Here is a 57671-nt window from a genome sequence, read left to right as displayed (position 1 = left end):
GTCCTTGGGCCACCGATTGGCGCACACCGCCAGCATTATGCAGAGCAAAGTTCACTCTTGGGTCGACCAGTTTGGCTTCTTGGAACATGCTGCGACTCACCCAAGGTGCTATTTCACTGCCGTGGGGCAGGGCTTTAGAGGGTAAGCGGGTATGGACTAAGTTCTTCGGCACCAGTGCTAACACTTTGTTTTCCATCTCTGCGATAGCGGGTTTGTAGATATCTCGGATCACGCCATCGATATCGGCATCGGCATCATCCCAAAAGATATTCGGATGCTGATTAAGCTGCTGGCGCACAGCTTGGTAATCTTGGTTATCGACGGCCGTGTTAGCACTTAAGATAAAGTGTTGATCTAGCATGAAGTAGTTGCCGCCCTTTAAATTCAGCACTTTCCCATCAGCGTCAAACGTTATCTCGGCTAAGCCGACGACTTCGGCATACTTACCCGCATGCACTATGGGCGTGTTATTGATGACTTCACCGTAGGGCAGGTTGCTCAAACCTAAGGCGCGAAAATCCCCCTGTAGCGTATGCGTGTGACCGCCGACGATAAGGCTAATACCATCGACTTCGGCCGCGAGGCGTTTATCCTGATCTAAGCCTAAGTGGCTGAGCACGATAATATGCTTAATACCTTGATTTTTAAGGTGCTCAACCGTGCGCGCGGTAGTGGCGATAGCATCGACAAAATGGGTGTCGGGATCGGGACGAGCGATCTCTTTCATCTGATCTAAGGTAATACCGACAATGGCTAATGTCTTATCGTGGAAGGGCTTAAGCAGGTATTTCGCGTGTTTTTGCTCATGATCATAATCCAAGATATTAGGCAAACCCCTCAGACAACCGGGTTTGTTTAGATCCTCTTGGCTTAAATCCATATTGCCCGCAAGCAATGGGAAATCAATTTGCCTGGCAAACTCGGCAAGTCTGGCGTTACCTTCATCGATATCGTGGTTGCCAATGACCATAGCATCAGGTGCCAACAGATTGAGTAAGTGGGCGTTGGCCTTACCTTTAAAATGGCTGAAATACAGCGTGCCCTGGAAGCTGTCACCACCATGCAGGAAAATAAAAGACGTATTGGTTTGTGCAGCGGTGTGACGCGCTTTTGTGATGTGATGGCCGATGCGGGCATAACCACCGCTATGGCTGGTCACATCTAGCTTATGTTGGCCTATGTTAAGGCTAAATTGGACGCGGCAGGGTTCAAAATTCGAATGGGTGTCATTAATGTGCGCGAGTGAGAGTGTGTAGCTCTGTGTCATAACTTACCTCTATTACGGCGGGTGAGTATATACCCAAGCAACCTGAAAATGCGAGTTTCAGAGGGTTCTGAGTTATCTGCATTCTAAAAGAATAAAGGGAGCTAGGCTCCCTTTATATTAACAAGCACTAAACTTGGTTAGCCTTCAGCCGGATTTGGCTTCGTCATCATCGGATGCGGCTTCAAAATCACCGTCATCGGATAGGCGAATGCCTTTTTGCTTCATGCGCTTAGTCCAAAGTTTACGTGCCAATTGCTGCATATCGGTCGCGGGGTCGTTTAGATCGACAATCTCTAATCCTAACATAGATTCGATGATATCTTCTTGAGTTACGATACCTTGGCTACTGCCGTACTCGTCGACCACCATCGCAATTTGGGTGTTACGCTTAATCATACGCTCAAAAAGTGGCAGAATTTTTGCGGTTTCAGGCACCACAAATAAACTCCGTTTAAGCTCACCAATCGGCGCTTCTGGCGTGTAACGCTCAGCCAGCAAAACATCGGTGCGGGTAATGTAACCAATCACATCATCATGATCTTGGTCGTACACAGGAATACGGGTAAAAGGTTTGTCGCGATATTGGCGCACAAACTCATTTTGAGTCAGATCCACTGGCAGCGAGAACATCACAGTGCGCGGCGTCATGATTGCCGTAACGGGCATATCTCGCACCTTCAGCATTTGCGTCAAAATTTTTGACTCTTGCTCATCAAGCTCACCGGATTCATGGCCAATTTTGGCCATAGCACTCATCTCTTGGCGTATGTAGTGGCCTTCATCACCTTTGCCCATTAGGCGAGTGACTTGCTGTGACATCCAGATCAGCGGTTTAGTGGTACGTTTCATCCACAGCACGGCAACAGAAACACTCGGTGCGAGGCGACGCCAATGGTTTGCACCCAATGATTTAGGAATGATTTCTGAGAAAAACAGGATAATAAAGGTTAATACGCCCGAGAAAACACCTAACATATCGTCACCAAATACTTTAGCCGCTTGCGCACCTGCAACGGCGGCACCGACGGTATGAGCGATAGTATTTAGGGTAAGGATTGACACCAAAGGGGCTTCGACATTCTCTTTCAATCTACGTAAGCGCGCGGCTGCGGCACTGTCAGTTTGTTCGAGTGATGCGATATAACTTGGGGTAACCGATAACAGAACAGCTTCGAACACACTGCACAGAAAAGAAACAGCGACAGCGACAAGCACTATAATGATGAGGGTTAACATATAGGTGGAATTACAACTCCGTATTTTAGGCCAATATTAGCCCGTGGAGATTCTATCATAGGTGAATTGAGTTACTGGCTAAAATTTATTTGCGTCTGTATAATTCGCCGCCCTGTTGCAGGATCCGGTTTTTGGTGTTGAGGTTAGCTATATGAGTGAAAAGAAGATCAATTTATTAGACCTTGATCGTAAGGCGATGCGCGCATTATTTGCGGAAATGGGTGAAAAACCCTTTCGTGCCGATCAGCTCATGAAATGGCTATATCATTTCGGTGTCAGTGACTTCGAAGAGATGACCAACATCAACAAAGTGTTACGTCAAAAATTGGCGGCCCGCTGCGAGATCGTTGCACCAGAAATTTCGAGTTTCCAAAAATCGACCGATGGTACGATAAAATTTGCAATCAATGTTGGCCAAGGCCAAGAAGTGGAAACGGTTTATATTCCTGAGGATGATCGTGCGACCTTGTGTGTATCTTCACAGGTTGGCTGTGCGCTGGAATGTACTTTCTGCTCGACGGGTCAGCAAGGTTTTAACCGTAACTTAACGGTTTCTGAAATCGTCGGCCAAATCTGGCGCGTGTCGCACTTTTTAGGATTTGCAAAAGACACGGGCGAGCGTCCGATCACTAACGTCGTGATGATGGGCATGGGTGAGCCATTACTCAATTTAGCTAATGTGATCCCTGCGATGGACATCATGCTCGATGATTTTGGTTTTAGTTTATCAAAGCGCCGCGTGACCTTATCAACATCAGGCGTAGTGCCAGCGTTAGACAAACTGGGCGATGCCATCGATGTGGCACTTGCTGTCAGTATTCATGCACCGAATGATGAGTTGCGTGACATTCTGGTCCCGATCAATAAAAAGTATCCGTTGGATGAGTTTTTAGCGGGTATTCGTCGCTATATTGCTAAATCAAATGCTAACCGCGGCCGCGTGACGGTTGAATATGTGATGCTAGATCATATCAACGACAGTACAGACCAAGCCCATGAGTTAGCTAAGTTAATGAAAGATACACCTTGTAAGGTGAATCTGATCCCATTTAATCCGTATCCTGGCTCGCCTTATGGCCGCTCATCTAATTCACGTATCGACCGTTTTTCTAAGGTTCTTATGGAATACGGTTTTACTGTCATCGTACGTAAAACCCGTGGAGATGACATCGATGCCGCTTGTGGTCAGTTAGCTGGCGATATTCGCGACAGAACGAAACGTTTAGCGAAAAAACGCATGCAAGAAAACCAGATTTCAGTCACAATGAATTAACTCTTTGTTTGCACAGATTTATAGGCTTGCCCATGAAGCATGGATTGCCAAGGTTTTCGTTGATTTTAAGCCTGTCGTTATTGATGACAGGATGCGTCACTGAGCGTACTTATACTGGGACAGATATTCCTGTTTCGGAACGAAAGTTAGACAAAGTCGCCGCCGCAAGAGAGCGGATGCAGCTCGGTTTAACCTATTTAAATCGAGGTAGCACGGAACAAGCCAAATACAATCTTGATAAAGCATTAGAATATGCTCCAGAGCTCGAAGATGTGCATACCGCTCTGGCTTATTACTATCAAACCGTGGGCGATTTAGTGCGTACCGAAGAGTCGTACATGAATGCCATTAGTACTAAGGACGCCTCTGGCGATTCCATGAATAATTTCGGGGTGTTTTTGTGCCAACAAAAGCAATACAACAAAGCTGAAAAAATGTTTTTGGCCGCAATTGAAATGCCCAAATATACGCGCACTGCCTCAAGCTATGAGAACTTAGGTCTTTGTAGTCGCGAAGCAGGACAAGCAGAAAAGGCACGACAGTATTTTCAGATGGCGTTAAAGTATGACCCGAGACGCTCGGTGTCATTACTGGAGTTGGCAGAGTTAGAAGTCGATCAAGGTGATTTTATTCAGGCGCGAAACCAATTAGCGCGCTATCACCAAGTGGCTGAGCAAACTCCAGAAAGTTTAGCGCTCGGGATCAAAATAGAGCAGGCAGTGAATGATGATGCCGCTGTGAAGAGATTTGGTATTTTATTGCTTGCCAAATTCCCAGCATCACCTCAGGCCAAGCAATACAGAGTTAATTTGCATCAATGAAAGATCATGAAACCAATGTGCCAGTTGAGTCGGTAGCACCGCAATCAGTCGCGCTAGATGTCACGCTTGGTACTTTATTAAAAGCCGCCCGCGAAAAAATGGGCCTTAGTATTCAAGATGCCGCTGTAAAGCTGCATCTACGTCCTCGTATTATTGAAGATATTGAAGCTGACAATTTTACGAATATAGCCTCATCGACTTATGTACGTGGCTATGTGAAAAACTACGCGCGTATGGTCAGTGCCGATGCGGCTTTGATTGAAGCTTGTCTTGTGCAGCAAGTGCCAGTTGTGACTGAGCCTGCAATGCAAAGTTTTTCACGCAAAACCACATATCAAGCTCGCGATACACGTTTAACTTGGCTGAGTATTTTTATCGTCATAGTGTTACTCGGTTCGTTAGTCGTCTGGTGGATGCAAAAAACGACCTTGCTAAGCACTATTGATGTGTCGCAACCCACTGCTGAAGAGGTCGCAGCAGCGAATCAGACGCTGCCAGGTGATGTGTTATTGACCGAAACGGATGCCAGTCCTCGTTTGACTGAGATTGCCGCAAACGGCTCAATGTCTATCGATGGTCCAATTAAAGATACTGATGCAAGCACTATTGATGTCAGCACAGGACCAACGGACAATAATTATCCTCAGACCGTTGATACGAGTAATGAAGATGGTGGTTCAGCAATCGCAGCCACTACGACAACGCCATCGGTTCCGCAAGCTACAGCTCCTGTAGTCCAACAGCCTGTTAGTGCAACGCCTTCACCGACCACAACATTAACGACCACTGCCACTGCAGCAAGTACTTTGGTTGCTGTTGCAGGACAATCGATTATAGATGTCCAGTTGACGGGTGATTGCTGGATAAACATTGTTGATGCGAAAGGTAAAGCGTTAGTCGATGGTGTTAAAGGCGCTGGCGCAACAGTGCAAGTGAGCGGTGTGCCACCGTTTAAAGTCATTTTAGGTGCACCCCATGTAGCGACCTTAAGCTTAGATGGTCAAATTGTTAGCCTAGCGGATTTCCCCAAGGGACGAGTCGCGCGTTTAACCTTGCCTAAAGCCTAACGACCGCGTAATGATCTGCAGCACGTACCGAAATAGAGCGTATTAAGCATGTATAATGAAACTCCCATAAAAAGACGTCCTTCCACCCGCATTTATGTGGGTAATGTACCGATTGGTGATGGGGCGCCGATTGCTGTTCAGTCAATGACCAATACTAAGACCACAGATGTTGAAGCGACAATTGCTCAAATTCGTGCCTTAGAGAAAGTCGGTGCCGATATAGTGCGTATCTCTGTACCCACTATGGATGCGGCTGAAGCCTTTAAACTCATTAAGCAAGCGGTCAATGTTCCTTTAGTGGCCGACATTCATTTTGATTATCGCATTGCTTTAAAAGTTGCCGAGTACGGTGTCGATTGCCTTCGAATCAATCCGGGTAATATAGGCAATGAAGAGCGTATTCGTAGCGTGGTGGAATGTGCCCGTGACCATAATATTCCCATCCGTATTGGTGTGAATGGTGGTTCACTAGAGAAAGATCTAATGGACAAGTACAAAGAACCCACTCCTGAAGCCTTGCTTGAATCAGCTATGCGCCATGTGGATATTCTGGACAGATTGAACTTTGATCAGTTCAAGGTCAGCGTTAAAGCCTCCGATGTATTTTTAGCGGTCGAATCCTACCGTTTATTAGCGAAACAAATTCGTCAACCCTTGCATTTAGGCATTACCGAAGCAGGTGGCGCGCGCGCGGGTTCAGTGAAATCGGCCGTAGGCTTAGGCATGTTATTGGCCGAAGGCATAGGTGATACCCTACGTATTTCCTTGGCCGCTGATCCGGTCGAAGAAATCAAAGTCGGTTTTGACATTTTAAAGTCGCTGCGTATTCGTAGCCGTGGCATCAACTTCATTGCCTGTCCATCTTGTTCTCGTCAAGAGTTCGATGTGATCAGTACAGTCAATGAGTTAGAGCGTCGCCTCGAAGACGTGACTACCGCCATGGATGTGTCTATTATCGGCTGTGTAGTTAACGGCCCAGGTGAAGCCTTAGTGTCGCACATAGGCTTAACCGGTGGACACAATAAGAGCGGATATTACGACGAAGGTGAACGTCAAAAAGAACGTTTTGACAACGACAACATTGTCGATTCCCTCGAAGCGAAAATTCGCGCAAAAGCCAGTCAAATGGCGAATCGTATTCAAATCAAAGATACAACTGAGTAATATGTACCCGCATTTGGGCATAGATTACGCCTAATGATGTTGAGCTAGGCCCCGAAACCGACGGGGTCGTTTTACGTTTTACGCTCAAAAGCCTATAATGCGTGACATTTTTATTAATTTAGCGAAATCGGACGAGTCGATACAGTGGCAAAACAGATCCAAGCGATTCGCGGAATGAATGACATTCTGCCAACTCAAAGTCCTCTATGGCAAAAAGTGGAAGCGGTACTACGTTCGAGCGTCAGTGCTTACGGTTACAGCGAAATCCGCACTCCAATAGTGGAAAATACCGATCTTTTTAAACGCTCTATCGGTGAAGTAACTGATATTGTTGAAAAAGAAATGTATACCTTCGCAGATAATAACGGTGATAGCTTAACGCTGCGCCCAGAAGGTACCGCGTCGACAGTGCGTGCAGGTAACGAAAACGGTCTGCTATATAACCAAGAGCAACGTCTTTGGTATATGGGTCCTATGTTCCGCCACGAACGCCCACAAAAAGGCCGTTATCGTCAGTTTAACCAATTTGGCGTTGAAGTGTATGGCATTGGCTCGGCTGATATTGATGCTGAAGTCCTAATGCTATCGGCACGTCTGTGGGAAAAACTCGGTATTAGCGAGCACGTCTCGTTAGAGCTAAATACCTTAGGTGATCCTGCTGAGCGCGCTGTTTATCGTGATGCCTTAATAGCGTTTTTAGAGCTGCATAAAGATGCGCTCGATGAAGACAGTAAGCGTCGCATGTACAGCAATCCGCTGCGAGTATTGGATTCAAAAGATCAAAATGTCCAAGCCATATTGGTTGATGCACCAGAGTTAATGGATTTTCTCGGTGAAGAATCGAAGACACATTTTTCACAATTACGTGAACTACTTGACGCAGTGGGTATCAAATACACCATTAATCCGCGTCTAGTACGTGGTTTAGATTACTATAATCGTACTGTATTTGAATGGGTTACATCTAGTTTAGGCTCACAAGGTACTGTACTTGCGGGTGGTCGCTACGATGGTTTAGTCGCCCAGTTAGGTGGTAAAGATACTCCAGCGGTCGGTTTTGCTATGGGCTTAGAGCGCATTGTCTTGCTGCTTGAAACCTTAGAGCTGACCAAAGATATTCCGCCAGAAGTGGATGTGTATGTCACGGCCATGGGTGATAGCTGTCTGGTTGAAGCCATCAAGGTCGCGCAGGAATTACGTAACGCACTGCCAAACCTTAAAGTGATGAGTCACTGTGGCGGCGGTAACGTGAAGAAACAAATGAAGCGTGCCGACAAAAGCGGTGCGAGTGTGGCACTACTAATAGGTGAAGATGAACTTGCCGAAGGTATGGTTACGGTTAAACATTTACGCAATGACATCGAACAACAACGGGTAGCTCGAAGTGCCTTAGGCGCATTTTTGGCTGAACTGATCAAATAAAGGGGACGTGCGCGTGGAAATTTATAGCACAGAAGAACAACAAGTTGATGCTATCAAGCAGTTCTGGAAAGATTACGGAAATTCAATTTTAATCGGTGCCGTAGTGGGTTTAGGCGGCTTATATGCGTGGAATTATTATTCTGACGTTAAAGTGGCGCAAGCGGAAGAAGCTTCAAAAGCGTTCCAAAATTTGACCACTAAATCTGCCGATGAAGCCGCAATGCTTGCGGGTGTCGCCGAGTTTTCTAAAAATCACGATCAAAAGGGCTATCAAGCCTTGTTAGAACTGATTGTGGCCAAAACTGCGGTAGAAGCGAAGGATTATCCAAAAGCGATTGATGCTTTGAACAAGGTGATTGCGGCTAAACCCGGTGCTGGTTTAGATGTGATTGCGACTTTGCGTTTAGCACGAGTACAAGCAGAGCAAGGTCAAATTGATGCAGCTCTAGCGACCTTAGATCAAGTAACAGATAAAGCTTTCTTCGCTCAGCGCGATGAGTTGAAAGGTGATTTCTTAGTACGTCAAGGTGATGTTGAGAAGGCAAAAACAGCTTATCAAGCTGCCATGGACAATGGTGGTGTGGTGACAAGCCCTGCGCTTAAAATCAAACTTGATAGCCTAAATCAGGCATAAGGGATCCCTTGATGAAGTCTTGGTGCAAAAACCTGCTAGCCGCTGGATTAAGTCTGGCCATGTTATCCGCCTGTTCGTCGAGCGATGTCGAAGAAGAACCGGTAAGTGAGTTAACTGCCATTCAGGCGACAGTGTTTCCTGAAGTGAGTTGGAGCGCCTCTGTCGGTAATGGTGTTGGTGATTATTATTCTCGCCTCGCCCCCGCCGTTAGTTACGGAAAAATTTTTGCCGCCGACCGTTATGGTGAAGTGGTTGCCTTCGATGAGGCCACTGGCGAGCGCGTTTGGACTAAAGATTTCAGCGAAGAGTTTCGTGATAACGCTTTAGCGAAAAATAAAGGTGCGCGTATTGCTGCTGGTGTGACTGCTGCGCGTAATAAAGTCTTTTTAGGTGGCGAAAGTGGGCTGCTTGCTGCATTGAACGCTGAAGATGGTCAAGTGTTATGGCATGTCGTTGCTGGCGGTGAATTACTGTCTGCTCCCACTGTGGCCGATGACGTCGTGGTGGTCAGTACCAGTTCTGGTTCACTCGAAGCGTTTAACGTCGATACTGGCGCTAAGCTGTGGGTGTATGAAATGCAATTGCCGAATCTGACCCTGCGCGGTACAGGTTCTGCAGCTTACGAAGCGGGTGGTTTCTTCATAGGTACCGCCGATGGCAAAGTGGCTGTTGTGATTAAAAACAATGGTCAAGCTGCGTGGGAACAGGCGATTTACAATCCAACGGGTGGTAACGAGTTTACGCGTATGGCCGACGTGGATATGACGCCCTTGATCCTTGGCGACAACTTATATGCAGTGAGCTACAACGGTAACTTAGTGTCGATGGAACTGCGCACGGGTCGAGTTGTGTGGACACGTAAGTATTCTAGCTTTAACGAGTTAGCATCAGCGGGCCTAAGCTTGTACTTAGTTGACGATCACAGCCGTATCTACTCAGTTGATAAACGTAACGGTTTGGAACTGTGGAGTAATTCTGAGTTAGCTAACCGCACTCTGACATCTCCGGCTGTATATAAAGACTATTTAGTTGTGGGTGATTTCGAAGGTTATTTACACTTCATCGATCGCAGTACAGGGACGATTGTGGGTCGTGTCCAAGTGGACAGCTCAGGATTATACAGCCAGCCGTTAGTGGTGGATGATAAAATCTATGTTCAAGGTCGCAGCGGAAAGTTGGCTGTTGTAACACTTCCATAGTTAAAAGTGTTATCCTTGCTGAGCCCCTGGAAGTGTGTTCCGGGGGCTTTTTATTGAAAAGTTTTTTAGAGGCAAAATCATGATCCCTGTAGTGGCCCTTGTTGGTCGGCCGAACGTCGGTAAATCCACCCTATTTAATCGTCTTACGCGCACGCGTGATGCGCTGGTTGCTGACTTTCCTGGCCTAACACGTGACCGTAAATATGGTCGAGCATTCTTATCCGGCTATGAGTTCATTGTGGTCGATACCGGCGGTATCGATGGCACTGAAGAAGGGATCGAGACGAAAATGGCTGAGCAATCCCTTGCTGCCATTGAAGAAGCCGATGTCGTTCTATTTATGACCGATGCGCGCGCGGGTTTAACCGCTGCGGATCTGTCGATTGCACAGCACTTACGTAGCCGTCAAAAAACCACCTTTGTGGTTGCTAACAAAGTTGACGGTATTGATGCCGATTCAGCTTGTGCCGAGTTTTGGTCTTTAGGTCTAGGTGAAGTTTACCAAATGGCGGCGTCTCAAGGACGCGGCGTGACTAATATGATCGAATACGCGCTGACCCCTTATGCCGAAGCGATGGGCATTGTGCGTCAAGGTGAAGACGAAGTTACTGAAGAGCGTGAATATACCGAAGAAGAAGCCGAAGCTGAGCAAAAGCGTCTGCAAGATTTACCTATCAAGCTGGCGATCATAGGTAAACCTAACGTCGGTAAGTCAACCCTGACTAACCGTATTCTAGGTGAAGAGCGTGTCGTGGTATTTGATGAACCCGGTACGACCCGTGACAGTATTTACATTCCAATGGAACGCGAAGGTCGCGAGTACGTGATTATCGATACTGCGGGTGTTCGTCGCCGCAGTAAAGTACATCAAGTCATTGAGAAATTCTCAGTGATCAAGACCTTGAAAGCGGTTGAAGATGCTAACGTGGTGTTGCTTATCATCGATGCCCGTGAAGGGATTGCCGAACAAGATTTAGGTCTGTTGGGTTTCGCACTCAATGCGGGTCGCGCTTTGGTTATTGCCGTCAACAAGTGGGATGGTATCGACCAAGGGATTAAAGATCGTGTGAAAAGCGAGCTTGACCGTCGTCTTGGTTTTATCGACTTTGCCCGTATTCACTTTATTTCGGCGCTGCACGGTACTGGTGTTGGCCATTTATTTGAATCGATTGAAGAAGCTTACGACAGTGCCACACGCCGCGTCAGCACTTCTATGTTGACTCGTATTATGCAAATGTCGCAGGACGATCACCAGCCGCCATTAGTGAATGGTCGCCGTGTGAAGCTTAAATACGCTCACGCCGGTGGTTACAATCCGCCAATCGTGGTCATTCACGGTAACCAAGTGAGTAGACTGCCTGACTCGTACAAGCGTTACATGATGAACTACTTCCGTCGTTCGTTGAAAGTGGTGGGTACGCCAATCCAGCTACGTTTCCAAGAGGGTGATAACCCATTTGAAAACAAGACTGAGAAGTTAACTATGAGCCAAGAGCGCCGTCGCAAACGCGCACAAAGCCATATCAAAGACAGAAAAACCAAATAGTGTTTTTTACCAGACACATTTGAAACAAAAGGAACCTTAGGGTTCCTTTTGTGTTTTAAGACTATTTCAGCGTCATGTAGATTTATTCGAGCGGCTTTATCTGAGTGACGGTTGAAATCACTTGTCCATGGCGCAAGCGGGTCTGCAAACTATCACCTATGGCCAGTTTATCAGCAGAGTCGACCACTTGATTGTGGATGTCAGTGGTAATGCTGTAACCACGGCTTAAAGTGGCAAGCGGACTGACGGTTTCGAGTTGATGGGCCGCGTATTTTATCCGCTGTTCACTTTGGCTGAGTTTGTCCTGCAATGCATCCTGTAAGCGGCTCGCAAGATAACTTAAGCGGTTACCCTCAATGGCGAGTTTATGCTTGGGAGATTGCTGTTCAAGGCGGCTTGCGAGCAACTGCTGACGGCGGCTGAGCAGATGCAAGCGATTCGACAGCGCGGACTCTAGTCGTAATTGCATCTCATCGAATCTTTGTTCGAACTGCTGCAAAGTCCGTTTAGGGTCTTGGCGTTGCAGTCTGTGCTCTAGCAAACTAAGTCGTCTTTCTTGTTTAAGCTGATAATGTTTCGCGCTTTGTTGCAGGCGCGATAAGGCTGTGGCGAGTTTTTGCGCCTTATTATCACTGTCTTGTGATAATAGCTCCGCGCCCGCAGAGGGTGTTGGGGCGCGGATATCAGCAACATAATCACTGATAGTCGTATCAACCTCGTGGCCGACGGCGCTGACAATGGGCAGGGCGCTGTTATAAATCGTGTGGGCGAGGGCTTCGCTGTTAAAACACCACAAATCCTCAAGCGAACCGCCGCCGCGGGTGAGCAGTAATACATCGACTTCTAAACGTTGGTTGGCGATATTGATTGCCTGACAAATACTCTGCGCCGCGGTTTCGCCCTGAACTTGGGTCGGATAGATAATGACTTCAATCGAAGGATCGCGCCTTGCCAATACATGTAAAACATCACGGATCGCCGCACCCGTAGGTGACGTAATAACGCCAATGCGTTGAATATTTTTGGGTAGCAATCTTTTGGTGTCGGCGGCGAATAAGCCTTCGGCTGCGAGCTTCATCTTGAGTGCATCGAACTGCTGGGCGAGTAATCCATCCCCAGCGGGCAGCATGGACTCAATTAATAATTGATAGTCGCCTCTGGGTTCATAAACGCTGATCGCGCCTTTGACCAGCACTTGCTGACCATTGATGGGCTTAAAGCTGACCGTTTGGTTACGGCCCTTAAACATGGCGCAACGGATCTGCGAAGAGTGGTCTTTTAAGGTGAGATACCAATGCCCTGAGCTGGGGGAGGAAAAGTTGGATATTTCGCCATTGAGCCAGATTTTACCCAGTTGCCCCTCGAGGATTTGCCTGACTTCACCATTGAGCCGCGAGACAGTATAAATGTTGTTTTTGGTGCCTTGCATCGAATAACTCAATAAAATGGGGATATTTACTATTTTCCATTTACCAGTGGCGATATGCAAGGTATAATCCCGCCGCAATATTTCACCTCTAAATCCTACTCAACTGGGGAGATGTTGCATATGCTACGTTTAATTAAAGAAGCGCTTACTTTTGACGATGTGTTGCTTGTTCCTGCGCATTCGACTGTACTCCCAAATACCGCCATTCTAAAAACTCGCCTGACCAATACCATTGAATTGAATATCCCACTAGTGTCTGCCGCTATGGACACAGTTACCGAAGCTCGTCTTGCGATCGCGATGGCGCAGGAAGGCGGCTTAGGCTTTATTCATAAAAACATGAGCATTGAAAAACAAGCCGAAGAAGTTCGTAAAGTAAAAATTTACGAAGCGGGCGTGGTTCAACAACCTGTAACTGTGACGCCATCAACGACCTTAGCCGATCTGAAAGTGTTAACACTGAAGAATGGTTTTGCGGGTTATCCCGTGGTCAACGAAGCCAACGAGCTGGTTGGTATCATCACTGGCCGTGACGTACGTTTCGTGACAGATTGGAGCAAAACGGTAGAAGAAGTGATGACGCCTAAAGCGCGTTTAGTCACTGTTGCCGAAGGCACTAAATTAGATGAAGTGCAAAAATTGATGCACTCACATCGTATCGAAAAAGTTCTTGTGGTTGATGATAACTATAAGCTGAAAGGCCTCATTACAGTTAAAGACTTCGAAAAAGCCGAACGTAAACCGAATGCCTGTAAAGATGAGTTAGGCCGTTTACGTGTTGGTGCCGCCGTAGGTGCGGGCGCTGGTAATGAAGAGCGTGTTGACGCTCTGGTTAAAGCCGGTGTTGACGTTTTACTTATCGATTCTTCCCATGGCCATTCCGAAGGCGTTTTACAACGCATTCGTGAAACTCGCGCTAAACATCCTGATTTGCAAATCATTGGCGGTAACGTTGCCACGGCTGAAGGTGCATTAGCCTTAGTCGAAGCGGGTGTTAACGCAGTTAAAGTGGGTATTGGCCCTGGTTCTATCTGTACGACTCGTATCGTGACTGGCGTGGGCGTACCACAAATTACCGCGGTATCCGATGCCGCTGCAGCCATGAAGAGCCTAGGTATTCCTGTGATTGCCGACGGCGGCATTCGTTTCTCTGGCGATTTAGCCAAAGCATTAGCGGCGGGTGCATCTTGCATCATGGCGGGCTCAATGTTTGCGGGAACTGAGGAAGCACCAGGTGAAACTGAGTTATATCAAGGCCGTGCGTATAAATCCTACCGTGGTATGGGTTCTTTAGGCGCTATGTCTCAAGGCTCATCTGACCGTTATTTCCAATCCGATAATGCTGCCGATAAGTTAGTCCCCGAAGGTGTAGAGGCGCGCGTGCCTTACAAAGGCAAGTTGAAGGAAATCATCCATCAACATATGGGCGGTCTGCGTTCATGCATGGGCTTAACGGGTTGTGCCACCATTCTAGAACTGAATGAAAAAGCCCAATTTGTGAAAGTGACTTCAGCAGGCATGGGCGAGTCCCACGTGCACGATGTGACTATCACTAAAGAAGCGCCGAACTATCGTTCAGGTTCTTAATCGTTTGATAAGAGGGGGCGGCAATAAGCCGCCCCTTTGTAAAGCGTGTGATCCAATACTCAAGGCTGGCCCTCGCCGCGTTGAGCAATGTTAAAACAATAGATGAGATAAAGGTTACCCATGAGCGATATTCATGAGCACAAGATACTGATCCTCGATTTTGGATCTCAGTACACTCAACTGATTGCCCGTCGTATCCGTGAAATCGGCGTTTACTGTGAATTATGGGCTTGGGACGTAACAGAAGCCCAAATCCGCGAATTTGCCCCGAACGGCATTATTCTTGCGGGCGGACCAGAAAGTGTCACGGCTGAAAACTCGCCGCGTGCGCCTGAATACGTCTTTACCGCAGGTGTGCCGGTACTGGGCATTTGTTACGGCATGCAGACTATGTCTGAGCAGTTGGGCGGTAAAGTGATCCAAGGTGTGGGCGAAGGTGAATTCGGCTACGCTCAAATTGAAATGCTGACAGATTCATTGCTATTCAAAGGCATCGAAGATGCCGTTAGTAGCGAAGGCAAACCCTTACTCGACGTATGGATGAGCCACGGTGATAAAGTGTCGGCTATTCCTGAAGGGTTTGTGGCGGTCGCTAAAACGGACACTTGCCCATTTGCCGCTATGGCAAACGAAGAAAAGCAATTCTTCGGCGTACAGTTCCACCCAGAAGTGACCCACACTCGCCAAGGTATGCGCATGTTATCGCACTTTGCCTTAGACATTTGTGGCTGTGCAGCCAACTGGAAACCCTCCTCTATCATTGAAGATGCGATTGAGCGCTTGAAGAAGCAAATCGGTGATGATGAAGTGATTTTAGGATTATCGGGCGGTGTTGATTCTTCGGTTGTGGCTATGCTGCTACACCGCGCTATCGGCAAAAAACTGACCTGCGTATTCGTTGATAACGGTTTATTACGTTTGAATGAAGCCGAGCAAGTGATGGAAATGTTTGGCGATCATTTCGGCCTGAATATTATTCACGTTGATGCGGAAAACCGTTTCCTCGATGCGATGAAAGGCGAAGCCGATCCAGAGGCTAAGCGTAAGATCATCGGCCGCGTATTCGTGGAAATTTTCGATGAAGAATCGAAAAAATGCGCCAATGCCAAATGGTTAGCGCAAGGCACGATTTATCCAGACGTGATTGAATCTGCTGGTAGTGCCACAGGCAAAGCACATGTGATTAAATCTCACCATAACGTTGGCGGTTTGCCAGCCGATATGGCGCTCGGTTTAGTCGAGCCTCTGCGTGAACTGTTCAAAGACGAAGTGCGTAAAATTGGTCTTGAGTTAGGCCTGCCATACAACATGCTTTATCGTCACCCGTTCCCAGGCCCTGGTCTTGGTGTGCGCGTATTAGGTGAAGTGAAAAAAGAATACTGTGACTTGCTGCGCCGCGCCGATGCTATCTTCATTGAAGAACTGCATAAAGCCGACTTATACAATAAAGTCAGCCAAGCCTTTACAGTGTTCTTACCTGTACGCTCTGTTGGCGTGATGGGCGATGGCCGTAAATATGACTGGGTTGTGTCACTGCGCGCAGTTGAAACAATCGATTTTATGACAGCCCATTGGGCACATCTGCCCTATGATTTCTTAGGTCGCGTATCAAACCGCATCATTAACGAAGTCGATGGCATTTCTCGCGTAGTTTACGATATTTCAGGTAAGCCACCTGCAACCATCGAATGGGAATAGCCCAAATATAAATAGCTAATAAAATACTATTTATGATTTATCTCAATGCCAGTCATTTTATTGACTGGCATTTTTATTGGGATGACGATATTTTTTCTAAAAAAAACAAGGTGATCCAAAAATCTGAAGCAGTCAGTATTGCTTCGGACGCAAATTGCAGTCCTTTAACTGAGTAAAAATATAAGACAGCACTTTCTTTCCAATGCGGGATTGTGTATCACTATTTGAGTTAACACATCTATTGATAAGGTTTTTCTCCTTAAACTTCTTTTTAATCATTAGGCTAAGAGCTGTTATTATCGAATTCTTGATTATCCGATAAAATTATCTTGCTCTAGATAGAGTTAACAAGATGTTCAGCTGAGGATTACCGTGGCAATTTTTGATATTGAGAAAGACGAATTACTCCGACTCTCTGATACTCTGCTCGAAGAGTTGATTGCTCGCCTCGCCGAGGCTGAAATAGCGGCGCAGGGGCATAGCCCTGCGTATGTAAACTGGTCAGGTTCAATTAATGCTGCTGATGGTGGGATTGATATTCACGTTCAAGTCCCTGTCGAACAGCTGAGCGCAGGTTTTCTCGAAAGGCCGAACACCATTCTTCAGGCAAAAAAGCATTCGATGCCGAGGGCTGCAATTATCAAGGAAATGGTCACCGCAGGGAAACTGTCTTCGACCATCTCTGAACATGCTAAAAAAGGTGGGAGCTATATCATTGTCAGCTTAGGTGATGATTGCTCTCCTCTTATGAAGAGGGACCGCATCAAAGCTATGCGAGATGCCGTGGCTGATGATCCTAATAGTGACAATCTTTACTTGGACTTCTACGACCGTTCTAAACTGGCTCAATGGGTGCGGCAACATCCGTCAGTCATGCTCTGGACAAAAAGAAATCTCGGTCAGGGATATTCCGGTTGGCAGCCATACGGCGCATGGAGTAATCCACCCGAGGGGGCGCTGGACACCTTGATTTCAGCACCAGGGGTGACCGTCACTCTGCCGTCAGGCAGGGGGCAACAGCTCAGCATTAATGACGCCATTGCACCGATGCGAGATCTTATTCGCTCTACTAGGAAGGCGGTTCGCATCACTGGGTTATCTGGCGTTGGAAAGACCAGAATCGTACAGGCACTTTTCGATGAGACAGTCGGCACAGATGCGCTTGACCGGACTATCGCAGTCTATGTCGACACAGGTGAAAGTCCGGAGCCTTCTGCTACAGCAATGCTAGATAGGCTGATTGCAGAGGGGGAACGGGCTATTATGGTCCTTGATAATTGCCCTTCAGAATTGCACACCTTACTAGCCAGTAAAGTCTCTGCCAAAGGTACAAAGGTCAGCCTTATCACGGTTGAATATGACATCAGAGACGATAAGCCTCAGACCACTGAGGTCATCCATATAGAAGCAGTAGGGCCTGAGGTGGCTGAACAGCTTCTGCTGCGCCGTTTCCCTAAAATCGGCCAGAATAACGCCCGCCGAATTGCCGCGTTTGCTGATGGTAATTCGAGGGTATCTCTGGCTATTGCCGAGAGGGTTGAGGAAGGTGAGAGTTTAGCTCAGCTTTCTGATACTCAGTTGTTTGATCGCTTGTTTGAGCAGCGTAAAGGCCCTGATGATAACCTGCGTGAGCACGCTGAAATTCTGTCTCTGGTATATTCATTCTCGGTAGCAACTGTTGAGAAAGGCCAAAACGAACTTGAGGTATTGGGTTCGAACTTTGGGTATTCCTCAAGCCAGTTGTCTCGGTCAGTCAACAAGTTATCAAACCGCCATATAGTACAGAAGAGGGCTTATTGGAGAGCTATTTTGCCCCATGCCATTGCCAATAAGTTGGCTATGTCGGCACTGAATAATATCCCAGTTGCTCAACTCAGAGAAACCTTTGAAGCCCCTGAACGTCAACGCTTACTCATGTCTTTCGCACATAGGCTAGGGTTGTTGCACGATCATCCTGTGGCGAAAGAGATCGTTGAAACTTGGCTTCAACCCGATGGGTTGCTGGGGCGGATAACAGAATTAAACGATATATCGGCACGAATGCTGGATTATATCGCACCAGTAGCGCCTGAAGTTCTGCTCGACAGGATTGAAGCGGTACTTATCTCCTCTGATTTTGAAGGCATGAAACCGGGTTATAAATCTCGGCGAACGTCAATTATCAATCTTCTGCTATTGCTGGCGTATGAACCGAGCACCTTTGAACGGTGCATTAGATTGCTCATTCATCTGGCTGATTTAGAAGAGGAAAGTAATAATAACGCCTCGGTGCGAAACCAGATAACAAAGTTCTTCCAAGCATATCTCTCTGGCACCCACGCTACTTTAGAACAGCGCGTTGCGATCATGAATGAATGTCTTTCATCAAGTGTTACTGGACGTAGGTCGCTGGGTTTAAGGATGCTCTCTACTGCCTTAGAAGCGCGGTGGAGTGGGTCAGGGGGACATGAGTTTGGTGCTCGCCCAAGAGACTATGGATTTAAACCCAATCACGATCAGCTTGTGCAGTGGCGTAGCGCCTTTATCGACGTTGCTGTCAAACTGGGAACCTCTAGTGATTCGACTCTTGAAGATCTCGCAAGACAGACGCTGGCGAAAGCATTTAGAGGCATGTGGCGACAAGTTGCAATTAGGGAAAAACTCATTGATGCAGCGCGCAAGTTACATGCGCATTACCCTTGGGGTGAGGGGTGGAAAGCCGTCCGAACAACGATCTATTTCGACCATACTAAGCGCAAAGACGGGGATGATGTAGAGTCACTGCCAGACAACCTTGCCGCATTGGAGAGGGAGTTGGAGCCTCATGACTTGGTTTCGGAAATAATGATATATGTGCTCAGTAATGAGCACTACTATTGGGCGCTTGACGTTGATTTTGATCATGAAGACACCAACAAGCATAGCGAAGCTGAGAAGCGACTTGAAGCCAAGGCGCTTCAATTGGGTGAGGACTTCGCCGCATCAGAGCATGAGCTTGGCGAGTTGGGGTGTAACCTGTTCTCCAACGATTGGATGCCCTATCGCACCGCATTTGGGAGGGGCTTGGCGAAAGGGGCACAGGATTTGCGGGTCAACTGGCAGCAACTCATTGATCAATTGGGACTACAACCCGAAGCTAATAGAGGATTTTCAGTCTTCGGCGGCTTCATTGAAGCTGTAAACTCCGTCGATTTAGCTCTAGCCCAAGATCTACTCGACCAGTGCGCACAACATCCTGAACTTCGACGAGTGTTAGTCGGCTTGCATCCCCGGCGGGAGTTTACTGAAATCGATTTAGATCGCTGTATAGCGTTGTTGGAAGATACTGACACAAGTTCCTGGATGTATGAGCCAATCTTATGGCGGGACGACTATGCTGATTTGCCAAGAGCCCGTGTCCTTGATCTTGCTCAGCGACTTCTGAGTAAGCCAAATGGTGATGTAGTAGTTTTAAAAGCTCTAACCATGAGACTGTATAGCGAAAAGGAAGTGGTGGACTCGCTTGGTCCAGACTTTCGACTAGTTGGCCTAAGGGCTGCGATACAGAGGTTTTCAAGCAGTGACCGCGATTCTGGTGGGTCTATGGATCATCATATGGCTCGGGTCGTCAGTACAGCTTTGCGTTTCGATGGTAACGAAGCCGAAAAGCTAGAGTGGTTGGATATGATTTTTTCTGTTGTTGATGAGAACTATGGCTACATTCATGACTTTGAAAAGTCTATTGAGACGACCGCCGCATTGATGTCAGAAGCATTCCTCGATCGTATTTTTGAGGGAACTGAAGAACAACAACGTTGGCGACTTTTTTTTATTAACCGTGGTGGTTTGCGTCGGACTCCTCTCGCTAAAATTGATGTGAACGATTTGATTGAGTGGTGTCGTAGTCGAAACGAGACCAGAGTATGGGTTGCTGTCGCGAAGGGTGTCCGCCTTTGGTCAAAGGATGAAGGGACAATAACAATATCGGAATCAGCCATCAGGCTGTTGGAAGCGGCTCCTGATCCGGTTGCCATACTGGAGGTATTTGCTGAACGTGTTACTCCTTCATCTTGGTCTGGTAGCCGAGCAAATGCGATGCAACCTAGAGCGGATGCTATTAGAGGGTTACTTGAACATGGGAGCCCGAATATTGCGATGGCTGCTAAATCGGTGTCAGCAAAACTGGTTGAGTTGATCGAGCATGAGAAATTGCGTGAACAGCGGGAGGATGAGGAGCGTGAACAAAGGTTTGAATAAGGGCTACTCTACCCGAACTCTGCATGTCCAATCCCGAGAGAGATGAAAGCCCATTATCTACTCAGGCAACAATCGAGAGGGCTTAATCCTTATTCAGTGAAAGGCGCCAAGTGCGCCTTTTTTATTGGTTATAGGTATAATTGCCGTATTTTTACAGATGAGTGACAGCCTAGTGGACCAAATGAAGTTAGATGAACATTGGATGCAAGTCGCGATGCTGATGGCAGAAAAAGCCGAGGCCGAGGGCGAAGTGCCCGTGGGTGCGGTATTGGTCAAAGACGGTCAGCAGATTGCGACGGGTTACAATTTATCCATTAGCCAACACGATCCTAGCGCCCATGCGGAAATTTTATGTCTGCGGGAAGCGGGGCGTTTGGTCGAAAACTATCGTCTTTTAGATGCGACTTTATATGTCACCCTCGAGCCTTGCGCTATGTGTGCGGGCGCTATGGTGCATAGCAGAATTGCTCGTGTGGTATTTGGTGCTCGGGATGAGAAAACGGGTGCAGCGGGTACTGTGCTGAATTTGCTGCAACATCCGGCGTTTAATCACCAAGTTGAAGTCACATCTGGGGTGCTGGCCGATGCTTGTAGCGCGCAATTGAGTCGTTTTTTTAAACGTCGCAGGGAAGAGAAAAAAGCCCTGAAACAGGCTCAAAAGGCGCAGCAAGCTATTGGGTAAGTGTCGATTAACGTGACAGGATTAATCCTGAGACTGAATAAAAGTAAAGAAGAGTTTTTGACGATTTAAAATACGGCGATGACGAATTTTTAGCAAAGTACGACGACGCGCAACGGTATTGTTGATGGTTTTTCTTCTCATATTGACCCCATTAATTGTTATTATCGATGCCCTACAGAGATTTATCTTAGGTCATAACCCAAGACAGTAGCAGTTGCACAGGAGTGCAGCAATAGCACTGGTCAGATAAGCTGAACTAAGCGATGTTTTTCATCGCAAATTTGAGTTAGGTTGGCAAACCTTAATTCGGTTCTCCTGTTGTTTGATATCGCACCTTGTTGAAGACATCTATGTACATCTTGAGTTTTTATGTTGGTGTTCTTGTTACGTAAAACTCTGTACTTGATATATAAGAAGTGAGTTGTTGGATTGTCGTTTGGCCCATGCACCTGAGCGCTAACGAGTTAAGCTATTTAGGTTGATCAGGGCTTAACGTTCCTGCTGGAAGTACGGGTTCTTCCACAGTAAGGTCGCTCGAGTCATCATCGGGGGCGGGTTGTTTCGACTGATTATCCACCCAGACTAGCGTGTCATAGTAGCGACGGATGCTGTCGACGTAATGAACGGCTTCACTGCCTCGGGCGTAACCATAACGTGTTTTTTGATAATATTTACGCTTTTGCAGTAGCGGTAGTACCTTTTTTAAATCTCGCCAAGCATTGGGATTTAACTCCATCGATTCCGCAAGCTTACGTGCATCTTCAATATGGGCATATCCTATGTTGTAAGAGGCCAGCGCAAACCACATGCGTTGACTCTCGGGGATCGATTCTGGCAGGCGATTGATCATATCGTTCAAATACGCCGCGCCGCCGCGAATACTTTCTTCGGCATCGAGTCGGTTGGTGATCCCAATCTCTTTGGCGGTTGGCTGAGTCAACATCATCATGCCACGCACTCCTGTGGCCGAGCGGGCATTAGGATTCCAATGTGATTCTTGATAGCTGGTTGCTGCCAGTTTACGCCAATCTAAATTGCCTGCATGGGTTTCAAATAATTGTCGATAACGCGGCAATACTGTCTCAATGGCACGGATAAATGCGCGAGTATCGATATAATCGAAGCGTTTTACATGACCAAAGTATTTCTCGTTGAGATGATCCAGCGTTCCGGCAAGCTTCTCTTGGTGCCAAAAGGCCAGCAATTTACTCATAAGTTCATCACTGTGAGTGGGAGGTAATAGCCAGATCACATCGAGTTTTTCTTCTAGCACAGGGCCTGAGCGTAGGTCGGGCAGGTAGCGACGGTTGATCTGTACGCTGCTGGAGTCGGCGATAGTGTAGTCAATTTCTTTGTTGGCAATCATGGCCAACAACTCTTCACTGTCTTTGTCGGTAATTTGATCCCACACCAGCGTTGGATAATGCTTTTGCAACTGGGTCAAGGTCTCGACGAAGGAAGAGTCGGCGATAACGGTGATCTTGCCTTTTAAGTCACTGATGTCTTTTGGGGTTGGCATGCCTTCGCGATACACCAACACTTGATTCACCCGGTATAGCGGTGGACCTAAGCGGAACTGTTCTCGCCTTGTGGGTGTTTCTGTCATGCCTGCAGCAATAATATCGATTTCATTCTTTTTGAGGGCTTCGTACAACTCGATACGGTTTGTGTAGGGCACCATTTTTAAGGGCACATTTAAGTATTCGGCAAACAATACCGCCATATCGTAATCGAAACCGCTATCACCTTGGCCCGAGGTCATATAAATCTGTGGGCCGTAAAGTGTACCGACTCTTAGCTCAGTTAATTTTTTGGGCACGAATTCTGTTTCGTCCACGGTCACCTGCTGACAGGCTGTCAGTAGGAAACCTAAGATAAGAGCGAACAGAAATCGAGTCATTAAATGTACTTATAGTAAATAAAATCAATATTATAGATAGCGAGTTAACAGTGGGGCATTAGTGGTGAACTGGCTGACATTGGTGGGATTATATCCGTTTGTCTGCGATTTCGAAAAAAAATCATTCTGGGGGAAAGTGCAGTCGACACAATACTGGGCTTTTTATATCACAGGAAACACTGTTTTGCGTAAGGTCGCAGGTGATTTGTGACAGACATTTCCTTATAATAGCGCCACCTCTGACCCCTGCAATAATAAATAATAAGGTGAATAGACGTGATGGAGATCATCCGCGGAGCCCCTGCACTCTCGACGTTTAGGGTGCAAAAGCTGATGGAGGCCTGCGAAAACGCGGCGCTTCCGGTACGCCAAATCTATGCTGAGTATGTTCATTTAGCGGATTTGAGCGAGTTGCTCGACACAAATGAACGCCAGCAACTTGAAAAAATTCTCACCTATGGACCTGCGATAGAAGCTCATATCCCCCAAGGTTCACTCCTGTTTGTCACTCCTCGCCCCGGTACTATTTCTCCTTGGTCTTCAAAAGCCACTGACATCGCGCACAATTGTGGCCTTGGTAAAGTGAAGCGTTTGGAGCGAGGCGTTGCGTATTATGTCGAGTCAGATGCACTGACAACGCCTCAGCAACAAGCCTTAAATGCGTTGCTGCACGATCGTATGGTTGAAATTATCCTCGATGATTTTACCAAAGCCGATGTGCTGTTCAAACGTACTGAGCCTGCGCCGTTTAAGAGCGTCAATATTCTTGCCGAAGGTCGCCGCGCACTTGAAGTGGCTAACACTGAGTTGGGGCTTGCCTTAGCCGAAGATGAAATCGACTATTTAGTCGAGAACTTCGTCCGTTTAGGCCGTAATCCCCATGACATCGAATTGATGATGTTTGCTCAGGCGAACTCTGAGCATTGTCGTCATAAGATTTTTAATGCAGATTGGACCATTGACGGTGAAGTTCAGCCTAAGTCACTGTTCAAGATGATCAAGAACACCTTTGAAACCACGCCTGATCACGTGTTATCTGCCTACAAAGATAACGCTGCTGTGATGGAAGGTTCGGTTGCGGGTCGTTTCTTCCCCGATCCTGATGGGGTATACAACTACCACACTGAACCAATGCACATCCTGATGAAAGTGGAAACCCACAACCATCCAACCGCTATCAGCCCATATCCTGGCGCTGCAACCGGTTCGGGTGGTGAAATCCGTGATGAAGGCGCGACAGGTCGTGGTTCTAAACCTAAAGCGGGTTTAACAGGCTTTAGTGTATCCAATTTAAAAATCCCAGGTTTTGTTCAACCATGGGAAGGTAACTATGGCAAGCCAGAGCGTATCGTCAGTGCGCTGGACATCATGACCGAAGGTCCTCTTGGCGGCGCGGCATTTAACAACGAGTTTGGTCGTCCGGCATTGGTCGGTTATTTCCGTACCTATGAGCAGGAAGTCAGCAGCCACAACGGTGTTGAAGTCCGTGGTTACCACAAGCCAATTATGCTAGCCGGTGGTTTAGGTAACATTCGTGAAGAACACGTACAAAAGGGCGAAATCACCGTTGGCGCTAAGCTGATTGTGCTCGGTGGGCCTGCGATGAACATTGGTTTGGGCGGCGGCGCCGCTTCGTCTATGGCATCGGGTCAATCGAGTGAAGACTTAGATTTTGCTTCTGTGCAACGTGAAAACCCAGAAATGGAACGTCGTTGTCAGGAAGTGATTGACCGCTGTTGGCAGCTTGGCGATAAAAACCCTATCCAATTTATCCACGATGTGGGCGCGGGCGGTTTGTCGAACGCTTTCCCTGAGCTCGTGAATGACGGCGAGCGCGGTGGTTTGTTTAATCTGCGTAATGTGCCTTCGGATGAGCCTGGCATGAGCCCGCTGGAAATCTGGTGTAACGAATCACAAGAACGTTATGTGATGTCAGTTGCCCCTGAAAACCTCGCGCTATTTACTGCCATCTGTGAGCGTGAGCGCGCACCGTTTGCGGTTGTGGGTGAAGCGACAGCGGAGAAACACCTGACGCTTAGCGATAGCCATTTCGACAATAATCCTATCGATTTACCGCTCGAAGTCTTATTAGGCAAAGCGCCTAAGATGAGCCGCGATGTGGTATCGGCCAAAGCCGTATCGCCAGCGCTCGAACAAAACAAGATTGATGTTAAAGAAGCGGTTAAACGCGTACTGAGCTTGCCTACAGTTGCGGATAAAACCTTCCTTATCACTATTGGCGATCGCACAGTCACGGGTTTAGTGAACCGTGACCAAATGGTGGGTCCATGGCAAGTGCCTGTGGCCGATTGCGCTGTGACTGCGGCAAGCTTTGATACCTACGCCGGTGAGGCTATGTCACTGGGTGAACGTACACCGCTAGCGCTACTAGACTTTGGCGCCTCTGCCCGTATGGCTGTGGCTGAGTCAATTATGAACATCGCTGGTGCCGATATCGGTTCATTTAAGCGTATTAAGCTTTCTGCCAACTGGATGTCTGCCGCGGGTCACCCAGGTGAAGATGCGGGTCTTTATGAAGCGGTGAAAGCCGTAGGTGAAGAATTGTGTCCAGAGCTGAGCTTGACCATTCCGGTCGGTAAAGACTCTATGTCGATGAAGACCGCATGGCAGCAAGATGGCGCGGATAAAACCGTGACGTCACCTATGTCATTGGTCATTACCGCCTTTGGTGTGGTGCAAGATATTCGCAATACAGTGACGCCAGAGCTACGCACAGATAAAGGCGAAACGTCTTTACTGTTAGTGGATTTAGGTGCGGGCAAAAATCGTTTAGGCGGTTCTTGTTTAGCCCAAGTGTTTGGTGAGCTGGGTGATATTGCGCCGGATCTTGACGATGCTGCACTGCTGCGCGGTTTCTTCGAAACCATGCAAAATCTAGTCGCTAAAAAATCGGTTATCGCTTACCACGACCGTAGCGACGGTGGTTTATTCACTACCTTAGTGGAAATGGCTTTTGCCGGTAATACAGGTTTAGACATAGATGTAGAGGACTTGCAGGGCACTGATTTAGAACGACTCTTTAATGAGGAGCTCGGCGCTGTGCTGCAAGTGAGCCGTGACAATGCTGCGAAAATTGCCGCTCAGTTCGCTATCGCTGGCGTGCCTTGCCATGTGATCGGAACTCTAGCCGACGATCAACGCATCACCATTAAAGATGGCGCGCGTGAAATCTTCAGTGATACCCGTGTAGCGCTGCGTACTGTGTGGTCAGAAACCACGTATCGAATGCAAGCTCTGCGTGATAACCCAGCGTGCGCGCTTGAAGAGTTCAAACTTAAGCAAGACGAAACCGATTTAGGCTTAACCGTTAACTTAAGTTTTGATCCAAGCACTGATGTTGCCGCACCTTATATCCTTAAGGGCGCTGCGCCTAAGATGGCGATTTTGCGTGAGCAGGGCGTTAACTCCCACGTAGAAATGGCCGCTGCTTTTGACCGCGCTGGATTTGAAAGCCGCGACGTACACATGTCGGATATTTTATCTGGCCGTATCAGCCTAGGTGAGTTCCAAGGCCTAGTGGCCTGTGGTGGCTTCTCCTACGGTGATGTATTAGGCGCAGGTGAGGGGTGGGCTAAGTCGATTCTGTTTAATGAGCGAGCTCGCGATGAGTTTTCTCGTTTCTTTGAACGTGACTCAAGTTTCTCCCTTGGCGTGTGTAACGGTTGTCAAATGCTGTCTAACCTGAAAGAAATTATCCCAGGTAGCGAGCACTGGCCACGTTTTGTGCGTAACCGCTCAGAGCGTTTCGAAGCACGTTTCAGCTTAGTTGAAGTGCAACAGAGCCCGTCGTTATTCTTCCAAGGTATGGCCGGTTCACGTATGCCAATTGCTGTATCTCACGGTGAAGGTTTGGCTGAGTTTGCTAGCCCTGAAGCGCTGGCGATTGCCGAAGCGTCAGGCACTATTGCGCTGCGTTTTGTCAATGGTAAAGGTGATATCGCGACTCAGTATCCACAAAACCCGAACGGCTCGCCAAATGGCTTGACTGGGATTTGTACCACAGATGGCCGCGTAACCTTGATGATGCCGCACCCCGAACGTGTGTTCAGAACTGTGGCGAACTCTTGGCATCCAGATGCTTGGGGTGAAGATAGCCCTTGGATGCGTATGTTCCGTAATGCACGAGTGACCTTAGGTTAAGCGTTTAAAGTCAACGGCTTTTGCCTTTGTTGAGTGGTAAAAGCAGGTTAATGAAAGCGTAAAAAAGGAGCGATAATTTCGCTCCTTTTTTTATATATAAAATGCATTTTATGGAAGTGATTGTATTTCAAATTATTAACGCTTATTGCAAATAATCTAATGGACTAAAGTGGCAAAATAGCCACTTTAATCGGTAAATACCTATTAATAGGTATGTTGCGCATTTGATACGGGGCGTGGTGTTTTATGGGGTTCTGGAGTTGTTGGGGGATGCTAGGGTCTTAATATAGAAAAAGCCCCCAATCTCAGGGAGATGGGGGCCCGTTTTGCGCTAACAAAACTTCACATAAATGCAATCAATTTCACGAGTAATTCTGGGGATTATTTCAGCTCATTAGCTGTATAAAGTTCAACAAAAACACGCTTGTAGCTGTTAACCAGACGTTCAAATAATTTAGTCATATCGATATCTCCACACCAAAAGTTAGTACCTATGTGCGCGAAGTTGGTCTTGGCTGGGCTACGACACCAGTTCTACCAAATTGTCTCCTTAACACAGGACATATATTAAACAACTTAGGTTAGCTTCTCAAACGAGAAAAAATACAAATATTCATTATTAAAACTAATGCATTTTAGCCTGTTCGATTGTGATTTTTTATATTTATATTTATTTATATTTGATTTTAAAGGTTTTAAATTATGACTCACTTAAATTTGTGACAATATTTTTTAGTTAATTTGTTGCAACATTATTTATTTATTGGTTTTTTGATGATTAGAGCTTATTTTTGCTGCCTAGTTAGTGAAAGCATGACTTTATATCAATTAATGGTTGCTCACTACTCTTGTTTTTATCGATTGTCAATCCTCTCTGGTGGGGAAGTGTGTGCCTCACCGCAAAACCCACCTAAACCCCTGAGTTTGATTGATTTGCATCAAAGCGAGGTGGTATAAAATAGCCACAAATGAAAATGAATAAATATCTTAACTATCTGATATTTATATCGATGAAATCATTTGATTGAGTGAGTGGTAGGGTGTCGGTCTCAGTTACTTGCGATAGTGTGACTCGCGTCTCAATATGCAACAGATATTGGTACTTTTTAGCCCTTGCTGCTTCGAACTAATGCAAAAGATTAAATTTAACGGTTTATACTGTTGTCGCAGATATAAACACAAAATGAAAACTCACTATCCTACAAAGGCACTTGCTGTGATTGACGCGGGTTATGTCATAGCAATTGGACGCACCAAGTAAGGAGTCACCGATGATTGTTGAAGAGGTTGTTGAGCTATCGCGGTTGCAGTTTGCGCTGACAGCCATGTATCACTTCCTATTTGTTCCCTTGACTTTGGGGTTGGCATTTTTGCTGGCTATCATGGAATCACTGTATGTGATGACTGATAAACAAATTTATAAAGATATGACTAAGTTCTGGGGTAAGTTATTTGGTATTAACTTTGCCTTGGGGGTTACCACAGGTTTGGCAATGGAATTCCAGTTTGGTACTAACTGGTCTTACTATTCGCATTACGTAGGGGACATCTTTGGTGCGCCTCTGGCTATTGAAGGTTTAATGGCCTTCTTCCTTGAATCTACCTTCGTGGGTATGTTCTTCTTCGGTTGGGATCGTTTCACTAAGCGTCAGCATTTAGTCGTGACTTGGTTAGTGGCCTTTGGTTCTAACATGTCGGCATTGTGGATCCTAGTGGCAAACGGTTGGATGCAAAACCCTGTGGGTTCAGTGTTCAACTACGAAACCATGCGTATGGAAATGACCAGCTTCGCTGAGGTTGTGTTTAACCCTGTCGCGCAGGTTAAGTTTGTTCACACCGTCGCTTCGGGTTATGTGGCGGGGGCCATGTTTGTACTGGCGATCAGTGCTTATTACATCCTCAAGAAACGTGACTTACCTTTTGCCCGTCGCTCATTCGCGATTGCGGCAAGCTTTGGTATGGCGGCGATTCTGTCGGTTATCGTGTTAGGTGACGAATCTGGCTATAAAGTGGGTGAAGCACAGCGCGTTAAGTTAGCAGCGATTGAAGCTGAGTGGCATACAGAGCCTGCTCCAGCGGCCTTTACTGCTGTCGGTTTTCCGAATCAAGAAACCATGAAAACAGATTTTGCAGTCAAAATTCCTTATGCGATGGGTATAGTGGCAACACGCTCGTTGGATGAAGAAGTGACTGGTATTCATGACTTGATTGCTGAGCATGAAGTGCGTATCCGTAACGGTATGAAAGCCTATGCCATGCTAGTGAAACTGCGTGCGGGTGAAGAAACGCCTGAACTACGTGCTGCTTTTGAAGAAGCGAAAGTCGACTTAGGCTACGGTTTCTTACTAAAACGCTACACAGACAAAGTGGTTGATGCGACTGAAGAGCAAATTAAAGCAGCAGCTAAAGATTCTATCCCGAACGTAGCACCGATTTTCTGGAGCTTCCGTGTGATGGTCGGTCTAGGCTTTATCATGTTGTTCGTATTTGCTGCGGCATTCTGGCAAAGCACACGTCATCAAATTGCCGAGAAAAAATGGGTACTTAAAGCTGCACTTTATAGCTTGCCATTGCCTTGGATCGCGATTGAGTGTGGTTGGTTTGTGGCTGAGTATGGTCGTCAACCTTGGACGATTTCTGAGGTACTACCGACCTTTATGTCTGCGTCAAGCTTAACGACTGGCGACTTATGGTTCAGTATCCTTTCTATCACCTTGTTCTACACTGTACTGCTGGTGATTGAGATGTTCTTGATGTTTAAGTTTGCCCGCATTGGTCCGAGCAGTTTGAAAACTGGTCGTTATCATTTCGAGAACCTAGAAGCCTAAGCAGAGGATTTCATTATGTTTGATTATGAAATATTAAGAGTTATCTGGTGGGCTCTGATCGGCGTACTGTTCATCGGATTTGCGGTTACTGATGGTTTTGACATGGGTGTCGGTGCGTTACTGCCAATTATAGGCAAAGACGATACTGAGCGCCGTATCATGGTTAACACTATTGCTCCCCATTGGGACGGCAACCAAGTGTGGTTAATCACAGCAGGCGGTGCGTTATTTGCCGCTTGGCCTATGGTGTATGCAGTGTCTTTCTCTGGCTTCTATGTCGCCATGATGTTAGTGCTGTTTGCCCTCTACATGCGTCCAGTCGGATTCGATTATCGTTCTAAAATCGAAAATCCAAAATGGCGTAAGTCGTGGGACTGGGCTTTGTTTGCCGGTGGTTTTGTACCTCCGCTAATCATAGGCGTGGCCTTTGGTAACTTGTTACAAGGTGTGCCTTTTGAATTCGACGAGTTCCTACGTGCGACTTATCACGGTGGTCTGTTCGGCCTGTTGAATCCTTTCGGTTTGCTGGCAGGTCTTGTGAGCGTGAGCATGTTTATGATGCAAGGCGCTTCTTGGCTACAAATGAAGACTGACAGTGAGCTGCGTGTTCGTGCTGCGAAAGCCACGCAATTCTTCGCACTGTTAGTGGCTGTGTTGTTTGCTGCTGCGGGTGTGTGGTTAGCCAATGGTATTGATGGTTATGTAGTGACTTCAGTACTGGACCATAATGCGGTTTCTAACCCAGCCATGAAAACCGTCGCAATTGAAGCGGGTGCTTGGCTTGCCAACTATGACAAATACCCCATCACTATGCTGTTCCCCATCTTAGGTGTGGCATTGCCTCTGCTAGTGATTTTGGTTAGCCGCTTTAACCGTTCAGGTTTTGCGTTCCTATTCAGCTCACTCACTGTGGCTATGGTGATTTTGACTTGCGGTGCAGCAATGTTCCCATTCGTCATGCCATCATCACTTAACCCTAACGTCAGTTTGACTATGTGGGATGCAACAGCCAGTAAAATGACCTTAGGTGTTATGACTGCTGCTGCAGCGATTTTCGTACCTATAGTGTTGAGCTACACTGTCTGGACTTACTACAAGATGTTTGGTCGTATCGGCCGTAAGCATATTGAAGATAACAAAGCCTCACTCTATTAGGCATTAAGGAGCATCTGCTATGTGGTATTTTACGTGGATATTAGGGGTTTTGTTGGCCTGTTCTTTCGGGATTATCAATGCCCTGTGGCTTGAGAATACAGAGAACATGGACAGATCGGCAGAAGATGCCGAGTAACGTCTAAACTCGATTTAAAAACCTCGCATCAGCGGGGTTTTTTATTGAGATTTTTGATCGGCGGAGGTTATTTTAATTAGAGGCAGAGCTAGGCTATCGTATTAGGCCAAGCAGTTAACTTCGCTGCAGAGTGGTGATGTAACTGCAACGAATAGGTCTGATATCATTGTTTTTGATTGTGCTCTCTGCAGATGCTTGCTCTGCATGGCTTAAGATATTTTCTCCATTACTCCTTTACGTCAGTATCCTAAATCAAAGTCCCAAATCCATTTCTTAAATGTGGCTCCTATCGTTTTGATGTAGTGCTGTTATAAAAAATGCCGCCCTGTTAGGGCGGCATTTAACGTTTGATAAAGCACTAACTCTGTATCTAACCTGAACTCGGGATAACGAGTGTCGAAAAATCTAAATTTAACAAATAAAATCAATGGTATAAAATTATTCGTTTAAAGCGAAAAATCTATTTCCTGACTGAATGCGCAGATTTTTGCGCATATCAAGGCGCTCTGTCGTACGCCATAGCGAGCTATGGTTAGACAGAGCAACGCAGAGAGGCCCGAAAAGATGCCTATTCAGCGGCTCTGCTTATCCCGAGCTCAGGTTATCTAAGTCCGTATTTGAGTTAGGCCTTAAACTGGCTTATTTGGCGTTTTAAGGCGGCGGCTAAGGAAGACAGTTCATTGGCAGAATGCACTGTTTCAGTGGCACGGTGCTCGCCTTCGTTAGCGAGTTCGCTGATCTGATGCAAATTGTGGGTTATCTCTTGTGCAACACTGCTTTGCTGCTCAGTAGCCGAGGCTATATTGCGTGAGCTAATCGCGAGTTCGCCAATCCTACGGGTGATTTCCTTCAGTTGTTCACCCGTTGCTTCACCCTGTGTTGCAGATTCCATTCCTAATTGATGACTTTGGCTCATTTGTTCTGTGGTGCTTTTCACTTGAGTTTGCAGCTTTTCAATCGTTTGGCCAATTTCTACAATGGATGACTGGGTCCGCTGGGCGAGAGTTCTCACCTCATCGGCAACGACGGCAAAGCCTCGACCTTGATCGCCTGCGCGCGCCGCTTCAATCGCTGCATTTAATGCGAGTAAATTAGTTTGCTCGGCAATGCTGTTAATGACTTCGGTCACTTTGCTGATCGCTTCACTTTCATGGCTGACTTTTTCAACCGATTGATGACTGTTGTTGAGTTGCTGACTGAGTTTGAGTAAATCCTGCACCATTTTAGTCTGTTGGTTTTGACCTTCTTTGGCTGCGGCATCCACTTGCTGGCTTTGAACTGCGCCATCTTGGGCATGATTAGCCACATCACGGATCGAGGTCGACATTTCTTCGATGGCAGTTGCGATTTGATCCGTTTGTAGCATTAGGGCTTGAGCTTCTTCACCATTTTGCTTCGCGATGCTCTGTGCCTTGGAGGCTTGTTGCTCTAGACTCATGACTGAATCCTGCAATGCAATAATCAATTGCCTGAGCTCTGAGGACATAGTTGATACGCTGGTCGTAATTCGATCCACTTCGTTTTGACTCTGTGGTTCTGATGGCGCTAAGTGATGGCTAAAATCGCCACTGCCTAAATTTTCCATATGCACTTGGAGGGCATGCAAAGGTTTGAGTGCGCGAATTAAGACAACTGATAATAGCGCTGTGATCAGCGCGATCCCTGTGATAGCAACGATGGCGTTGATGGTGAGCAATTGCATACTTTCTTCATTAAGCTCACTTGCCTTGACTTGACCCACTAGCACCCAATTCCAGCCTGTTACTGTTTGGCTATAGGCAAACATGGGCTCATTTTTACTATTGCTGTAATGGGATTCCGCATCATTTTGGGTGGCATACGCAACACTTAAGCCATCAAGCATACTTTCGGTGATGATGTCACCTGCGTTGAACTTAGGATGGGCGACTAACACATTGTCTGCTTTGCGTACTAATAGAAAATGGCCACTTTCTTCTAAGGTGATTCTGTTAACTGCTTCTTGTAATTGTTTTAAGGAACTGGTGATGTCGAAGCCAATATATAAGATACCAATAACTTTGCCCTGTGTGTCTTTCACTGGACGATAGACTGTCATGTAGTCTTTGCCGAAAAGTTTGGCATAACCTTCGTATTCATTACCGCTGAGCAGCACTTGATAGCCTGGATGTGTTTTGCCAAGGGAAGTACCTAGTGCACGGCTGCCATCGGCTTTTTTGAGCGAAGTCGAAACTCGCATAAAGTCATCGCCATCACGCACGAATACCGTAGCGGTACCGCCAGTTAGATTAGCAAAACGATCGACTTTACTTTTTGATGAGTTCACTTGTTCTTGTTCATGCATTAGGGCTGGAGAGCCGACTCCCATCACATTGACAGTTTTATTTTGCAGACTAAATTGTCCAGGATACATTTCCTTAAAAACATCGGCGTTGCGTCTCGCAAGCTGCAGAAGACTATCGTACTGCAGCTCTAACATGTCTGAAACTGCACGCATTTCAGATTTCATGGCACTGATACCTTTATCTTCTAATACATTTGAAGCGGCTTTATAGGAGACGGTACTCAGTACGCCAAAGATGAGAAGAGTAAGAATAAACGCGAGGGCGCCAATTTGTTTTGCAATAGGCCAATTTTTATAATTCATCGTAAGATCCTATAGGTAACGGTTACATCAATGTAGCCTAAGTTTTACTTTGTAGTCTTGATGTGGGTCTAAAACTTCTGCAATTTTAAACTCATTTCGTTGATATTTTTGCAGTTTTAGACTTGGACTCATCGGCTTATTTTGCAGAAATGTTAGTAGATAACATGTCCAAGTACTGGCTGTATTTTGAGGGTATAGACTAAGCTGCTTAAGGTAAATGGAGTTTATAGTGTTAGAACCACATTATAGGAGAAGTGTATATGCTAGGTGAGAATCATGCGCTGGTTTATGAGTTTCCTGATTTTGTCGATCAAATTAAGCATTTAAAAGTCAATAATACTGCCTTTGCGACCATGGCTAGTCGTTACCATGAACTCGATAATAAAATTAGGGCGCTGGAGTTAACAAAAGTGCCCACCGCCGATGAGCACTTTTTAGCGTTAAAATTAGAGCGATTAAACCTTAAAGATAAACTGTACCAATATCTAGTTCATGATGCGATTTGAGCTTGAATCGCGGATGGGGTGTTCGCCGTACGGGTTTTCATCAGCAGCAAATACATGGTTGGAACCCATACCAGAGAAAGTAAAGTCGTCAGCAGGGTGCCGCCCGCGATAGCAATGGCAAAGGGAGGCCAAAACCCGCCGCCAGCAATGATGAGCGGAATAAAACCGCCCACGGTGGTAATAGTTGTTGAGCTGATATGACGGCCACAGCTGCTGACGGTAGAGACTATGGTTTCCATATCGCCGAGCCGAGCGCTCGGCATATCTTCTAGTTCGGCCAAGATCACAATCGCAGCGTTAATGGCAAGTCCCATTAATCCAAGTAGTCCTATGATGACTGGGAATCCAAATGGGTACCCGAACACAAACACGGCTAATAGGCCTAGTCCTGCTGATTGTATCGCGCTCAATAGAATAATCGCTGTGAGCCGAAAGGAGTTAAACGACAATACCACAGTGGCTAATAACAAGGTGACGACCAACATCATATTGGACAGTAAATTACCGACTGCTTCGTTACGCTTAGCGCTTTCCCCACCGATTTCAATGCGATAACCCGATGGCAACGGTAATTGAGCCACTTTATCTTTAACATCATTAAGTACTTGAGCAGGTAATACCCCACTGACGATGTAGGCTTCTATGGTATTAACCCTTTGGCCGTTGCGCCTTGGAATGGCGCCGCGGCTCACTTGCACTTCGTTGTGGGCGAGGGCGGATAATGCAACAGACTCACCCGAAGGTGTCATTAATTGAATTTCAGAAAGGCGGCTCACCTGCTCGCGACTGTCATCAGTAAGGCGAACTCGTACGGGTAACGATTCTGTTTGCTCAAGCACGCTGCCACCGATAACGCCTGTGGTTGACATTTGGATCTGTTTGGCAATGTCCGTCAGGCTTAACCCACTCATTAGACTGGCATCTTCATTTACCTGTAGCCACAGCTTAGGCGCACCGGCACTTAAGGTTGCACGTGTGTGAAGTACGTCCGGCGTTTGCGCGAGAATATTACGAACGTCGTCGCCCAATGATCGCAAAGTATCTAGATTCGGGCCGAAGATCATTAACTCCACTGGTGCATTAAAGGGCGGGCCTTGCTCGAGTTTTCGTACTAGTACTTGCGCTTCGGGAAAAGCGTTATCAAATTGCTGTTGTAATTCGGGGATTAACTCATTGGCACGCTCAAAGTCAGTCACTTTTACCATGGCCTGTGCATAGTTAGTCGCCCCTTGTTGGCGCTGCGTCAGGTTGTAATAAAATGAGGGCGTATTACCGCCGACCACCCAATCGACTTGAGTGATCCCTGTGACTGCGTGGAGTTTTTTATCCATCAACTGCACTTGGTTCAAGGTGTTTTCTAAACTCACATGGGGCGCAAGATAAATTTCAATTTGGAACATGTCCCTGTCCGATGGCGGAAAGAATTGCTCTGTCATCTTACCCGAGGCGAAAAACCCTAATACTGGTGTAATGCCGATAAGCAGCGCGCTGACGATAGGGCGTTTAAGGGCAATTCTCAGGCTCGCTTGAAAATATTGGCTCACTAGCGGGAGGTTGATCCCGTGTTGGTACCAGACATCCTGTTTACCTTCATGACTAAAACGTCCCGCGAGCCCTGCAATTAACGTATGGGAAATCACGTAAGAGCCCAGCAGCGCAAACATCACTGACATGGCAATACCACCGACAAATTCCCCCGCAGCACCGGGCATGAGTACTATGGGCGCAAAAGCCAAAATAGTGGTGATAGTCGATCCCGCTAAGGGCAGCCAAAGGTGGTGTAAGGTTTCGCTCACTGCGGCTAAACGGCTCATTCCTTGCTGACGCCTTTGTGATATGGCATCGACAATCACTATCGCATTGTCCACCATGATCCCAAGGGCGACGACGAGTCCTGTCACCGACATTTGATGTATCGGCAGCCCGATATATTTCATGCACGCCAAGGTAAATAGCGCTGTGAGCGGCAATGAAATCGCCACTATGATGGCGTTTCTTAAGCCTAGGGTGAGGAGTAATACCAGCAAGATGATGACAAATCCTTGCAGCAGGTTAACCACTAGCCCGCCAAGTCGTTCGCTGGTGTAACTGTTTTGCTCGAATAGCCATTGGATTTGGATATTGGCGGGGACTTCGCGATTGAGTTCGTCAACGACGTTATTGACTTGTGCTTGCCAAAGATCAACACGGGTATTATCGATCATTCGTACTGCAACCATTACGACTTGTTCACCATCGACTAACGCTATGCTATCCGCTGGGGTTTGAGCTTGGCGAGTCACTGTTGCTATGTCGCCGAGGCGAATAATTTGCCCTTGGCTATCAATTTTAAGCGGCACTTGGCGAATACGGGTTAAAGAATTAAGCTCGCCGGAGACTTCAACTAAGGCACGAAATTCACGGTTGTTGATTTCACCGGCAGCAATTTTACTATCGGCGCCACTGAGAATATGGGCGATTGAAGCAGGAGAGAGCTGTAACTGGCTCATCTTGTTACCATCAAGCTGCACTAGCATTTCTTCGGTCGGTGCGCCGTAAAGTTTGACAAAATCCGTGCCCGATAACAGCCTGAGCCGACTCTGTAATTCTTTTGCGTAGCGGTTTAGCATGTCGACTTGTACGGGCGTATTACTATTCCACACTAAACTTAAGATGGCGGTGTAGGCATAACCAATTTGATCATCGAGTGTGGGAGATTGTATGCCCTCAGGTAAATTAATTTTCGCATCGGCCAATAAATCCCGCGCTCGAGACCATACGGGAGCCGTTTCTTTAACTGTGTCTTTCAATTCTAACTGTATAACTGAAATCCCTGGTCGAGAGGTTGATTGGATCAACTTAATTTCTTCCAAACGTCTGAGCTGGTTTTCAATGACTTCAGTCACTAAGGCTTCGACCCGCTCGGCTGAGGCGCCAGGATAAGGGGTGATCACTGAGGCGAAACGGTTAGTTATGTGGGGATCTTCAGTACGCGGTAGGCTCGATATCGCACCAAAGCCTGCGACAAGTAATAGCGCAATAACGAGGCTGACTAAGCGGCCGTTTTCAACAAAGGCTTTAATCATAATTACCTCGTGGCTGCAGCAATGGGAGATACAGTTTGGCCTACGACCAGCTTATGCAGCCCTTGGCTGACATAGATTTCATTAGGCTGAATCGCGCCTTGAATGTAGGCCATGTCTTGGGTGGTGTAGAGGATTTCCACATCGCGTCGCTCTATGATGGATTGCTGTTCATAGTTTGCGATGACATAGAGATTCCATAATCCGCGAATACCATCCGTCAGTGCGGAAATGGGTACCCAATAGCCCGGTTGCGGGATTTGCTGTTGTTGATGCAGATACGCAATTTCACCGTTAATCACACGGGCATCTTGGGGTAGGCTGATCCTAAGTTGTAGGGTACGACTGACGGGATTGACTTCAGCGCTAATACCGGCAATTTCAGCAGGAAAGGTTTGATCTCGTACACTAACTTGCACTTGCTGTTTGGTGTGAAATTGCTCTGCTAGCGCAACAGGAACACCAATATAAGCTTCAGGATTGATGTTACCCACTAAGGTGAAGATAGGACTGCCCGCGGCAATCACTTCGCCAAGATTATGTAGCCTTTGGCTTATGGTGCCGTCAAAGGGCGCCACTAAGATGGATTTATCGAGCTTAAGTTGATTGGCATGCTGTGAGGCAAATAGGCGGTTTTTCGCTGCGGCTAAGCTATTTAATTGTGAGCGGTTTTCATCTAATAGCTGTTCAGAGACATAGCCTGATTTTTTTAATTCTTGATTACGTTTTAGAGTGCTGGTGGCCAGATCAACATCGGCTTGGGTTTGTGCCAGACTTGCTTGGATCTCTTGACGCTCGGCTTCGAGTAGCCGGGTATCGAGAACTGCAAGTATTTGTCCTTGCTTAACTTTACTCCCAGAATCGACCTGTAAATTGTTCAACTTCCCCGCTAGTTCAAAGCCTACACCTGTGGTATTACCTGCACGGATGGTGCCAGTGAAGGTCTGAAAGTGTTCATAACTTGGGGTCTGGATCAACGTTTGGCTTGTGACTGTGGGTAGCGTGGCTGTCGTAGCGTGTTCGGTGACTTCCTTTTGACAGGCGGATAATGTGGCTAAAGCAAACACGCAGACGCTAAGAGTGCGCCAAGAAAGTCGGGCAGTTCGATCCATTTTAAAGGCTTCCGCTGTAAGTTAAACGTTAATACTATGTAACTAGACTTGCTAGTCTAGTTGTACGAAACTAGACTGTCTAGTCTATTTTGTGCTTAACTAATGCCAATTAATTATGTCTATCTATTTGAGAGTTGATATGACGCATTCCTCTGAGACGCAATTACCTTTGAGCCGTAGTGAACAAAAACGTCAGCAAGTCCTTGTGGCTGCTATTGATTTGTTTTGTCGTCAAGGTTTCCCTCATACCAGTATGGATGAGGTTGCCAAGCTTGCGGGCGTGTCGAAACAAACCGTATATTCCCATTACGGCAGCAAAGATGAATTATTTGTTGCGGCAATTGAATCTAAGTGTGTTGGCCATAATCTTAATGATGATTTGTTAAGTGATCCCACTAAACCGGAATCGGCATTAACCCAATTTGCCTTGCAATTTGGGGAGATGATTGTCAGTCCTGAAGCTATTACTGTATTCAAAGCCTGTGTGGCGCAATCCGAAAGTCATCCTGAAGTGTCGCGATTGTTCTTTGATGCAGGCCCTAAACACATAGTGGGCTTATTGGCGGATTATTTAGTCGCTGTAGAGGCGTTAGGGCAATATCGATTTGGTAATGCTCACCATAGTGCAGTGCGTTTATGTTTAATGTTGTTTGGTGAGTTAAAACTTAAATTAGAATTGGGATTAGTGGCCGATGAGCTTTTTGACGACAGGAATCATTATATATTGGGTTGTGCTGACATGTTCTTGAGGGCGCATCGGGTAGAGTGAAGGCTTGTTTGTTTCAGAGGTATTAGTTTGTATCTTCATTTTGAAAGTGTGAACCTTTTTATTCAATAGCGCGTATTATGCACAAAAATTTATCCATTATTTTAAATGCAAGGAGCTAGCGTGGCTAATCGAAAACTCGCACCATTAAGCTTAAAACAGCGGTTGCTGAAAGGCAGTTTATTATTGTTACCGTTAATGAGCTGTGCCGCTATTGCAGCGGATAAACCTTCGCAGGAATACAAACCTTTTAGATTAAGTGTCACGCAGATCAGCACCCAAAGCGCCGAGGTGGCCAATGGCAATACTGAGCTACAAAGGGACAGCTTATTACTGAATGCTGGGATGAATGTATCGCTGGATAAGCAATGGTCGCTAGGCTTTCGTGTGGGCTATGACAGACTTGATTATGACTGGCGTAACATCACGCTTACTGGCGCAAACAATGTCGCACCGCTGTTTGGCACCGACGGACAGAATTGGGATCATATTAATCGTTACCGTGCCGGAGTGTCGTTAAATTATCGCATGGATAAACATTGGGCCTTCTTTTTAGCGCCGCAGATCCAATATGCCTACGCCGATACTGCATCGGCTAGCCAAGCTCAGAGTTACGATATTGTGGCATCGGCCATGTATGCATTTGATTCGGGAAACATGATTGGCTTTGGGGTCGCGTATCTTAATGATATCGATGAAGTTCGCACTGTGCCTTATCTTGCCATGCGTTGGCAGATAGATGAACATTGGGCACTGGCTAACCCATTCCAAGCCGGTTTTAGTGGTCCAGCAGGACTAGAGCTCAGTTATCAATTCAATCCTGATTGGAATATTGGTTTGGGGAGTTCACGTCGTACTGAGCGATTCCTTATTGAGGATGATGATATTGCTGTAGAAACGAACGAATGGGTGAGCTATCTGCGTGGTGGTTGGCGAGCAACGCCTGCTTTAACCGTAAATCTCTATGCTGGTTATTACTTTGATGGTGAGTTAGAAGTGACAAATCAAGCCGCGCTTGAAATGGATAACCAAGGCGCAGCGGCCTTGGATATCGAATTCAAATTCTAACGTTAATGTCAGTTATTTGCCCAGCATGGCCTCTTTGAGGCTTTTCTGGGCTGGCTTATCACCTAGCCAAATTTTTAACAGTGCTTGACGGAACATTTCACCTTCGATGGTGGCTTGTTCCTGACCATTTTTATAAGCTGTCACGCCACGGGCTTTATTGGCGACTAAGGTAAATTGGTCACCTTCTTTAATTTCTTCCTTAAACAGTGCCATAAAGGTATCTATTTGCGGTTGAATATCGGCGGTGTTTTCTGCCGTCGCTTGCTCAAAACCTTCAGTGATCGCATCGCGCATTTTTTCTGAGGTAATCATGCCAGAGGTAATGTTAAGGCGTATCGCTGCAATTGGTGCATCAATAACCGCAGCCGAACTATTCAATGCTGCTGGCAAATACAAACTGCCTACATATAAATCCATAAAGAACTTACTGCGAACGCCCGCACCATTGAGCTGTAATGTTTGGCTATCTAATGTCACTGTCTCGGCGACTTGCACTCCTGAGACTTCTTTGGCCATTAATGTGTGGGGTAATAGCAGCGCGCTTGCTAGGGTAAGAGTGGAGAGTAACTTCATAATACACCTCATTTTTCTATTTTAATTATTGGGTTTTAAGCAGATTTTTATGAGTATTTACAGCAAAAAGTTGACCCCAACTTCTCAAATACTCGGCACCGAAAACGGATGTTAATCTAAAGAAGAGGGGAGTGATAGGCTAATTGTGCTTACGCATCATTCAAACATGGTTAAATATGGCATACTCATCATTAAATATGAGCATGCCAACAAGATGACTCATCCCGCTAAATTATCGGCGTAAAAATGTTGGTGTAAAGCTATCGATGGGAAATCATCAGCGTTAAGCAACCTGTATAAATTATCCGCGAGTGCCTAGCTTGTACTGACCACTCTGTTCGAACATCACCGCTTGTTTCTGTTTTGGCGAGATCAAAATGGGACCGTCGTCAAAGAAAAGAAAACACTTCCAATTGCGGACGAACACATCCCAACGAGTTTCAATAATCTGATATTTTTCATAGCAAAAATACACTGGCGTCTCATCGGGCCATTGTATAAACTCAGCTAACATGGTGGGTAAACTGCTATCTTCACTATCCCAAGCGCTCTGCCAATGATCTGTTTCCACCCAAGCATCAGCCTTCGTCGCCCAGTCTCCCTTAGTAAATTGCTCCGCACGACTACTCTTGTTGCTGATCCATTGGTTCCAGATTTCCATCGCACTTTTATCTGTTAACGGCAGGATGTGCGCCTTGTCCTCGTCGGTGACAGGCAAGTCTTTGTGGTTGAAAATCCACTTACGGCGGTAAGTTTCTAAAGGTATATAGGTATGAGCCAAACAAAATCTCCTAGGATATGCAGATGAGCAATGCTGAAACGAGGCTAATTATACGGTCTAGCGAGGTAATAGTGAAATCACCGAACACGAATATGCGAGTTCGGTGATCTTGAGCCTGTTATTGTGAGACGTTCATTAGTCTTGTGAGTTCAGATAAGTAATCACGTGCCACTTGATTATCGGGATCGGCATTAATTGCATTAGAAAATGCAGTGTGAGAAGCTTCTATTTGATTGATTTCAAACATGAATAATCCAAGTTTTATCCATGTTTGTGTATCCGATGGATACTTCTCTAGGTAATCTAGGTAGACATTAACTGAGTCTTGAATCTTGCCCTGGAGTTTTAAAATATGCGCATACTGAGGCATGTACTCATCACTATAAGCCAAAATTTTGACTAGAGTTGCTGTTGCAAGCTCAAGGTTACTTAGTTTGAGTGCCAGTAAAATAATGTGCTTTAACTCCATCTCAGTGCAGATATCTTCTGGTAATACTAATAGTGCATCTAAGGCTTGTTGAGGTTGTTGCTCAAGACTGAGCTTAAATGACAATGCTAAATAATACAGTCGCTTAGCCTCAGAATCATTTTCTATCATTTGGTGTAAGTTACTGACTATGTGAGATAAGCCGTAATGATTTTGGGACTGATTAAGTCGTAATATCTTAGTGTAGATCCTCTCCATCGCAGACCCTGCACTTAGCTTTTCAACAAAAGCTTGTCTTACTTGCGTCAGATTTTGTTTAAAAAGATGCTCTAACTCTGCCAAGATTAATTGCTCATCTGAAGATAAAATGCATGGCTGATGCCAATTTTTCCAAATAATACTTCTTCCTGGTTGATTATCTTGTTTCCATTTTTTTGCTAATTCTGCAAGTGGAGTGTTGCTCATTTCAGTAAGTCGAAATTGTAACTTACAACTAGAGTTTTCAATTAAATTTAGTATGTTGATACAACTTTCTAGAAAAGCATCATAGTATTTTTTTGTCATCTTATTCATATGAGATTGAGTCCAGCTCTCTATATCTCTCGTTGATAAGAAGTGAGAAAATTCAAAATATCCATAAAGCTTACATAGCTTAGCTAGTTGGCTATATTTTTTGTTAATTTTATCTTCTATTGTGTTTATCTTTTCTAATGCATTGGTTTTTTTTATTGAGTTAGTGTTTAGGTTTATTGATAATTTTTTTGCTTTTTTTATTAGAGTTAATAATTCTAATGTATCATTAACTGTTTTTAGACACTCATTTTTAGTGCTCAATAAATCAAGCTTTAAATCTGTTAGTGATGGTAAACTTAACGCTATTTTTTTTGTCGTAAAACTATCCAATGTAATAGTTGTGGGGTCACAATAAGTGATCCCACTGATTTTTGCGGCATGACTGCAAAGATTAATCATTTCAACATTAGTATAGGTTTTGGCTTCATACTCAAGGGACTCCATTGCATACTTTAGTTGTATTAATGTTTCAGCTTGATGACCGTCATATGTCTCGACCCAGATTGTATTATGCCCTAATCTCGGGCCTAAGCTTGCTTCGATTGTTCCACTGGCATGGCTATATCCTGATTTTGAGTAACAGAAATCAACACCACTAAGCAATATTCTGGTAAATCCCATCTCTATAGCCAAACGAACGGCACTGTTGGTTACTGTAGGCCCAACTGTTGTGATATTGTCGATGTCAGCGTCATTTTTCCAGGGAAAACGCTGTCCCATATACATGCATTTCCCTGGCCACTGTGAAAGAATTTTAGGGCTTACATGATATGAATGAACAAGTAGAGTTTTGTCATTTAAATCAAACATGCCACGGCTAACATCAAAGCTAGCATCCTGCGGATCAACACACACAACAATATCTACGGAAACTCCAAAATTTGTTAACTTTCCTGCAATTCTTGATACCGCAATGATAAAAATATTTTTTTGGTTGTCTTTTATCCATTGGATGTTACTGTCTAATGACGGTCCGCCAGCAATGACAATACAAGTTTTTCCATTAAAAGTATTTCTAAGGAGTTTTACTTGCGTGTGATTATCTGCAATATTTTCAAGTTGTGTCTTAACAAATATTTTTTGTGCGAAACTGATTCTGTTGTCAAAATATTCATTCTGCAATCTTGACTCTACAAGATTAAATAGTGCGTTATAGTCTTCCATGTGTCTTGACACTACTGCAAGTGATGATGTGAGGGTATATTCTCCCTTTGCGATGAAAAGCTTAATATCTTCTTGTTTAAATAGGTCGTCTAATCCTAATTCGTCAATAATGACGAGTTTACTTTGCAACTCAGAAGGAATGTCAATCACTAATAAAGGGCATATTGAAGACAACTCGATAAAAACAAATTTACTACCCTCTGGAATACCTTCTTCTAGAATATAGTTTGCTAATAATCCAGAGTCCATCCCAACTACAATATTGAGTTTGTCTTGTTTTGAAAATGTTGCTTTAAACTTCTTGTCGTAAATGCTCTTAGAATCAATGCTCTCAAACATGTGGCGGTTAATACTAGGTAAGTAGTACTCATTGAAGCGACTTATCGCAAAGTTATTCAATATGTTAGTTTGTAATTGCATATTTTCCTCGGTTAGGTCGAATCACTTAAGAGCAGATTCATATGTCGCTTACACGATGCCATGTTTTAATTATCAGCAAATAGTGTTCCATTTTTGTGCCTGTTACTCAGCAAAAATTTGACACTGTGACTTGGCCTTATTTTTTTAAACAAAAGTGCTTGTTTATTACTCGAAAAACGAGGTTACTATAAAAAATTTATATTTTACCTATACTTGCCTATAATGATATCACTTTATGACATGGAATTTTTACAGGTTTAATTCTCATACCAACTTTTGGCGCAAAACTTGTATGTATGAAGCACTATTGAAGAGTTGACTCATAGTTGTCACAAGCAGTTAATCGAAGGTTTAAACAGTAAGTGGGGAGCTTTATGTTTGATAATAAAACAATTTTGATTACCGGTGGCACTGGGTCATTTGGACAAAAATACACTAAAACTATTCTTGAACGATATAAGCCTAAACGTTTGATCATTTTTTCCAGAGACGAACTTAAACAGTATGAAATGCAACAGGTTTTTAATGCCTCTTGTATGCGATATTTTATTGGTGATGTCCGTGATGGTGAGAGATTAATGCAGGCTTTCAAAGACGTGGATTTTGTCATCCACGCAGCAGCCCTAAAACAGGTCCCTGCTGCTGAATATAATCCAATGGAATGTATAAAAACCAATATTTATGGAGCGGAAAATGTCATTCGTGCCGCTATCAGTAATAATGTTAAAAAAGTCATTGCACTCTCAACTGACAAAGCTGCAAGCCCGATTAATTTATACGGTGCGACTAAGCTGGCCTCCGACAAACTCTTTGTGGCCGCTAATAACGTAGTCGGTGATGGTAAAACCCGTTTCTCAGCAGTACGTTATGGTAATGTGGTAGGTTCACGAGGTTCTGTAGTTCCTTTTTTTAAGCAGCTTATCACAAATGGGACTACCTCTCTCCCGATTACTCATCCGGATATGACGCGTTTTTGGATTACATTACAAGATGGCGTTGATTTTGTTTTGAAAAATTTTGCACGAATGCAAGGCGGTGAAATTTTTGTTCCGAAAATACCATCGGTTAGAATCACTGATCTGGCCAAAGCTTATGGTCCACATTTGGAACAACAAATTGTCGGTATTCGTCCGGGTGAGAAAATGCATGAGGTAATGTGCCCTGGTGATGACTCACACCATACCATTGAGTTTGCTGATCACTTTGTGATAACTCCTAGTATCAAGTTTTTTAGCCGTGAAAACGACTATACGAAAAATTTATTGGATGAAAAAGGGCAAGCGGTGTCACAAGGATTTGAATACCACTCGGGTAACAACCCACATTTTTTAAGTATTGATGAAATACTAAAGCTGGATGCAATATCATGATCCTTTATGGAAAACAGGATATAAATCAAAATGATATTGATGCAGTTGTTAATGTGCTGCAGTCTGAATACCTTACTCAGGGACCAAAAGTTGCTGAATTTGAGCAGGCAATCTCTGAATCTGTCGGTGCTAATTATAGTGTTGCAGTCAACAGCGCGACTTCGGCATTACACATCGCTTGTTTAGCCTTAGGTGTTGTGAGCAACGATTTGGTATGGACGACGCCTATTACCTTTGTTGCCTCGGCAAACTGTGCCCTTTATTGCGGTGCAGAGATTGATTTCGTCGATGTTGAACCTACAACGGGAAATATGTCGTCTTCGGCCTTAGCTGCCAAGTTGCTCTTAGCTAATGCAAATGGTCGGCTACCAAAAGTGATCATCGCTGTGCATATGGCGGGACATTCTTGCAATATGCAAGCTATTGCGCAGTTGGTTAAACAGTATGGTATTAAAGTGATTGAGGATGCCTCCCATGGCATTGGAGGATCCTACCAATCAAAAAAAATTGGAGCTTGCCAATATAGCGATATTACAATTTTTAGTTTTCATCCGGTAAAAATAATTACCACGGCTGAAGGTGGAGTTGCTACAACAAACAGTAAACCTATTGCTGACGCAATGGCAATGTATCGAAGCCATGGCATCACTAAAGATCCTGCCTTAATGGAAAGGCCGCAAGAGGGCGACTGGTATTATGAACAGCACCATTTAGGTTTTAATTACCGGATGACGGATCTGCAAGCTGCACTCGGTGTGTCTCAATTAACTCGGATAGACGAGTTTGTGGAAAAACGTAATACATTAGCTGCAATATACCGTAGCCAACTTACGGACTTGCCTATCAACGTTGTTGAACCAATAGAACAATCCTACAGTGCAAGGCATTTGTTTATCATTAGGTTATTACAACCTGATAAACGTAAAGCGATTTTTGACGCAATGCGGGCTCAAGGCATTCAAGTGCATGTGCATTATTTTCCTGTTCATCTTCAACCTTACTATCAGAAACTCGGGTTTAGTGTAGGACAATTTCCTGAGGCTGAGCGTTTCTATCGGTCGATACTGACGTTGCCTTTATATCCTGATCTTACTGCTGAGCAGATTGGTTATATCTGTGACAACTTAAGGGAATTGTTGATATGAGAGTGGCGATTATTCCCGCACGAGGAGGAAGCAAGCGTATTGCGCATAAGAATATTCGTCATTTTAATGGTAAACCGATGATTTCGTATCCAATTACTGCCGCTATACGTAGTGGGAGCTTTGATAAAATAATTGTATCGACTGATTCTATGGAAATTGCCACGATTGCTAGATCTTTTGGTGCAGAAACCCCTTTTATGCGCCCGAGTGAGTTAGCAGATGATTTTGTCGGTACCACTCCAGTCGTGCGTCATGCCCTTAATGAATTAGCTTCTTTAGGCGACGTTGTTGACATTTGTTGCTGTATATATGCAACGACCCCTTTGCTTCAATATTCATTTTTACGAGAGGCTGGTGAGTTACTTGAATCGGCACCCAATCTTGATTATGTATTTTCGGCTTGCCGTTTTTCATTCCCCATCCAACGGGCTTTGATATTAGATGCCGATGGCAGCATATTACCTTTTGATAACAAGAGTATTGGTCAACGATCGCAAGATTTAGTTGAGACATATCATGATGCTGGTCAGTTCTACTGGGGGAGAGCTAGTGCTTTTTTGAATGAGGAAACTCGAGTATTTGGTGCTCGGTCACGAATGAAACTCTTGCCCAGTTATATGGTTGCGGATATTGATACCTTAGCGGATTGGGAACGCGCTGAGGTGTTATATGATGTATTGAAAAAGCAAGGTAAGCTATGAAATTGGCCATTCGAGTTGATGCCTCAATTAGAATCGGTACTGGACATGTTGCCCGTTGTTTAGCGTTCGCGAGCGCGTTAAAGAAAACCTTCCTCAATCTGGATATTACATTTCTTTGTCGAAATGCACTTGGCAATATGAATGCCCACATACGTGCGCAAGGATACCGTGTTTGTGAGTTAGATATAAATGAGGTTGATTTGGCATTTACTGGCAAAGAGTTGCAGGTAAATTGCCAGCAGAATGAGGCTGATATCTGTCTTAAACAACTTGGAAGTAATAAATATCATCTACTCATTGTCGATCACTATGGGCTAAGTGAGCACTTTTGCTGCAAGATGCGACTTAAATGCGAGCAAATCATGGTGATTGATGACTTGGCAAATCGTAAACACGATTGTGATTTACTGCTTGATCAAAATTTATTGCCTGAATTCAGTAATCGATATCGGGATTTAGTCAACAAAGAGACTTTGTTATTGCTAGGCCCTAAATATGCCTTATTAAGGGATGAGTTTTATTTGGAATACCATCCTATGTTGTTCGAAAAAGTACCAAATATTTTGGTTTTTTTTGGTGGAAGTGACTCCGCAAATGTCACTCGAACTGCATTGTTGGGGCTGACTCGGGTTTTAAAACCAGCATTCAAAGCTCAAGATTTTAATATTGATGTTGTTCTGGGGGCCTCGAATCCCTGGAAAGAAAGTCTATTTGCGGAATTTGCTGATTGTCAGTACCTAAGCTGGCATGTGCAATGCGATTATATTGCAAAGTTAATGACAAATGCGACTTTATCACTCGGCGCAGGGGGAAGTAGCCATTGGGAGCGTTGTATCACTGGTGTACCTTCAGTTGTAATCACGGTTGCCGATAACCAGATTGCAACAACCCAATACCTTGCTTCATTAGGAGCTTGTCAATTTCTTGGAGACGTTAAGAATGTCACTTCAGAAGAGATTGCTCTAGCGGTTAACAGGCTGTTAGGGTCATTAGAATTACGTCAACAATTATCGGATAACGCGCGACAGATCATCAATCTTGATGATGGTTTGCCCAGAGTTTTAGATGCTTTAAAAACATATTTGGCTACAACAGGTATGGGAGAAAGTTAAATCATGCAGGTAATCAAAGTTGACCATTGTCACATCGGTCCTGGCCAGCCAGTGTTTGTCATTGCAGAATTATCAGGAAACCATGGACAATCGCTTGAAAAGGCCAAAGAGATGATATTGGCCGCCGCTGAAGCTGGGGCGAGCGCTATTAAGCTACAAACATATACTCCTGATACTATTACCTTAAATGTTAGCCATGGTGAATTTTTTATTCAGGACCAAGACAACTTATGGAAAGGGAGAAGCCTTTACGATCTCTATAGTGAGGCTATGACACCTTGGGAATGGCATCAGCCATTATTTGATTATGCTAAGTCGTTAGGTTTAGTTGCGTTTAGTACGCCATTTGATTTAACGGCAGTGGAATACTTGGAAAAACTTAACGTACCTTGTTACAAAATAGCTTCATTTGAAAATAATGATCATGCTTTACTGGCGGCTGTCGCCAAGACGGGTAAACCTGTGATTATGTCTACGGGAATGGCTGAAATTCATGAGCTTGCTGAAGCTGTTACGGTATTAAAGCAACATGGATGTCGCGACTTGATTTTATTAAAGTGCACTAGCCATTATCCTGCTGAGCCTGTTGATGCCAATCTATCAACTATTCCTCATTTAGCACAACTATTTGATTGTCAAGTGGGTTTATCTGACCACACGCAAGGGATTGGCGTTTCAATTGCTTCTGTGATTCTTGGCGGTACCGTAATTGAAAAACATTTCGTTATCGATAGAAATGAAGGCGGTGTTGATAGTGAGTTTTCCCTTGAGCCGAGAGAGTTTAAGTCGCTCGTTATGGAAACCGAAAGAGCCCGTGTAGCCCTAGGACGAGTGCATTATGGATGTACAACAAAGGAGATTGCATCAAGAAAATATCGGCGCTCTCTTTATGTTAGTCGGGATATGAGCGCTGGCGATATTTTGACGGTTGATAATCTTCGTTCAGTTCGCCCTGGTTTAGGCATTGCTCCAAAATATTTACATCAGTTACTCGGTAAAGCCGTCAAACAGGATATTGCAGCAGGTACGGCGATGTGTTGGGAGTTTGTATAACACTATTGTGTGGCAAGCTCTAAAACTCATACAGCATAGAGTTGAGAATTAAATTGAATAATTATGGTGTAGAACTTCGCGCTGTCGAAATGTGTGATTTACCGCTACTTAGACGTTGGCGTAATCGAGATGATATTCGTTTACAGATGATGCAAACGGACTATATATCGCCGAATCAACAACGCAACTGGTTTGAAAGTATTCAATATCGGAATGACCAACAGCATTGGGTTTTATGGTGTAAAGGACAACGAGCAGGCTATGTCAATTTAAAGGGGAATATTTCTGGTGAATTATTTGGGCAAGATATTGCTGACGCAGGAATTTATTTAGGTCCGTCACCAGTACGTCACCCAATGCTTGCGGTAGCAGCTGCATTGTCACAATTAGATTTTGGGTTTGAAACTTTACAAATCAAGGCGATAAGAACATTAGTGAAAACCGATAACCACTCTGCTTTAAGGCTCAATCAGCAGTTAGGCTATCAAGTATTGTTGAATAAACAAGATTTTATCGCATTAGAATTACTTCCAAGTGATTATTTTATTGCACGTGAAAAATTGCGGAGATTTTTTAGATGACCAGATTAGAAGTACTCTTTTCAAACGCATTAGGGCTCGATATTGAAAAGATCCATGATGAATTAGCCTACAACTCTGTACCCGAATGGGATAGCGTGGCACACATGGGATTAATTGCTCAGCTAGAGGATGCTTATGACGTACTTTTAGATACTGATGACATTATCGATATGAGTAGTGTTGGTAAAGCGAGGGTGATACTCGCTAAATATGGCGTTAATTCATAATGTCACTATTACGAGGTAAAAAAGCATTAGTAACTGGTGCCAATCGTGGTATCGGCCTAGCTATTGCCCATAAATTTGCTCAGCAAGGTGCTGAATTATGGATAAATGGCCTCGATTCAAACAAAATTGAGCAGGTAAGAGCTGAAATTGTTTCTAAGTATGGTACAGACTGCCACGCGTTATGCTTTGATGTATCGGATCCACTTGCCGTAAAAGCAGGATTTCAGCATTTATTTAAGCAAACCAAAACATTAGATGCACTTGTTAATAATGCTGGCATTATGGATGATGCTTTGCTCGGTATGGTGACTCATCAGCAGCTTGAACGAAGTTTTTCAACTAACACTTATAGTGTGATTTATTGTACTCAGTATGCTGCCAGATTAATGGAGCGAGCAGGTTCAGGATCAGTTATCAATATTGCCTCTATCATGGGAAGAGTTGGAAATGCGGGACAATCTGTTTATGCAGGAAGCAAAGCTGCGGTGATAGGTATTACTCAATCTTTAGCTAAAGAGTTAGCGAGTAAACAAATCCGAGTTAATGCCATTGCGCCGGGGTTTATTGAAACTGATCTCGTTAAGATATTAAACGAAAATACCTATGAAAGCCGTTTGCAAAGTATAGCCATGGGAAGAGCTGGTTTAGCTAGTGAAGTTGCTGATGTCGCCGCATTTTTGGCCTCTAATATGGCAAGTTATGTCACGGGTCAGGTGATAGGTGTTGATGGGGGGATGCTGATTTGAATATCTGCCTTCAAGGGTGTGGCGTCACTAAAATGTTGTCACATATAAAAGCTGATAATCCAAACTTAGCGTGGTGGGAACCTCAGCTCGGTTGGCTGACATATGGCGATATTCATCAGAAAGCGCTTCAGCTTCAGCAGACTTATCCAAGCTCAAAATGTTTAATTTACTTACCTTTTTTTAATCGTCTTTCACACGTTCTTCATTACATTGTCGCTTTAAGACTGGGACATACCCTCATGCTTGCTGACCCATTGATGAGTCACGAGCAGCGGCAATTGACCATTGATAATTATGGTGTTGATGCATGGATTGATGAGTCAGGTATGTGGCATGAGTTGACAAAAAGTAAAACAACTCACGCTAAGTTGCATCCTTCTCTTGCTTTACTATTGCCAACCTCCGGAAGTACCGGTGCATTTAAATGGGTACGCTTATCTCAAGAAAATCTCCAAAGTAACGCGCTAGCAATTGCTGAGTATTTACAGATAAATCAAGATGAGCGGGCAATTACAAGTTTGCCATTCTTTTACTCCTATGGTCTTTCTGTTCTCAATAGTCATCTTGCCGTTGGTGCCGCTTTAGTTCAAAGCGAATATAGTACAATGGATCGCCAGTTTTGGTCCTTGCTTAGTAACTTGGAGGTAACTAGTTTTGCGGGGGTCCCTTTTACCTATCAAACATTAAATAAATTGAAGTTTGACTGGTCGAGCTACCCATATCTTCGCACTATGACGCAAGCAGGCGGTCGGCTTGATTCCGAATTAGCGCGGCACTTTGCTGCCGAAGCTTTGAAACGACATAAACGATTTTTTATTATGTACGGTCAAACCGAGGCAGCTCCAAGAATGGCTTGGATAGCTGAAAATGAAATCGTTGAGCATCCCAATTCTATCGGTCGTCCCATTCCTGGCGGTGAATTTAATTTAAAACCAATTGACGGATTAGCGGAAGGGCAAGGTGAGCTTATCTACCGTGGACCAAACGTGATGATGGGTTATGCTGAAAGTGAGTTCGATCTTGCCAAGGGTGCTGAATATAAAGAGTTAGCTACTGGAGATGTTGCTTATTGTGATACAGAGGGGCGCTATTACCTTTGTGGGCGTTTAAAACGTTTTATCAAACTTTTCGGTAAACGTACTAACCTTGTAGATATTGAAACATTTCTCGAAAATAAATCTATTATTACTGCTTGCCTTAATAAAGATGATGAGTTGCTGATCGCATATGAGCCAACGGATCAAGATATAGATGCTGCGAAAAAACAACTTTCACTCTGGTTACGTATTCCTATTAACGTGATTAAGTTCATCCTTGTTCCTGTTTTGCCTCGGACTTCAAATCTTAAGATTGACTATAATACGCTGCCGCAATTATTGGAGTCATCATCATGAATTGGCTTTGGGAACACTCCATATTCGCTTTGCCACAGGTTGAGAAGGAAGCGCTGTTATTAGCTGAATTGAATAAGCTGACCTCTCATCACGAGGTCAACTGTCCTAGCTTTGCTAATATATTAAGAGCATTTCACTGGGGACATAGTGAGGATTATGCCCAGCTACCTTATCTTGCTTGCCGACTTTTTAAGTTGATGAAGTTACAAAGTATTCCCGATGCTCAAATATTCAAAATGATCAGTTCATCAGGGACTACGGGGGCTGCATCTCAAATAGTGCTTGATAGAGAAACTGCTTCGTTACAGACAAAAGTATTGGTTAAGATCCTTCAAGAGTTTATCGGAAAACAGCGACTGCCAATGCTGTTGATTGAAAAAACATCACTCGTACAAAATAGAAATGATTTTTCGGCCAGAGGAGCTGGCGCTGTTGGCCTATCATTTCTCGGTCGAGATCATACCTATGCTCTAGATAGCAATATGCAACCAGATTGGAAAACCATAGATGCTTTTTGTGAACGGTATTCAAATCAACCCATCATTTTATTTGGTTTTACCTTTATGGTATGGGAACACTTTTTAGAACAAATAAAAAAAAGAGGACACAAATTATCTTTTGAACAAGGAATATTATTTCACAGTGGCGGATGGAAAAAGTTGCAACATAAGGCAGTTGATAATGCGACATTTAAAATGCAATGTAGCGAATGGTTAGGTATTGCTAAAGTCCATAATTTTTATGGGATGGCTGAGCAAATAGGTTCAATTTTTGTTGAGTGTGAATCGGGCCATTTACATGCTCCACTTTATTCAGATGTGATAATCAGAGAGCCTACGACCTTAGCCCCTTTACCCATAGGCAAAGAGGGGCTAATACAAGTGCTTTCGGCAATCCCTAAAAGTTACCCAGGACATTCACTATTAACAGAAGATATTGGGCGAATAATTGGGATTGATAATTGTTGCTGTGGTCGTAAGGGACAGTATTTTGAAGTGATTGGACGTCAAAAAGGCGCAGAGGTCAGGGGATGCAGCGATACATTTCAATAAACCAAGCTTTAGATGCTCCTGAAGTCGAACATTTACTTAGAGGACAAACCGGGACTCGATTTAATCCTGTCCCTTTAGCCTGTTTTGCGCCTGTTATTAGAGAGTTTTTAGCGGATTTATCACAACGTCTTCAACAGCAATATCGGATGGTACCAGAGCTAGCGGCTTTTGGTTTTTGGTTACGTCCACGGCAAGTTGAACAACAGGTCCTTCGCTTATCAGGTCGTGCGCCACTTGGAATGGTTTTTCATTTGGTACCATCTAACGTCCCGACAATAGCATTTTATTCTTGGATAATGGCCTTGTTAATGGGAAATTCGAGCATTATCCGATTATCGTCACGTAAACACCCCACTCAAGAGATAATGTTGGAACTACTCTCTGCAATGTTACTAGAGTCGCGTTGGAGCCCAATAGCAGAGCGAACCCGTTTTATCCGCTACCAGCATAATGATGAAATAACCAAATGGTTTAGCGAAGAATGTCATCTGAGAGTGATATGGGGAGGAGACAAAACAATCCGTGCGATTAGACAGCTTGGATTATCAGCTACTGCTCAAGAATTGGTATTTCCTGACCGTCGTTCGATGGCGATTATCGATAGTCAATGGGTATCAACATTGGATACTGATACATGGGCAAGTTTAGTGAGTGAATTTAAACAAGACTGTACGTTATTCGATCAAAAAGCTTGCTCGTCGCCCACTATGTTAGTTTGGATTGGACAACCTGATATTGCAGTAAAGCAAAGGCTATTAGAAGAGACATTTTATACTTTTGGGCTTAATTCTAGTTTGGTAATGGAACGTTTAGTTCAAAGCCAAATGAATGCTGCAATTGTTCAATCTCAAGAGTTAACGTGCTACAAAGGTGTTAGCGTATTTTCTCATCAAAAACCGACCATTTTAGATTATACAGGTCCAGGTCTATTAACTGAGAGTGTTATGCCAAATTGGCAGGCGATTAGAAATACTTATTGGGATATTCAGACTTGTGTCTATTTAGGTGAGTCACTTGCACAATGTCGCGACGAGTTAAATTATATTGTTGGACGTGTTGATCGTGTTGTTAAACCTGGCCAAGCACTTGCATTTGATTGGTATTGGGATGGGATCGATATTTTACATTCTTGCAGTAGGAAAAAATGTAACTGGGGGAGTCATGGCTAATTATTCAGGAGTTTGTATTTTATTTGGTGCTGGCGGTGGTGGCGAAAATGCGCTTTCATTATTAAAGCTTGAAGGGTGTAATATTAGCGCCATTGTCGACAATGATCTAAAAAAGCACAATACCTTTTTAGATGAAATTCCTATCTATGCTCCCGCAAAATTGAACTGCGATTTGATTTTTGACAAAATTCTTATAGCAAGTGGATACTCTAAGTCAATCTTAGCGCAATTAGCGCAATATAATATAAGCCAAGAACGTATTATTGTATTGCCTCAGTATTACTTAAAGTCTAATCGATTTTCTGATCAAGTTCTATACTCTTTAGCTTGGGATTTTATTGTTAGCTTTTCAAAAATAATGAGTAATTTAAATATTCGATATTGGTTGGATTATGGGACGTTACTTGGTGTAGTAAGAGATAATGATTTAATCCCATGGGATTCCGATCTTGACTTTTGCATTTTAGACGATAATAAAAGTTATTTTATTAATAGTTTTTCTTTTATATCTGAACATATATCTTCAACTATTGGATGTGATGTTAAAATTGAGCTGATAAAAGGTGTTGAATGTGAGCATTCAAGAGTTTTTATATCTTGTAATCGTGATAATGTAATTCTCGATATTGATGTATTTATCAAATTTAACTTCTCTGATTTTGTGTGTTTGGAAGTCATGGATAGAGTTGAGCGTTATGATGCTGAACATTATGTTACAGTTGACTTTTTGAATGTAAAAGGAATTTATTTACCAGTACCCAATAAGTATGATCAGTATTTGACAAGAGTTTACGGTAGTTGGTGTGTTGCCAACAAAGAGTGGACTTTATATTCATAAATGTAGGAGAAAATTATGGCTAGGATTTATGGCGACGATAAATTAAAACTATCCTACGATAATGTCGTAAAGTTCTTTGAGGATAGGGCGAAAAAATCAGCAGTGGTTGGAGATTTAAGTGCTGTTATTTATCAGGATAAAAATCCTGAATTAGCAATAAATCGAGATATCATTGAAAAAAAATTGTTGCTCCCAAAACTTGGAATTGATCAAAGCAGTATCGTTTTTGATGCTGGTTGTGGTACAGGGCGCTGGGCACAAGAAATTATTCCCTATTGTGGGCAATACTATGGTGCTGATATTTCTAACGGATTTATTGAGATTGCCAGTAAAAAATTTAAAAGTTATAAAAATGCGCATTTTTTTGTTTCACCTCTTTGGGAAAGAAAAATATTAAGTAAAAGTTTTAAAGGAATATGCACTCATGCTTTATCATTTGGTGTAATGATCTACATGAATGACGAAGAATTAAAAATTTATTTAGATATTTTGCTTCATCTTATGTCCGAGAAGGCTTTAATTGCTTTTAGGGAACCAATTGGTGTTGAACAAAGATTATCCATTATCGAACATTTTTCAGATGATATGGAGCAAGAGTATAATGCGATTTATAGAACTGAATTAGAATTGTTAGAAATGATTGATAGTGTTTTTAATCATTCAGGATTTAGCTTAAAAGAAAGTGGTGATGTGCATAGTGCTGCTTTATCTAACCGAAGTGATACTAAGCAAAAATACTATATTTACCAAAGATAGGTTTAATAAATGAAGACAGCATATTGTTTTGATTTAGATAGCACATTAACTACTTTAGAGATTTTACCATGTATTGCTTCAGAATTAAATATTTCTGAGGAAATGGCATTATTGACAAAGCTAACTATGGACGGTGTGATAGATTTTATCTCATCTTTTAAATTGAGAGTATTACTGTTATCAACAGTTTCAATTGAGAGAATTAACTCAATTATAGATGAAGTGCCATTAGACTTGAAATTATTAAACTTTATAAAAGAAAATCGTGAGCAATGTTTTATTGTAACTGGCAATATTGACCTATGGATTAAGCCTTTACTAGATAAGTTTGAGTGTAATTATTATTCATCATCTGCTCAATATAGTGATGGTTATATCAAACTTGATAAAGTCTTAGTTAAATCGGAAGCGATAAAAAATATCAGATCAATGGGATTTGACAGGGTTATTGCTGTTGGTGACGGAATGAATGATGTTCCGATGTTTCTCGAGTCAGATATAAAAATTGCATTTGGGGCTATTCATCACCCTCCTAAATCACTCGTAAATTTAGCGAATTATATTGTTCATAGTGGGGATTCTTTATGCAACTTATTGAAAATGTTGTGATTGCAGCTGCAGGTATGGGAGCAAGGATTGGTCTTGGCATTCCGAAATGTATGATTGATATTGAAGGGACAAACTTATTATCAAGGTTAATTAATTTGCTGGATGGATATTGCAAAAATATAGTTGTAGTTGTTGGCTATCGTGAAGAAATGGTTGTTGAGTATTGTTCTGTCCCCCTGTGTCAGGATAGTTGTCACCCCTAAATAATCATTATTTTTAAAGACAGGGCGCGGCAAATGAGAACGATATGGCTCGGTATTCACCAGAACGTAAAGAGGCGATCCTTAAAAAATTATTACCGCCTCACAATTTAACGGTCGCAGAGGTCGCTCGGGAAGAAGGCATCGCGGTGCAAACCTTGTATCATTGGCGAGATAAAGCCAGAAAAGAAGGTCGTCCCGTGCCAGGTAAAACTCTTAC

45 protein-coding genes (1 of these 45 running past the window's edge) are annotated in these 57671 nt (G+C 44.4%); 35 read left to right on the top strand and 10 right to left on the bottom strand.

The genetic code is table 11. The features are described 5' to 3' along the window. Together L5M51_RS12700 and L5M51_RS12695 are read right to left on the bottom strand one after the other, a co-directional pair. A protein-coding gene (locus tag L5M51_RS12700; RefSeq protein WP_263173085.1) for a bifunctional metallophosphatase/5'-nucleotidase crosses the window boundary here: on the bottom strand, window positions 1-1267 show its 5' portion. Its footprint begins 479 nt before the window's first position; 1267 of the gene's 1746 nt are visible here — the first part of the coding sequence; it begins with the start codon at window positions 1265-1267; its stop codon lies beyond the left edge, outside the window. Between the two features lie 144 nt (window positions 1268-1411). Then, window positions 1412-2503, bottom strand: a complete 1092-nt coding sequence (locus tag L5M51_RS12695) for a CNNM domain-containing protein (protein ID WP_173243691.1) — start codon at window positions 2501-2503, stop codon at window positions 1412-1414. Between the two features lie 151 nt (window positions 2504-2654). On the opposite strand from L5M51_RS12695, the gene L5M51_RS12690 reads away from it, so the two are divergent. The 8 genes from L5M51_RS12690 to der all read left to right on the top strand — a co-directional run bounded on the left by L5M51_RS12690 (window position 2655) and on the right by der (window position 11629). After that, window positions 2655-3776: a bifunctional tRNA (adenosine(37)-C2)-methyltransferase TrmG/ribosomal RNA large subunit methyltransferase RlmN gene (locus L5M51_RS12690; RefSeq protein ID WP_028761256.1), complete on the top strand. Its 1122-nt coding sequence runs from the start codon at window positions 2655-2657 to the stop codon at window positions 3774-3776. A 32-nt stretch (window positions 3777-3808) separates the two neighbouring features. Further along, window positions 3809-4597: a type IV pilus biogenesis/stability protein PilW gene (gene pilW, locus L5M51_RS12685; RefSeq protein WP_028761255.1), complete on the top strand. Its 789-nt coding sequence runs from the start codon at window positions 3809-3811 to the stop codon at window positions 4595-4597. Then, window positions 4594-5664: a RodZ domain-containing protein gene (locus L5M51_RS12680; protein WP_263173083.1), complete on the top strand. Its 1071-nt coding sequence runs from the start codon at window positions 4594-4596 to the stop codon at window positions 5662-5664. Before pilW ends, L5M51_RS12680 begins: the two co-directional genes overlap by 4 nt. Before the next feature lie 48 nt (window positions 5665-5712). Beyond that, window positions 5713-6828: a flavodoxin-dependent (E)-4-hydroxy-3-methylbut-2-enyl-diphosphate synthase gene (ispG, locus tag L5M51_RS12675; RefSeq protein WP_105251894.1), complete on the top strand. Its 1116-nt coding sequence runs from the start codon at window positions 5713-5715 to the stop codon at window positions 6826-6828. 144 nt (window positions 6829-6972) lie between these two features. Next, the gene (gene hisS, locus L5M51_RS12670) at window positions 6973-8250 is read left to right on the top strand and encodes a histidine--tRNA ligase (RefSeq protein ID WP_028761252.1); all 1278 of its coding nucleotides are present in this window, start codon (window positions 6973-6975) and stop codon (window positions 8248-8250) included. Between the two features lie 13 nt (window positions 8251-8263). Next, a complete protein-coding gene (locus L5M51_RS12665) occupies window positions 8264-8884 on the top strand; it encodes a tetratricopeptide repeat protein (protein ID WP_105251895.1) in 621 nt (206 codons plus the stop codon). Between the two features lie 11 nt (window positions 8885-8895). Further along, on the top strand, window positions 8896-10083 hold the full coding sequence (gene bamB / locus L5M51_RS12660; RefSeq protein WP_105251896.1) for an outer membrane protein assembly factor BamB: 1188 nt from the start codon (window positions 8896-8898) through the stop codon (window positions 10081-10083). A 79-nt stretch (window positions 10084-10162) separates the two neighbouring features. Further along, on the top strand, window positions 10163-11629 hold the full coding sequence (der, locus tag L5M51_RS12655; protein WP_105251897.1) for a ribosome biogenesis GTPase Der: 1467 nt from the start codon (window positions 10163-10165) through the stop codon (window positions 11627-11629). A gap of 82 nt (window positions 11630-11711) precedes the next feature. Here the strand turns inward: der and xseA are convergent, their stop codons facing one another. Continuing rightward, window positions 11712-13058, bottom strand: coding sequence for an exodeoxyribonuclease VII large subunit (gene xseA, locus L5M51_RS12650; protein ID WP_168824523.1), 1347 nt, complete (start codon window positions 13056-13058; stop codon window positions 11712-11714). A gap of 120 nt (window positions 13059-13178) precedes the next feature. Here xseA and guaB point away from each other — a divergent pair, with 120 nt between their 5' ends. From guaB to tadA, 4 genes are all read left to right on the top strand, one after another. Beyond that, window positions 13179-14645, top strand: a complete 1467-nt coding sequence (guaB, locus tag L5M51_RS12645) for an IMP dehydrogenase (RefSeq protein ID WP_006085677.1) — start codon at window positions 13179-13181, stop codon at window positions 14643-14645. Between the two features lie 120 nt (window positions 14646-14765). After that, on the top strand, window positions 14766-16343 hold the full coding sequence (gene guaA, locus L5M51_RS12640) for a glutamine-hydrolyzing GMP synthase (protein ID WP_263173080.1): 1578 nt from the start codon (window positions 14766-14768) through the stop codon (window positions 16341-16343). A 372-nt stretch (window positions 16344-16715) separates the two neighbouring features. Further along, window positions 16716-20558, top strand: a complete 3843-nt coding sequence (locus L5M51_RS12635; RefSeq protein ID WP_263173078.1) for a hypothetical protein — start codon at window positions 16716-16718, stop codon at window positions 20556-20558. Between the two features lie 157 nt (window positions 20559-20715). Continuing rightward, window positions 20716-21240 (top strand): tRNA adenosine(34) deaminase TadA, encoded by a 525-nt coding sequence (gene tadA / locus L5M51_RS12630; protein WP_219253484.1) that lies wholly within the window; start codon window positions 20716-20718, stop codon window positions 21238-21240. Between the two features lie 469 nt (window positions 21241-21709). On the opposite strand, the gene mltF is transcribed toward tadA, so the two are convergent. Next, entirely contained in the window at window positions 21710-23140 is a 1431-nt protein-coding gene (mltF, locus tag L5M51_RS12625; RefSeq protein ID WP_263173076.1) for a membrane-bound lytic murein transglycosylase MltF, read from the bottom strand. Window positions 23141-23419: 279 nt separating this feature from the next. On the opposite strand from mltF, the gene purL reads away from it, so the two are divergent. From purL to cydX, 4 genes are all read left to right on the top strand, one after another. After that, entirely contained in the window at window positions 23420-27301 is a 3882-nt protein-coding gene (gene purL, locus L5M51_RS12620) for a phosphoribosylformylglycinamidine synthase (protein ID WP_263173262.1), read from the top strand. A 1271-nt stretch (window positions 27302-28572) separates the two neighbouring features. Then, window positions 28573-30129: a cytochrome ubiquinol oxidase subunit I gene (locus L5M51_RS12615; RefSeq protein ID WP_028761244.1), complete on the top strand. Its 1557-nt coding sequence runs from the start codon at window positions 28573-28575 to the stop codon at window positions 30127-30129. A gap of 15 nt (window positions 30130-30144) precedes the next feature. Continuing rightward, a complete protein-coding gene (gene cydB, locus L5M51_RS12610; protein WP_028761243.1) occupies window positions 30145-31284 on the top strand; it encodes a cytochrome d ubiquinol oxidase subunit II in 1140 nt (379 codons plus the stop codon). A gap of 19 nt (window positions 31285-31303) precedes the next feature. Continuing rightward, window positions 31304-31420, top strand: a complete 117-nt coding sequence (gene cydX / locus L5M51_RS12605; RefSeq protein WP_011788717.1) for a cytochrome bd-I oxidase subunit CydX — start codon at window positions 31304-31306, stop codon at window positions 31418-31420. A 622-nt stretch (window positions 31421-32042) separates the two neighbouring features. Here cydX and L5M51_RS12600 read toward each other — a convergent pair. Beyond that, window positions 32043-34046, bottom strand: a complete 2004-nt coding sequence (locus L5M51_RS12600; RefSeq protein ID WP_263173073.1) for a methyl-accepting chemotaxis protein — start codon at window positions 34044-34046, stop codon at window positions 32043-32045. Between the two features lie 260 nt (window positions 34047-34306). Between L5M51_RS12600 and L5M51_RS12595 the strand changes: the two genes are divergently transcribed. Next, on the top strand, window positions 34307-34552 hold the full coding sequence (locus tag L5M51_RS12595; RefSeq protein WP_105251903.1) for a YdcH family protein: 246 nt from the start codon (window positions 34307-34309) through the stop codon (window positions 34550-34552). On the opposite strand, the gene L5M51_RS12590 is transcribed toward L5M51_RS12595, so the two are convergent. Continuing rightward, window positions 34537-37617, bottom strand: a complete 3081-nt coding sequence (locus tag L5M51_RS12590) for an efflux RND transporter permease subunit (RefSeq protein ID WP_263173070.1) — start codon at window positions 37615-37617, stop codon at window positions 34537-34539. The two genes, L5M51_RS12595 and L5M51_RS12590, sit on opposite strands and share 16 nt — an antisense overlap. Window positions 37618-37619: 2 nt before the next feature. After that, the gene (locus L5M51_RS12585) at window positions 37620-38726 is read right to left on the bottom strand and encodes an efflux RND transporter periplasmic adaptor subunit (RefSeq protein WP_263173068.1); all 1107 of its coding nucleotides are present in this window, start codon (window positions 38724-38726) and stop codon (window positions 37620-37622) included. 139 nt (window positions 38727-38865) lie between these two features. Here L5M51_RS12585 and L5M51_RS12580 point away from each other — a divergent pair, with 139 nt between their 5' ends. Together L5M51_RS12580 and L5M51_RS12575 are read left to right on the top strand one after the other, a co-directional pair. Next, on the top strand, window positions 38866-39495 hold the full coding sequence (locus tag L5M51_RS12580) for a TetR/AcrR family transcriptional regulator (protein ID WP_105251906.1): 630 nt from the start codon (window positions 38866-38868) through the stop codon (window positions 39493-39495). 120 nt (window positions 39496-39615) lie between these two features. Next, window positions 39616-40560 carry an autotransporter outer membrane beta-barrel domain-containing protein gene (locus L5M51_RS12575; RefSeq protein ID WP_263173066.1) on the top strand — a complete coding sequence of 315 codons (945 nt, stop codon included), beginning with the start codon at window positions 39616-39618 and terminating at the stop codon, window positions 40558-40560. Between the two features lie 12 nt (window positions 40561-40572). Here L5M51_RS12575 and L5M51_RS12570 read toward each other — a convergent pair whose 3' ends face one another. From L5M51_RS12570 to L5M51_RS12560, 3 genes are all read right to left on the bottom strand, one after another. Further along, window positions 40573-41133 carry a chalcone isomerase family protein gene (locus tag L5M51_RS12570; protein ID WP_263173064.1) on the bottom strand — a complete coding sequence of 187 codons (561 nt, stop codon included), beginning with the start codon at window positions 41131-41133 and terminating at the stop codon, window positions 40573-40575. A gap of 301 nt (window positions 41134-41434) precedes the next feature. Next, on the bottom strand, window positions 41435-41914 hold the full coding sequence (locus L5M51_RS12565) for a DUF2947 domain-containing protein (protein ID WP_198572644.1): 480 nt from the start codon (window positions 41912-41914) through the stop codon (window positions 41435-41437). Window positions 41915-42032: 118 nt separating this feature from the next. After that, complete coding sequence (locus L5M51_RS12560) at window positions 42033-44498, bottom strand: 6-hydroxymethylpterin diphosphokinase MptE-like protein (protein WP_263173061.1); 2466 nt, start codon at window positions 44496-44498, stop codon at window positions 42033-42035. 374 nt (window positions 44499-44872) lie between these two features. Here L5M51_RS12560 and pseB point away from each other — a divergent pair, with 374 nt between their 5' ends. The 16 genes from pseB to L5M51_RS12480 form a co-directional block, all read left to right on the top strand. Beyond that, window positions 44873-45868, top strand: a complete 996-nt coding sequence (gene pseB, locus L5M51_RS12555) for a UDP-N-acetylglucosamine 4,6-dehydratase (inverting) (RefSeq protein WP_220590761.1) — start codon at window positions 44873-44875, stop codon at window positions 45866-45868. Next, the gene (pseC, locus tag L5M51_RS12550) at window positions 45865-47013 is read left to right on the top strand and encodes a UDP-4-amino-4,6-dideoxy-N-acetyl-beta-L-altrosamine transaminase (RefSeq protein WP_220590760.1); all 1149 of its coding nucleotides are present in this window, start codon (window positions 45865-45867) and stop codon (window positions 47011-47013) included. Before pseB ends, pseC begins: the two co-directional genes overlap by 4 nt. After that, a complete protein-coding gene (gene pseF / locus L5M51_RS12545) occupies window positions 47010-47714 on the top strand; it encodes a pseudaminic acid cytidylyltransferase (protein WP_220590759.1) in 705 nt (234 codons plus the stop codon). The genes pseC and pseF overlap by 4 nt, the downstream gene beginning before the upstream one ends. Continuing rightward, window positions 47711-48826 (top strand): UDP-2,4-diacetamido-2,4,6-trideoxy-beta-L-altropyranose hydrolase, encoded by a 1116-nt coding sequence (pseG, locus tag L5M51_RS12540; RefSeq protein ID WP_028761230.1) that lies wholly within the window; start codon window positions 47711-47713, stop codon window positions 48824-48826. The genes pseF and pseG overlap by 4 nt, the downstream gene beginning before the upstream one ends. Window positions 48827-48829: 3 nt before the next feature. Then, window positions 48830-49879 (top strand): pseudaminic acid synthase, encoded by a 1050-nt coding sequence (pseI, locus tag L5M51_RS12535; RefSeq protein ID WP_028761229.1) that lies wholly within the window; start codon window positions 48830-48832, stop codon window positions 49877-49879. Between the two features lie 53 nt (window positions 49880-49932). Continuing rightward, entirely contained in the window at window positions 49933-50460 is a 528-nt protein-coding gene (locus tag L5M51_RS12530) for a GNAT family N-acetyltransferase (protein ID WP_231466254.1), read from the top strand. Further along, entirely contained in the window at window positions 50457-50687 is a 231-nt protein-coding gene (locus tag L5M51_RS12525) for an acyl carrier protein (protein ID WP_011788733.1), read from the top strand. The genes L5M51_RS12530 and L5M51_RS12525 overlap by 4 nt, the downstream gene beginning before the upstream one ends. Then, entirely contained in the window at window positions 50687-51433 is a 747-nt protein-coding gene (locus L5M51_RS12520; protein WP_028761227.1) for an SDR family NAD(P)-dependent oxidoreductase, read from the top strand. The genes L5M51_RS12525 and L5M51_RS12520 overlap by 1 nt, the downstream gene beginning before the upstream one ends. A 32-nt stretch (window positions 51434-51465) precedes the next feature. Then, window positions 51466-52827 carry an AMP-binding protein gene (locus tag L5M51_RS12515; protein WP_220590757.1) on the top strand — a complete coding sequence of 454 codons (1362 nt, stop codon included), beginning with the start codon at window positions 51466-51468 and terminating at the stop codon, window positions 52825-52827. After that, window positions 52824-53879: an acyl-protein synthetase gene (locus L5M51_RS12510; protein ID WP_220590756.1), complete on the top strand. Its 1056-nt coding sequence runs from the start codon at window positions 52824-52826 to the stop codon at window positions 53877-53879. The genes L5M51_RS12515 and L5M51_RS12510 overlap by 4 nt, the downstream gene beginning before the upstream one ends. Then, window positions 53858-55048, top strand: a complete 1191-nt coding sequence (locus tag L5M51_RS12505) for an acyl-CoA reductase (protein WP_220590755.1) — start codon at window positions 53858-53860, stop codon at window positions 55046-55048. Before L5M51_RS12510 ends, L5M51_RS12505 begins: the two co-directional genes overlap by 22 nt. After that, window positions 55041-55886, top strand: a complete 846-nt coding sequence (locus tag L5M51_RS12500) for a LicD family protein (RefSeq protein ID WP_220590754.1) — start codon at window positions 55041-55043, stop codon at window positions 55884-55886. The genes L5M51_RS12505 and L5M51_RS12500 overlap by 8 nt, the downstream gene beginning before the upstream one ends. Window positions 55887-55901: 15 nt before the next feature. After that, window positions 55902-56642 carry a class I SAM-dependent methyltransferase gene (locus L5M51_RS12495; protein ID WP_263173045.1) on the top strand — a complete coding sequence of 247 codons (741 nt, stop codon included), beginning with the start codon at window positions 55902-55904 and terminating at the stop codon, window positions 56640-56642. A 9-nt stretch (window positions 56643-56651) separates the two neighbouring features. After that, window positions 56652-57251, top strand: coding sequence for an HAD-IB family phosphatase (locus tag L5M51_RS12490; RefSeq protein ID WP_028761221.1), 600 nt, complete (start codon window positions 56652-56654; stop codon window positions 57249-57251). Next, window positions 57227-57454, top strand: a complete 228-nt coding sequence (locus L5M51_RS12485) for an NTP transferase domain-containing protein (RefSeq protein WP_263173040.1) — start codon at window positions 57227-57229, stop codon at window positions 57452-57454. The genes L5M51_RS12490 and L5M51_RS12485 overlap by 25 nt, the downstream gene beginning before the upstream one ends. A 44-nt stretch (window positions 57455-57498) precedes the next feature. After that, a partial coding sequence (locus L5M51_RS12480; protein ID WP_263171552.1) for a transposase occupies window positions 57499-57671 on the top strand: 173 nt, incomplete at its 3' end.

This window comes from Shewanella sp. SM73 (assembly GCF_025653795.1).
In the GTDB taxonomy this organism is placed as follows: Bacteria; Pseudomonadota; Gammaproteobacteria; order Enterobacterales; family Shewanellaceae; genus Shewanella; species Shewanella oncorhynchi.
The sequence above is the reverse complement of the archived record's forward strand: the minus strand, read 5'-3'. Positions and strand labels throughout refer to the sequence as shown.

Excerpts from the sequence above, each read along its gene's own strand:
- L5M51_RS12595 (WP_105251903.1), top strand. The coding sequence starts at position 34,307 with ATGCTAGGTGAGAATCATGCGCTGGTTTATGAGTTTCCTGATTTTGTC.
- L5M51_RS12560 (WP_263173061.1), bottom strand. The coding sequence starts at position 44,498 with ATGCAATTACAAACTAACATATTGAATAACTTTGCGATAAGTCGCTTC.
- pseF (WP_220590759.1), top strand. The coding sequence starts at position 47,010 with ATGAGAGTGGCGATTATTCCCGCACGAGGAGGAAGCAAGCGTATTGCG.
- L5M51_RS12695 (WP_173243691.1), bottom strand. The coding sequence starts at position 2,503 with ATGTTAACCCTCATCATTATAGTGCTTGTCGCTGTCGCTGTTTCTTTT.
- L5M51_RS12600 (WP_263173073.1), bottom strand. The coding sequence starts at position 34,046 with ATGAATTATAAAAATTGGCCTATTGCAAAACAAATTGGCGCCCTCGCG.
- L5M51_RS12485 (WP_263173040.1), top strand. The coding sequence starts at position 57,227 with ATGCAACTTATTGAAAATGTTGTGATTGCAGCTGCAGGTATGGGAGCA.
- L5M51_RS12510 (WP_220590756.1), top strand. The coding sequence starts at position 52,824 with ATGAATTGGCTTTGGGAACACTCCATATTCGCTTTGCCACAGGTTGAG.
- pilW (WP_028761255.1), top strand. The coding sequence starts at position 3,809 with ATGAAGCATGGATTGCCAAGGTTTTCGTTGATTTTAAGCCTGTCGTTA.
- der (WP_105251897.1), top strand. The coding sequence starts at position 10,163 with ATGATCCCTGTAGTGGCCCTTGTTGGTCGGCCGAACGTCGGTAAATCC.
- mltF (WP_263173076.1), bottom strand. The coding sequence starts at position 23,140 with ATGACTCGATTTCTGTTCGCTCTTATCTTAGGTTTCCTACTGACAGCC.
- ispG (WP_105251894.1), top strand. The coding sequence starts at position 5,713 with ATGTATAATGAAACTCCCATAAAAAGACGTCCTTCCACCCGCATTTAT.
- L5M51_RS12515 (WP_220590757.1), top strand. The coding sequence starts at position 51,466 with ATGTTGTCACATATAAAAGCTGATAATCCAAACTTAGCGTGGTGGGAA.
- L5M51_RS12585 (WP_263173068.1), bottom strand. The coding sequence starts at position 38,726 with ATGGATCGAACTGCCCGACTTTCTTGGCGCACTCTTAGCGTCTGCGTG.
- L5M51_RS12580 (WP_105251906.1), top strand. The coding sequence starts at position 38,866 with ATGACGCATTCCTCTGAGACGCAATTACCTTTGAGCCGTAGTGAACAA.
- cydB (WP_028761243.1), top strand. The coding sequence starts at position 30,145 with ATGTTTGATTATGAAATATTAAGAGTTATCTGGTGGGCTCTGATCGGC.
- L5M51_RS12590 (WP_263173070.1), bottom strand. The coding sequence starts at position 37,617 with ATGATTAAAGCCTTTGTTGAAAACGGCCGCTTAGTCAGCCTCGTTATT.
- tadA (WP_219253484.1), top strand. The coding sequence starts at position 20,716 with ATGAGTGACAGCCTAGTGGACCAAATGAAGTTAGATGAACATTGGATG.
- cydX (WP_011788717.1), top strand. The coding sequence starts at position 31,304 with ATGTGGTATTTTACGTGGATATTAGGGGTTTTGTTGGCCTGTTCTTTC.
- L5M51_RS12690 (WP_028761256.1), top strand. The coding sequence starts at position 2,655 with ATGAGTGAAAAGAAGATCAATTTATTAGACCTTGATCGTAAGGCGATG.
- pseC (WP_220590760.1), top strand. The coding sequence starts at position 45,865 with ATGATCCTTTATGGAAAACAGGATATAAATCAAAATGATATTGATGCA.
- pseB (WP_220590761.1), top strand. The coding sequence starts at position 44,873 with ATGTTTGATAATAAAACAATTTTGATTACCGGTGGCACTGGGTCATTT.
- L5M51_RS12495 (WP_263173045.1), top strand. The coding sequence starts at position 55,902 with ATGGCTAGGATTTATGGCGACGATAAATTAAAACTATCCTACGATAAT.
- pseG (WP_028761230.1), top strand. The coding sequence starts at position 47,711 with ATGAAATTGGCCATTCGAGTTGATGCCTCAATTAGAATCGGTACTGGA.
- xseA (WP_168824523.1), bottom strand. The coding sequence starts at position 13,058 with ATGCAAGGCACCAAAAACAACATTTATACTGTCTCGCGGCTCAATGGT.
- L5M51_RS12505 (WP_220590755.1), top strand. The coding sequence starts at position 53,858 with ATGCAGCGATACATTTCAATAAACCAAGCTTTAGATGCTCCTGAAGTC.
- guaB (WP_006085677.1), top strand. The coding sequence starts at position 13,179 with ATGCTACGTTTAATTAAAGAAGCGCTTACTTTTGACGATGTGTTGCTT.
- purL (WP_263173262.1), top strand. The coding sequence starts at position 23,420 with ATGGAGATCATCCGCGGAGCCCCTGCACTCTCGACGTTTAGGGTGCAA.
- L5M51_RS12490 (WP_028761221.1), top strand. The coding sequence starts at position 56,652 with ATGAAGACAGCATATTGTTTTGATTTAGATAGCACATTAACTACTTTA.
- L5M51_RS12525 (WP_011788733.1), top strand. The coding sequence starts at position 50,457 with ATGACCAGATTAGAAGTACTCTTTTCAAACGCATTAGGGCTCGATATT.
- bamB (WP_105251896.1), top strand. The coding sequence starts at position 8,896 with ATGAAGTCTTGGTGCAAAAACCTGCTAGCCGCTGGATTAAGTCTGGCC.
- L5M51_RS12520 (WP_028761227.1), top strand. The coding sequence starts at position 50,687 with ATGTCACTATTACGAGGTAAAAAAGCATTAGTAACTGGTGCCAATCGT.
- L5M51_RS12680 (WP_263173083.1), top strand. The coding sequence starts at position 4,594 with ATGAAAGATCATGAAACCAATGTGCCAGTTGAGTCGGTAGCACCGCAA.
- L5M51_RS12500 (WP_220590754.1), top strand. The coding sequence starts at position 55,041 with ATGGCTAATTATTCAGGAGTTTGTATTTTATTTGGTGCTGGCGGTGGT.
- pseI (WP_028761229.1), top strand. The coding sequence starts at position 48,830 with ATGCAGGTAATCAAAGTTGACCATTGTCACATCGGTCCTGGCCAGCCA.
- L5M51_RS12570 (WP_263173064.1), bottom strand. The coding sequence starts at position 41,133 with ATGAAGTTACTCTCCACTCTTACCCTAGCAAGCGCGCTGCTATTACCC.
- guaA (WP_263173080.1), top strand. The coding sequence starts at position 14,766 with ATGAGCGATATTCATGAGCACAAGATACTGATCCTCGATTTTGGATCT.
- L5M51_RS12615 (WP_028761244.1), top strand. The coding sequence starts at position 28,573 with ATGATTGTTGAAGAGGTTGTTGAGCTATCGCGGTTGCAGTTTGCGCTG.